We start from the raw sequence: 55,115 nt of genomic DNA on the forward strand, positions 1-55,115 counted from the left end.
GCAACACCGTAAGCTCGCCGCCTAAAACCCAACAACAGACGAGGCCCGCACTCCGCTAATTTACGCCGCGACCTGTGCCAAATGTTCTGACGACGGACACCAAGCTGTGTCTTGAAGTGATAGCGTTTTCCTTTGGCCCCATCACCGAAAATCCGAGATTTCATGGGCAAATGGTTCGCCATAAATCGAATTGACGCGATTGATAATCCCGCAAGCTTTGTAGTGGGAAAGATGCAAGTAATCGGTCTGCGTAGTTTCGCTGCACTGCTTGAAACGGGTTCCTCAATGGACCGATCCGTTTTCTATGATGGTGTGGCCTATGAACTTCGACGGCGGAAGTCGGAACTGCATATCGATGCTGAAATTCGACCGGCAAGTTTGCGGTATGTTTCCGAATGGCTCGTTCAACAGCTTACAGCGTTTGTCGGTGCCTCGCGCCCGATCTTCATCGCCGACACTCAGCCTGATGTTCATTTAACGGATATGGCTCTGAGCTTCTGCCCAATCGTGGAAAGGCCTTGGCGGCGGATCACGCAAGAGCTGCCTTTCTGGTATGTTATGTGATCCAACTGCCGCCATTGCAGCGTATCGGCCTGGACCATCGTTGTCCGCGGCGATGTAAAGGGTGCCAACTTGGTCCGGAACGTTGATTAGCGCGAGACGCTTATTCCCGAGTGCTGCCCAGCAAGGGACTCCTTTGATCTGAGTATAGCTCGCCGCATCCTCCATGCCCTCAGCAATGGCGAGCACGTCGCCCTCGAACTGCGGTGCCCACGCGCCCCGTTCAGGCTTTCCGAGCATGAATTTGCCATCATGCCATGTTCCGTCGTTGGTCAGCCTGATCCGCTGGATGGCCGTCATCCGGTGCCCGGTTCTGACACCGACCAGTATCGCGGGCCGGAAGGTGGTCTTAGGCTTGCGGCCGAATGGGCACCGCGGATGGAAGCGTAAGTCGGGGAGGTCGATTGGCAGCCGCCGCGACCGAAGGTAGACTTCACCGAGCGTTCCGCGGATCTCCGTGGCCTGATCCCATATCCTTCTGACGTTTGGCGCAGTTCGTTCTGGCTGATAGCTTGGGGCAGAGGAATTCAGGATCGGTTTGGTCCGACCGATTTCGCGCAGGACATCCTCGCTGCGGCATCCCGCAAAACAGTGGACCAGAATACCCCGCTCGCCCTGCCGGACTGAAAGTGACGGCGTTCGGTCTGCATGCGCAGGGCAGATGCACATCGCGTAGGAACCGTGCCAACGGCCCTTCAGCGCAGCAACGATGTCGATGGTCTCCTGGGTGGGTTTGAGCGCAACTAGCATAAACTCGCTCCTCTCAGCTCAGCCTCACCATCTTTCCCCTCTGGATCGACCCGACCTTCTCCGGCACGGCTCGCGATGGCCAACGCCGCTTTCGTCTGTGCGATGCCAGATTCTGGGCGATTGCCATGCCCCGCCTGTTCATTTAGAAAAGTGGGGCGATATCCGAACCACGCCGAAAGGTGTGGTCATGAAAAATCTTCTATTTTTGCTGGTCGCTTTGACGCCGACGCCATCATCGGCGCGCGAAGCCATGCTCGACGTGTTTGTGCCAGAGGCAAAACCGGATTTTGCTGTGCTCCGCCCACAGTTGCGCGGGGCGGTCGATCTCGAGCAATCAGTGGAAGTGCCTCCGGCTCCAGTGGATGCGTTTTCACCAGAGTTGCACGGCGACTTTGAGTTGGTCCCTCACAGCTTCACGATCAATCCCTATGCCGCGCGTCCCGCTGTTCCTTCGTGGATGCGGGCAGGTGCATCATTCATGAGCCCTGCTTCTTCACCATTCCGCCCTTCGCAGGATGACCCACTCTGCCAGTCCCGCAGCTTCTTCCCGCGATATGGTATCAGCGGCGATGCTCAGGCTCGCCGGACCGCCTATTTCAACCTGATCGTCGACGTCGCTTGCGATGCCGGCGTGCCCGTTGTTCTATTTGACGCCTTGCTGGCGCAGGAAAGCAGATATCGTCCCTTCGCCCGAAGCAGTGCCGGTGCGATGGGCATGGCTCAGCTTATGCCCGGTACGGCCCAATATCTGCGTGTCACCGACCCTTGGGATGTGCGGCAAAACCTTGTCGGCGGCGCGCGGTATCTGCGCGAGCAGTTGGATCGCTTCGGGACATGGGAGCTTGCACTGGCTGCCTATAATGCAGGCCCGGGACGCGTGGACCAATTTGGCGGTATCCCGCCGTTTCGTGAGACCCGCAACTATGTGCGTACGATCATGGGCTCAATTGGCATTCCGAATTCGACCGGCGGCGTGTCGCTGACTTCGGCAGCACTTCCCGCGCCCAATCCGTTTCGCAGGGTAATGCTTGCCTCATTCGATGGACGATCAGACGTCCCAGAACACTGAGAAACCGACGTGCCGAGCATAGTACACGCTGATTGCCAGGATGACTGGCGCGCCCTTGAGGTAGTTGAGCTGCCAGCGCAGCCAGAGCTTCGGGATGACCAGAGCTTTCTGGAGCCCCGTTTGGTGCGTGGGTCGCCACCTGCCACTCCGCCAGTCGTCAGCCGTGACGACAACTGAGAGCACTGCGCAGATCAGCGCCATCATTCCCACGCCGATGTAGAGCGATGTCCAAGCGATAAGGGCTTCCTGCTTCATGAGTCGGACCTAGTGCATCGATGATCGAACAGAGATACGCATATTCGAAGCCCTTGTATCCCCCTGGCCGAATACTGCCTTTCTGCGGCCGAGCAGCGTGTGGCCGAGATTGAGCTCACCGCTGCGGGCGCGCCGCACCAGTGCTTGCATGTATGCATCGGGGGTCTTGCGGATTTGTCCGTTGGCCAGGTGATGCCCGGTGATTAGCGCGCAGAGGAGTGCGATCTCTGTCCCTAGCATGGCGCTTGCCCGAGCGGCTGTAGCCTGACCTATCTGGCAGACGCGAGCGACCGCGTGAAGCTCGGTCAGGCCGGGCCGTCTCGCGATTTCGACCATACCGTCGATGAAAGGGAAGAGGGCAGAGGCTTCGGCCCAAACGAACCCCGATCGCTGGATGCCGTAGACATCATTCGTGTCGGCAGAGACCAGCGCGTTCTGACAAGCATCGGCTGTTTCTTGCTTCACCCTGTCGGCATCAGGCGTGGTTCGAACGTCATCAGGTTCCCGTCGGCAAGCGCCCTCCGCCAAGCCGGATACAGATTCAAGAGCTTCTTCAGGACTGTATTGATGGTGGCCATCCCGGCGCACCCTAGTGTCCCCGGAAGGTGTCAGCGACGCAATCTCGCCGAGCGATATGCGCTCTGACAACCGATCAAGCAGCCGCGTTGCGACCTCGGCGAGGCGGCCGAGCACGCCGATCGCGTCCATGGATCCTTTCCGCCTCTGGTATATGCGCCGCGCCGCAGCGATCGCATCGAGCTTCTTTCTGGCCTTGTCAGCCCAGGGGTGGCCCTGCTCGAACGGCCGCAGCAGCCGGTAGGCGCTGCTTGTTGCCTTTCGAATCTCCTTGGGCAGGATCAGGTTCTGCTCGGCCAGGGCCTTTTCGGTGGCGGCGAGCTGTGTGAGGTAATCTTCGAGGAGGAGCAGCGGGGCTAGCGACCATCCTGAGGCGTCAGAGCGATCCAGGCTGTCTCGTGATCCAAGAAATCGTTTGCCGTTGCCCGCGAGGCAATAGGGGATGATCAGGCCGTATTCGGCAAGGCGCCTGATGTTCTTGCGCGCGGCGGTCCATCCTATCCGGCATTTGAGATGGTCGTTCGAGGCGGCGATGAGGGGGCCGCAGCGGCTGTCCCAGTCGATATTCATGGCGGCGATGCTCGCGGCGGCATCGTAAAGATCGCGCCAGACGATCCTCGGAACATCGATAGTCACGGGCGGCATTCTCACGAAGGTCTCGATGATATCGAGCAGTTTGCGCCGCCGCTGTCTGCCTGCACTTTCGGTCCCGGTATGTCCGAACCCTCGCATCATCTTGCTGACGCGCGCAGCATGTCTTGCCCGATCTGCCGGGTCTTCCATGAAGGCGATCTTGGTCAGCTGTTCGGTCTCGAGCATCCCCAGTTTTGGCAGACAGGCGCCGATCGCTGCTGGCCCTCCCCGGCGGCGGCTATCCACCTCCCAGGCTGCCTGATTCTGGACAATAGTCATCCCTTCGCTTCCTCAGTCCTGAGGTGCGGCACAGACAAAAAACATTGCCCGCAAACGTTGCGAAAAATGCTTGCAAGTTGTGAGGGAGCAGGTAGCTTGCCGGTGTCTCTCGCCACGCTTTGGCGCGGCAAATTACAGCTTCCTTCGAAAGGCCCGGGCGCTGCCCGGGTTTTTCATGTCTGCGTCGCTGACCTCCCTTTCATATGCACCAGCTGGTGCGGCGATTCTTGGCAGCGTTCGGGCGCGTTTCATCGCGCGCAGAAGCGCTTGTTTGCCATTCGGTCTGTTGCTAGAAAGCGAGGTGAACTTGGCGCTCTGGCAACAGGATGCGTTAAAGGGGGTCCCGTTGGCGCGGGGCCCCCTTTCAATTTCAGAGCATCATCGGTTGTCCTTCAGATGTTTCAGGTGGCCTGACGCTCAGCGTTTTCGCCACGATTGCCGTGATGATCGCCTCTCGGGACGACAGATTATCCCTTTTGAGCTCGTCAATCATCGCAATCATGGCTGCTGGCAGCCAGATTTCGAGGGGGCGCAAACCATCCTGACGGCGTTTGCGTCTTTGCTCCGCTTTCCGGTGCTGCGCCATATTTGCGCTTCGCTGTGCGGTGCAGGGCGTTTGCCCGTGACCAGTCACGCGGTTCGTCATGCAGCGCGGGCTCGTTCCGCCGTACAAGGCTCAAGCGTAGGCATGTTCAAAACCGCCGCCGTTATGCCGGCTTTCGAGCGACATATGGTGTTTGGCGATGGCCGACGATGTCTTGCGGGCGATCGTGTCACACAGGCTTTGACGAATGGTCTCGAACTGCCCTTCGCAGGCTGCGAGTTCGCTTGGTAGCCGGGCCGCCAGTGCGACCGCAACCAATGCCGTCGTCTCGCAGCATGGGTCTTCGTAGGAGCTAGCGCTTTCATAGCACAGCAGAACGAGGCCTGCTCGGATAGGGTCGATTTTCAGATGGAGCAGGACGCGTTGGAATTCGTCGATCGTCAGGTTTCCATCTTCGACCTTGTCGAAGAACTTTTTACGCCGACTTTCTTTGATCACGCCTTCATCGGTCAATTTGCGCAAGCTTGTGTTCTGCAGCCTCATCTGTTCCTTGATGAGCGCTGCATACAGTTGGTTTACGCTGTGAGCTCTGCTGGCGACTCCATCTTCCGTCCCTTCGCACATGCGTGCCTCCACGATCCCATGTATTCCACTCCATGCAGTTTCATAGTTTGACTTTGTCGATTTGCATTTTGCAAGCGGAAAATTCGCCTTCCGCTACCAACATTGCGCAGAAAATCAGTGTTTCGCGCACCCCGCAATGAGCCTTGGTAGCGGCGTTCAGCTCGCCTTTCAGCCGCTCGACCGCCGCATTGTCCGTAGAATTGAGACGGACGTAGATCCGAACGGGTCCGTCCACCGGAAGCAGGGTCTCCAGCGCTGCGGAATGTCCATCTTTGAGGGCTGGATACCGCTCCAGCGCATGGAGAATGACGTCTTTGAACGTAACAAAGCGCGTCTGCTCAAGGCTGAGTGCTGCGATGGCCCTGACGATATCTTCGAAGGCGTGTGCGCTGATGGAAATCTCGTGGGCTACATGCGTGCTTTTGCTCAATTCGATCTCCTTTCTCTCGATGTGGCAGCGTCTGAACTTGTCATCCTGCAACTGCGCGGTTTCCGGGTCATCCTTTTACCCGTGGGGCGGATTCCTCTCCACCTTGGGGCTGATTTTCGCCCGCTGTGGGGCACAAATATCCCCGGTGTGGGTCGCAAATTGGACCACGGTGGGAAATACTCATTCCCAGGCTGGGAGCGAATCGAATCCTGGGTGGGGTTCAATTCTGCCCCAATCTCTCATTTCCTTAGAAATCCTGACACTTCGCTGTTGAGAAAAGGTTCTCCTCGGTCGGATTTTGGCTGTGGCGGCAGACGCCAGCATCCAACCGAAAGGGAAAACTCAATGACAAGTCTCGATCTGAAGAATCGCAGCGGCACGCTTGCTGTTGCGGTTGCGGCGCTCGCGGCCGCCAGCGTGTTCGGCGCTGATGCCGCAATGGCGGGGGCCGACACGACCTTCAACACCGCTCTCGCCCAGTTCACCGGCTTCCTTGAAGGCTCCGGGGGCCGGATCATCACCGTGCTCTCGCTCGCCGGCGGGATCGTGGCGCTGGCGTCGGGCCGCTTCTCGCTCGGTCAGGTCGCAATCCCTGTGGGCGTCGGCGTCGGCGCCGGGACCGGCATTCCGATCGTCACCGCCTCGGTTACCGGCACGGTCTGAACGCTGCGCCCTCGCTTCATGATGGCAAGGGTACCGCAGTTCACCCTTTGGGCTGCCGCTACTTGTCCTCCCTCTGGCGGAGTTGATCCTTGGACCAGTATTCGATCCCAAAACATCTCGACGATCCAGAACTGATCGGGTTCTGGACCCTGGATGAATTCCTGGTGATGGTCATACCCTTCACCTGGGGCATCCTCGCTCAGCACGTTGTCATCGGGCTTCTTTTGGCCCTGGCTGCGTGGTTCGGCTATCGCAAAGTCAAAGCTGGGCGTTCGATGCATTGGGTCCTGCATTTTGCCTATTGGCATTTGCCGGGAGAATTCTTCGGTCTGAAGGTCGCTCCGCCATCTCATCTTCGTGTGATGGCGGGCTGATATGGAAATCTCTTTTGCTCATGAGGCGTCGCAGCGGACCCTCAAGCAACGCAACCTGCTTGCGCTCATCTGTGTCGTGCTCGGCATTCTCGTGGTGGTCATGTTCACCGCGGCATCGACGCGGGACCGCGAGGTCGTGCTGCAGCCCATCCTGCCCAGCCAGATGACGCTGAGCTCTGCGGCGCTCACGCCCGAATATCTTGAGGCCGTGACGCGCGACACCGCGCAGCTCGCGCTCAACCGCTCGCCCGAAACACTCCAGTACTGGCTTGATGGCATCGTGTCCATTTCCGCGCCGGAGGCGCGCGGGGCTCTCAAGGCCAAGCTCCTGCGGATCGTGGCTGAACAGGAGGGGTCGCAGGTGACCCAGTTTGTCACGATCAACTGGATCCGTACCGATCCGGAAAACCTCACCAGCCAGGTCGGCGGCGTCCTTCATACCATCGTCGGATCCAAGGACGTGCGCCGCGAGCACAAGATCTTCGAATTTCACTGGACCTACACCGGCGTGTCGCTGCGCCTGAAGGGGTTTGGTGTCGTCGTTAAGAAGGAAGGAGCGAACCAATGACCTTCTCTGTCTCGACGCTCTGCCTTGCCTCAGGCGCGCCGTTGCTTTTCCGCATCGACAGCCATTTTCTTCGTGGGCTTGGCGCTGCGCTTTTCTCGGTCGGCTTCGTCATGGCGGCCACGCCAGCCTTTGCTGACGAAAACATCCTCGCCGTCGACAATGGAGAGGTTCGCTGCCGGGCATCCAAGGCCGACCTGACGCGCATTTCGCTGAAGGATGACCGGTTTGTGTCGGTGTCCCGAGTGCAAACTGGCGTCGAGGGTCAAGACTTCTCGATCGTCCACGAACCCACCCGCGGCGATATCTACATCTCGGTTCCCGAAGCCTATGCAAAGCCGAACATCTCCTTCTTCGGGACGACGCAAAAGGGCCTTGTCTACAAGTTCGACTGCCAGATTGGCGGTGACAGTGCGGTGCAGGTTTTTGTGGCGAATGCCGATATCGAAAATCCTTCCGCCAAGCCTGAGGTCCTTACAGCATCGGGTTCGTTGCAGGATCGCGCTGTCGGGCTCGTCAGGGCGATGTTCGAACAGCGCCCGGTGACCGGCTTCGAGATCCGCGATGCGGCCCGTGCCCCGGTCAACGTCGGCGATATGAAGGTTCAGCTCCTCACCGAGTATCGCAGCCCGACGATGACCGGGAAGGTCCTGCGCATCGAGAATGCCAGCTCCTCACCGATCGCGCTTCGCGAAGAACTCATCGCCGGGGACGGTGCAATCGCCGTCACAATTTCCAACCCCAACCTCGCAAGCGGGCAGGCGACTGCTGCTTACGTGGTCGTGCCTGCAGGAAGGTAAGCCTCATGGATTTTCTCAAGCGCAAGCCCAAGGATCTGGATGGCGCCGAGGCCGATGGCCGCGATGCGGTCGATGAAACGGGCTCGATCATCGACAATGACAAGGCACAGAAGCGGCAGAGAATGCTGTTTTTTGGGCTGGGTGGTGTCGCGGTCGTGGCTTCGACCATGTATGTCTTGCGGACGGAAACCGTGGTTGAAGAGGCAACCAAGCCTGGGCACGAGACCGAGGTTTCGACTGATGCCCTGATGAACCGACAGCGCGTCGATCAGGAATGGATGGCCATCTACGAGGGTCAGGTTAACTCCCAGGATCAGCGTCTCAAGGGCGTCGAAGCGCAGGCTGGCCAGGTTGCGCAGTTGCAAAGCGAGATTCAGGCTCTGCGCGGTGAAAATGCCGCGATGGCGCGCGACGGGCAGCAGGTACTCGAGGCCTATGAGCGTGAGAACCAGCAACTGCGCCAGCAGGTCACCAGGGGCAATGCCCGCCCGACTGCGCCCGGACCTGTTGCGGCTGCCCGTGATATGGGCGTGTCTTCGCCAGCTGCATCCGGCGCACCTTCCGCCGCAATCCCCCGCCGCGGCAGCGACGTGCAGATGGTGTCCTTCGCGCAAGCAGGCGGGACGGGCTCGCGCATTGATCCCGCCAAGGCCCCTGCGGTTTACACCGACTCCCCGAACTACCTTCCGCCCAATTCAATCGCGAATGCCACCGTGGTGGTCGGCGTTGATGCGACGACCAATACCCGCAGCCAGAGTGACCCTCTGCCGGTTCTTCTGCGCATCACGGGCCCGGCGCGCTCGGTCTATGGTGACGGCAAGCTGCTCGCGACCCGCGTGCAGGGCTGCATGGTCAATGGTGCGGCTTACGGCGATCTCTCCAGCGAAAAGGTCTATGTGAAGCTACAGCGCATGACCTGCGCGCAGCCCGGCGGGCGCTTTGCGGTGTCAGAGGTCAAGGGCTTCATTGCCTTTGGCGGCAAAGTCGGCGTTCGCGGACGGGTTGTCAGCCGTGAAGGCTCGCTGACCACGCAAGCCTTTCTTGCAGGGCTGGTGAGCGGGGTAGGCAACGCCTTCCAGGGTGCCAACCAGATCCCCCGGATTTCCCAAGATCCCGTGCTCCCGTCAGCTTCCGATGTCGGCATTCAGGCGATTGGCGGCGGCGCGGCCAACGCCGGGAACACTCTCTCCGATTATCTGATCGAACGGGCCGAGCAATATCAGCCGGTCGTCGAGATGCCCACCGGTGCTGCGGTCGAGGTCGTGTTCCTCGACGGCACCTTCATCAGGAATTGAGGCCCGTCATGGAATTCAAATGGACCACATGGAAGGTCGCAGGGGCCGCCCTTGCGCTCACTGGCTCCCTCGCCGCAATTGCAGCCGCCGCTCATGCCGCGGCGGCAGACGACGCTGCGACGATCAAGGCAGCGCTGGTCAAACGTCTCCCCAAGACCGAGATCACCACGATCGACTGCGACAAGATCGAGGGCGTTTGCGAAGTTCAGGCACGCCAGAACCTCTTCTACATCGACCGCTCGGCGCGCTATCTCATCATTGGCCGTGTCTACGACATGGAGACCAAGCAGGATCTCACAGCCGCCCGGTTGCTCGAGATGAACCCGGACATGCTGGTCGGCGCGGGGGGCGCTGGGGAGCAAGAGGACGCTGCCGAGCCGACACCGGCACGGCAGGCAGGTGCGGGCGGCGCGCAGCCACTGCCACGTATCGATCCCGCAGCGCTGGCAGCTCTGCCCTCGAGCGGCAGCGTCGTGATGGGCAAGGGTGGCCGGACGCTCACCGTCTTCAGCGATTTCCGGTGCGGGTATTGCAAACGCCTCCACGAAACCCTCGCGACGCTCGACGTCAAGGTCGTTGAGCGCCCGATTTCGGTGCTCGGCACCCGTCCAATCTCCGAGGCGGTCATCTGTGCGACCGACAAGCGCCGCGCGGTGAACGAAGCCTATGATGGAGGCGCGATCACGAGCGGTCGGCGCTGCGACACCTCGGGCCTTGATGCCAATGAGGCCTTTGCGAGGCAACATGGGTTCACCGGCACCCCGGTCATTGTGCGCGACGATGGCGCTGTCCTTCACGGCTTCCGCCCTCGCGAATTCCTCGAAACCTGGCTGAAGGAGAAGGTGTCATGAACACCAAAGGCGCATTGGCAATCGCGGCTGTGACGTTCGGGCTGTCGGCCTGTACGACGCTCGGTACCAACGTCAGCGGCAAGTTTCGCTGCGAGGCTGCAGACGGTATCTGCGCGCCTTCTCTGGTGATCGATGACAGCGCAATTGCGCGGATCGAGGAAACGACCTCGGCGGATCTTCTGAACCCTGCAGGTCCATTCCGGATGGACGACGGGATCTCCGCGCCTGTGCGAGGCCAGTCGCTCGGTTTCGAAGCCCTCGTTGCGCGTTCGTCGCCGAGTTACGAGCTGTCTGTCGTGTTTCCGGGCTACACGGATGCCGCAGGCACAGCCCATGCCCGCATCGCGGTGCCAGTTAAGGCGATGCTCCCGGGCCGGGGCGATGCTCTCGAGACAATTGCGCTACGAGGTGCAAAGCCTGCGCGTGCTCAGGGGCTGTTGGCGGCCGCCGAGAGCGCACCGCAATTCATGGCGATTGCCCCTGGCATCTTGGATGACGGTCAGCCAGGTTCCGTGGGCGCTGAGACTGCCATGGCGTCCAATCTTCCAAAGACCCCAGCGCCGATCCAGCAGGCCCCAGCCCAGCAAGCGGCTTCTCAGCCTGCCAACCCGATCGCTGAGATCGAGGCGAAGGTCTCCGAGCGCCTCGCATCACAGCAGCGATTGCCGAGGCGCGAGGCCGCCTCATTCCCTGCAACGCCCCCTGCAACGCCGGAGTAACGCGCCATGCTGCAGGCCTTCACCAACATCATCGATCTGGTAACCGGCGACGCTCGCAAGCCTGAGCAGAACGCTCGGCCTGCCAGCGTGCCAATGCTCTCCCATTTCCTCGGGTATCGCTCGTTCGATGAGGAGAAGCGTATCTTTCATCAGGTCCGCTCGAAGGGTTTCATCATCGAGCTCGCGCCGCTTGTCGGTGCAAACGACCGGGTCAATGATGTGATCGGGTCGCTGTTCTCCGACATTCTTCTGCCCGGCACCAAGTTCTCGGTCACGAACTATTCGAGTCCGCGCGTTGCTGAGAAACTTCAGGCCTGGGCGTTGCCGCGCTACAAGGCTTCGGGGGTTTTCCAGACGCTCGCCCGTCACCGCGTCGACAAGTTGCGCAATGGAGCATGGTCCACTCTTGCGAGCGATGGCCCGTTCTTTGTGCGGAGCTTTCGCGTGCTGCTCGCGGTCGGGATAAGTGACGGTTCGGGCCTTTCGACCGATGACCTCCTTACCATGCGCGAGGGGATCATATCCGCGCTCGATTCCATCGATGTGCCGGTCAAGGAATTCGCGCCAACCGACCTGATCCGCTTCTTCGATGAGATCCTCGCCCCGTCCACTGGCGCTGGCGACGAAGTGCCGGGATACAACCGGTTCGATCCTATCAATGAGCAGTGCATCAGGCGCGATCTCGTCACCCATGTCGGTCGTGACCGCCTTGTGCTTGAGGCACAGTCGTTGCGGCCAACGGGCTCATCAGTCGATGGCGTGCCCGAGTTAAAGGACTTCGTGCCTGAGCGCTTCGATGTGCGCACCATGGCGGTGCGCAATTTTCCGGATCGTTGGGCACCCTGGGACAGCCAGAAGGTGATTGGGGACATCTTCAACCCCAAGCTCTCGCTGCCTTGTCCTGTCTTGCAGACGGCTTGTGGAGTGATCCCCAATCAGGAGTCTTCCGAAGCGAAGGCCGGCTACAAGTTCGTGCGCACCAGCTCGCTTGCGGAAGGCAAGGGCGTGAAGCTTGTGCCCAAGCTGCGTACCGAAGCGGCTGAGTGGCAGTTCGTTGCCGACCGGGTCAAGCAGGGCGAGAAGCTCGTGTCCTGCTACTATGCTGTTACGATCATCGCGCCGAAGGGCCGGGGCGAGCCCTGCGAGCGCACGCTGAAGGCTCTCTACAAGGCGAGCGGGTGGGATCTGATTGACGAGACCCATATCCAGCTTCCCGCCTTCATGGCGCACTTTCCGCTGCTGCTGGCTGACGGGCTCGACAGCGACCTCAAGCGGATGAAGCGCATGCGCACCATGCGGTCGGCGAACCTTGCCGCGATTGCGCCGATCCAGGGCGAATACATCGGTGGCAACATCCCGCACCTGCTCTTCGTAGGTCGCCGGGGGCAGCCGCAATTCTGGTCCCCCTTCCAGAACAGTGCCGGCAACCACAATGTCGCGATCTCCGGCAAGTCCGGCTCGGGCAAGTCGGTGCTGCTGCAGGACCTCACGGCAAGCTTTGCAGGGGTCGGGGCCAAGACCATCGTGATCGATGACGGCCGCAGTTTCGAGCATATGGCCAAGGCGCTGGGCGGGACCTTCACCGAGTTCAAGCTGTCTTCGGGCATTTCGATCAACCCGTTTCGCATGATCGACGAGGCCCTTGCCGAAGGTGACGACGACTATCTGGTCGATTGCCTTGCGATGCTCAAATCCATCGTGTCGCAGATGGCGCGCAACGAGACCCGGCTCAATGACACGGAGCGCGGGCTTATCGACCAGGCGGTCAATCTTGTGTGGGACACCCATGGGCGGGACGGCACCATCGATCACGTGATGCAGGCCCTCAAGGGCCACGAGCATCCCTTCGCTTATGATCTGGCGACCTCGCTGCTGCCGTTCGCGGCCAAGGGAACATACGGGAAGTTCTTCCTTGGCGATGCCAACCTTGATCTGTCGGCCGATCTTACCGTGTTCGAGCTCTCGGACCTTGCGACCCGGGTGGAGCTGCGCGGCGTCGTTCTGACCTCGATCATGTTCATTGCCTCGCAGGTCATGCGCCGGATGGACCGCGCGATCCCGAAACCGCTGATCATCGATGAGGCCTGGCAGATGCTGAAGGGCGGGGCGATGGCCGACTTCGTCGAGACCTATTCGCGCACCTGCCGCAAATATGGCGGCGCGCTGATCACTGCCACGCAGTCGATCCACGATTACTACAAATCCGAAGGCTCGCGGGCCGCCCTCGAAAACTCCGACTGGTTCCTCATCCTCCAGCAGAAGGGCGAAACCATCTCGGATTTTCGCAATTCGGACCGGTTCGAGATGGACAACATGACCGAGGCTTTGCTCCGGTCGCTGAAGCGAAACGGCACCGACTACTCGGACATTTTCATCCGCGGCCCAGAGACTGAATGCGTCGCTCGCCTGGTCCTCGACCGGTTTTCGGGCACGCTCTATTCATCGAGCCCGCACGTCTTCGCTCAGATTGAGGACTATGTGCAGCGTGGCTACCGGATGCCCGATGCCATCGAGGCAGTCGCATTCCCTGAAGAGCATCAGGTGCCTGAATATCTTCCGATGAGGGAGGCTGCAGAATGAGCACGCCTTCTCGTCCCTTGGCACGTCCCCTTGGCCGTTCCCCGATGCGTCACTCGGCCATTGCGCGCCGCAAGAAGGCCGCTCAGGATCTTGTCGTTATTGCCCTTCGGTTCAGCGGTTGGCTTGCCACCAGCGCGCTTGCGACCCTGGGCATCGCCACGCTGTTCTTCCTCGTGCTTGGCGGCTTCACTCTCGATGGCCTGATGCTTCATCTGGACAATCTCGCGTCGCGCTTCGTTGCCGCCGACGCTTCGAGACGCGGCCAGTTCGCGGCCATCAGCTTCGGCGTCATGCTCACGGGCTTTGTGCTGATCGCCTTCTTCCGCCGCGCGAGCCTGATTTCAGCCTTTTCTATTGCCGGAGATGACCAATGACTGACCTTTTCGACCATATGGCGGCGCCTGCCACACCCGCTTCGGCAAAGGCCTCACAGGTCAGACGTCGCAGTCGCTTTGCCGCGCTGTCGGCTCGTGAAATCCTCCTGTTCGCGGGCGCTGCGGCGACCTTTGTCTGGGGGGCCTGGGTGACCAAGAGTGTTGCCGCACAGGGGGCAGGGCAGCAGGAATTCGTCCAGCTTCAGCTGCAGGGCATCATCGGGGATTATCTCCAGGCACAGGCACGCTCGAATGCCGACGAGCAGACTGCTGCGCGGCAGACCGCTGTCTTCATGGCAGCGCTTGATGAGACTGTATCTGGCCTGTCGAAGTCCGGGAAAGTCGTGCTCGTTCATGAGGCGATCGTGGGCGGCGAGGTTCCCGACGTCACGCAGAGCGTGAAGACTGCCGTTTACGCAAAGGTTCCGCGTCCCCAACCCGCCCAAGCGCTTGGCGCCGCTCCCCAGGGTCAGGCGGCCCGCGTTGAACAAGAGATGCAGGCCTTCATGGCTGCCAATCAGGGGCGTCAGCGCGATGGCAAACCCTGATCCGCTCCCTCGTTCGGCTCAACGCAAGGGGTTTGCTCGGCTTTTGTCGGACAGTGAGCCCCCTGTGAAGACAGGTGCGACCAGACGCCTTTCGACCGGTGGCAGGCTTGTGGCGATCGCTGCTGTCTGTCTCGTTGCAGGTGCCCTCAGCGCAGCTTCGAAGTGGAGCGAGAACCACGCGTTGATGATCAACGTGACGGACTCGCTCCCGAACTGGGCGTTCGTGGTCGAGGCCAGGCGTTTTCCGGTGCGCGGGGACTATGTGGTTTTCCATCCCGGTCATGATCCCATTACGGTCAAGTATTTTGGGGCGAAGCCGGCGGCTTTCACCAAGATCGCTCTTGGTCTGCCGGGCGACATGGTGACGCGCATCGGGAATGATGTGCACGTCAACGGCAAGCGTGTGGCGACCATCAAACCGATGACGAAGCGCGGCGATCGTCTTGCCGCTGGCCCGCTCGGGGTTGTGCCGGAAGGCTGCATTTTTGCAGGCACACCGCACAAGGACGGGTTCGACAGCCGCTATGCCCACATCGGTTTTGTGTGCCGCGACCGGCTTGTCGGCACCGGGCAGCCAATCCTGTGAGGGTCGCTTTCTCCTTCCTCGTTGCTGGCGGACTTGCGGTGTCAGCGACGGCTTCGAGCGGCGGGGCAGTGTCTGGGCAAAGCGTCGACCACGGGCAGATGGGCCAGACCTGGCCCATTGCTGAGCCAGATCTCCTGAGCGTTATCAAGGCGCGGCTCGACCATGCGGCTGCGACCGGAAAACTCGATCAGATGAATCGCCAGTTCGCCGAAAAGGTGAAGGCGAGGGTGATGCGACCGGTCCCGGTCTCCGGGATTTCGCCTGCGGAAGAGACCCGGAGCTGGGAGTTCGATCCCTCGATCCGGATCGACAAGGACATCCGCGATCACAAAGGAAACCCGATTGCTGTGGCCGGTCAGCGCGTCAACCCGCTTGCCGCTGCTGGGCTTAGCAAGAAGCTCCTCTTTGTTGATGGAGACGACCCGGCAGAAGTCGAATGGGCGATTAAGCACGGGGGTGATGCGCGCGCCAAGATCATCTTCGTTGATGGCTCTCCCTTCGAGCTCATGAAGGCTCACCAGCGCCGGTTCTACTTTGATCAGGACGGCCGTCTTACCAGCTATTTCGGGATACGCCGGACCCCGGCGCTGGTCGAGCAGCGGGGCGACGTCCTCATAGTCACTGAGCAAGCCATTGCGCGCAAGGGGAGGGGGGCATGAACTCCTGGCGCAATCTGGTTCCGGCGCCTCTTGCTGCGCCCGAAACGCGCGCGCTCAAGGCGGCACGTTTGCGCACGATGACCGGGCTCTTTCTGGTCGCTGCCCTCGTCGTCTCGTTCGGGGCACTTCGGGCGCTAACCGGCATCTTTGCTCTCGCAATGTTCGCAGGCGCTACGACCTTCGCTCTGCTTCAGGGGTTCCTTTGGGTCCGGGCCAAGAACGCGGCGGATGATGCCTGGCTGATGAGGGAGAGAGACGATGCGCTCTAGGCTCCTTGCGCTCCTCCTGGGCTTTGCGTCCCTGTTTATGGCGGCAACCGTGCTGGCCCCTCCGGTTCTGGCTCAGGGTCTTCCGAGCGGGCCTGGCCGGTGCTCAGGCAGTTTCGTCAATCCGGTGACCGATGTGTGCTGGGGCTGCATGTTCCCCTTGTCGCTGGGGTCGCTCAAGATTTGGCCATCATCGCGTACTGACACCGACAATCCGGATCTTCCGATCTGCGCCTGCGGCACGCCGGTGCCGCGCATCGGCCTTGCAATCGGGTTCTGGGAGCCGGTCCGGCTGATTGATGTCTCGACCAAGCCGTGGTGCTTTCCGAACCTTGGCGGCATCAAGCTCGACCCCGGTTTTTCGATCGGTAACGGTTATGCCTCGGATGGCGCGCAGCTAGGGGGCCAGTCCCAGCGCACCGCCAAATACCACGTGCACTATTACATCTACCCGCTTCTCTACTGGCTCGAGGTGGTGACCGATTTCCTCTGTCTCGAGGCGAGCTCGTTCGACGTTGCCTATATGAGCGAGATCGATCCGCTTTGGCAGGACGACGAGCTGGCATCTCTGCTCAATCCCGAGGCCGCCCTTTTCACCTCAGTCATCGCGCAGGCCGCCTGCTCGGCCGATTGCATCTCGGCCAGCGCAAGATTGCCAATGGACGAGCTGTTCTGGTGCTCTGGTTGCCAAGGTTCGATGTATCCGATGAACGGCAATGTTGGTGCCAATATCGGCATCAAGCAGTCAGCGCGGCTCGCGGCCGAGCGCATGGTCTACAAGCTCCACCGTCAGGGTCTCGCCTGGGGCACCAGCGGATCGAAAGCGCTGTGTTCCAAGTACATCATGCCGATCCTCAAGAAGAGCCAGTACCGGATGCAGCAGGTAAATCCGACGCCCATGGTGAGTGGCCGCGAAGCCTGTTCTCCGATTGGAGCGACCACGATCTTGCCCAAATCTGGGCAGGTCTATCCCGTCAAAGGCGAGGATGTCGGCTTCCTCCTCTGGCGCAAACGCAATTGCTGCATGTTGTGAGGTCGCGCCAATGAACCGCAGAGGACTCTTCCCCGCTCTCGCCGCCAGCCTGCTGCTTGGTGTTACAGCCGTCGTTGCCCAGGATTTGACGGACTTCGACCCGAAAGCGATCGAGGCGCGGGCCGATACATTCAAGGCCGACGCCCAGGCGCTCTTCGACTATGCTACCGCTAACGCGCAAACCCAAGGCGAAGAGGCGCAGACGGTTGTCGCGCAAGGCTATGAGGCAGTTGAAGGCCTCGATGTGTCGCAGATCGCCGGCAAGGATGGCCCGGTCGACTTCGACGAAATGGTGGCTGGCGCCAGGGCCGGCATGGCCCGCCCCAAGGGTGCGCCGCTGTTCGTGGCATTCGCCAGCCTGTCGATGCCAGAAGAGGCGCTCGCACAGATGATCGCCGACACGACCAGAGCAGGCGGCGTTGTCGTTTTCCGCGGCTTCTCCACCGGTAATCCGCAGACCTTCATCAGCGGTATCCGCAAGGTTACAGACCAGTCTGGCGCAAGCAACGTGGCAATCGATCCCCGGCTGTTTCGATCCTTCGGCGTCGACCGGGTGCCTACCTATGTGGCTCTAGCGACCGATTTCGAGCCCTGCGATCAGCTCGATTGTGTGACCGCGCCGCCGCCGCATGATCGCATCTCAGGCAATACCAGTGTGGCTTATGTGCTCGAGACCTTCGCCGGGGCCAACGGTCCGGGCGCGCCGGTTGCCCGTCTCGCCCTTGCCAATCTGAGGGGGAAGAGGTGAATGGCCTGCGCATCCTTGCGGTCTCCCTTGCGCTTGCGGCTTGCGGTCATCTTGCTCACGCTCAGATGGCGGCCAGTGATGCTAGGGTAGAAGGCGAAGCAATCGCAAAGGGTGTCCGTGACACCACGTCTTCGGACATCCTTGGCAATGGTTCGGCGGCAAACGTGCCCGGCTTCCAGGGTACGGATATTCCAGCGCGTGATTATGTCGACGATCCTGTCGGATTGACAGCGGCGGGTGAAGCGCAGCGGTATCAGAATGAGTACCGTGTGATCGTCGATCCCTACAGGACCCGTTTCGATCCGGGGACTGTCGACCTGTCTGCCGGTCGCCTGATTGAAGCTGACCCCGACGCCTATCTCGGCGCTGGTGGTGGGCCTGGAGGAGCAGCGGGAGCCTGCAACCCCTTACCTCCGGGAGGCACTGGCACCACGACTTATCTTGAAAGCTGCAACGCCGGCTCGCAGCCCTTTGCGGAGGCGCGCAACTGCAATGCGCCGCTGCAGATCCAGACCGAGGGACGACGCACCTGGGAGTACGTCTGCGAAACCGAAGCGTTTGCTGATCGCAATGAGATGTGTCCGATGCTTGCGCAAGCACCGGACTCCAGCTCTTGCACTCTCGAGCGCACCGTTCGGGTAGGGCAAAGGTGCCTGCAGTGGGTGGAAGAGGAATTTGGTCGCAGGTGGTGTGCTGAGCCGGGTGAGCCGTTCTTCCGCCAGTTCTGGCAATGCCCCTCTCGGCTAAGCGGCGTACCCGGCGGGATTGAACGCAATACCTCGCGGATCGTCGGCGAGACCATTGACGAGGCCGCCTGCCAGAGCGCCACGAATGGTGCCACCTGCACGCTAGCGAGCGAGGTCTGCACTGCGCCTGGAGAGACGCGGGTCATCAATGGTCTTTCGGTGACGCGCAGCTGCTGGGAGTGGCAGCGCACCTATCAGTGTGAAGGGGTGGCTCCTGCCAATGACTGTGGTGCCCTTGAGGCGCGTGGGGATTGCAGGTTCAGCCATGATGAGTGCCTGAGTTTTGACGCGGATGGTGTGACCTGCAACGTCCATGATCGCTGGTACCAGTGCGCCATTCCCGGCGCGGGATCGCCGCCGCCGCCCGCCTATGTCTGTGCAGGCGATCTCTATTGCATCAATGGGGAATGCACTCAGGTCGAGCGCGAGGCATCACCTGAGTTCAAGGACGCCATGGTGGCCATGAACGTCATGGGCGAGCTGCGGGACGGGTTTGATCCTGACCGGTTGAAGATCTTCAGTGGCGAGCATTTGCGCTGCACCCGAAAGGTTTTCGGGTTGTCGAACTGCTGCAGCGGCAAGGGCGTGCCGCTTCTCACGCCGTTCCTGTGCGACCGCGAGGACCGTGAGGTAGACAAGCGGGATGACGAAGGTCTGTGCCGCTTTATCGGGACCTATTGCTCAGCCCGCGTGCTCGGCGTCTGCGTGACCCGCAAGCAGTCGTACTGCTGCTATGGCAGTAAGCTCGTCCGTATTCTCAATGAACAGGGCAAGGCGCAACTTGGGATGCGGTGGGGGACGCCGCAGCGCCCTGACTGCGAAGGTTTCCTGATTGCCCAATTCCAGCAGCTTGACTTGAGCCGCATGGATTTCCGGGAAGTTTATGCCGAGTTCGTTGATGCGGCAAAGCTGCCTGACGAGATCGATATGTCGATCCAGATCCAGCAGAAAATTCAGAACTACTACAACACGAACGGTGGGACCTGACCCATGAGCAGCGCCGATATTCTTGCCTTCCCGCATAGCGAGCCGTTTCCGCCAGCGCAGGTGCTCGATCTCGCGGTCAGCGTCGCCATCGGCCGCGATCTGGCGCGCAGCGAGACCGAGATGTTCGCGCTCATCAAAGACTGGTTCTTGCGGCCTGCGACGGTCGGTGAGCTCGCAGCATCGATCAAGCGTCTTCTTGATTGCGGCTCGATCACTCGGGTGAGCGATGGCGAGTTCGACTTTTGCCTCACGCCGGCAGGTGTGGAGGCGACCACCACCCTGTCGGGGGGAATGATCCGGATGATCGACCGGGGCCGCGGTTACTTCAAGACCGCCTTCCTCTTGCAGATGCTCGACCTTGAAAAAGGAAAATGCCCATGACGAGACTAGCGCTCCTGAGCCTTGCGGCGGCCCTCGGGGCCGCGGCTGTTCCCTTGCTGGCCCAGCCACCGGCTGATGCCAATCGCGATGCGTTCTACTGCGACGAGCGCAAGCTTGGGAGCTGGTTTTACTGCAACTCCGAGGAGGCCAAGCGCAGGGCACGCGAGCAGGCAATGCCTGCATCGCCTGCCATTCCTGCGACTGAGCGCATGGCCCAGATTACGGCGAAGCTCGATGAGCTCAAGGCACGTGCCATTCTCGAGCCAACGTCCGAAAACATCGTCAGCTATATCCGGTTTCAGCGTGAGCAGCTCGACCGTGCTTCGACATTCGCGGATGTGTGGGGCCGCTCGATCTGGCAGAACCCCGATCTCGACTATACGCTCGAACGACCCGTCTCGACCCTCGCAAAGCAGACTTGGGCGGAGGATCGCAAAGCCCAGCGTGAGGGCTCGATGGCGGCGCTTACCGAGCGCTACGGGGTCTTCTATTTCTACTCCTCATCCTGCTCGGCTTGCCGAACCTTTTCGCCGGTAATGCGGGCGCTGTCCGACACCTATGGGCTCGAGGTTCTCGCGGTCTCGATGGATGGCGGACCCAACGAAGCGTTCCCCAATTATGTCGTCGATAGCGGCCAGTACCAGCGCATGGGTCTGCAGGGCGGAGCTGTGCCGGCGCTGGTCCTTTTCGACACCCAGACACGCAAGCCGATTCCGATCGGCTACGGCGTGATGGCGGCCGACGATGTGATGCAGCGCATTTTCTACCTCACCCAGATTGAGCCCGGGAGTGACTACTGATGGCACGCCAGACCAAGCGCGGCTTTGCCGCCCGCCTCTTCCGCTCTTCGGGGACGGCCCTTGCCGTGCTTGCCGCTGCGAGTTTTGCGGCAGCCCCGGTCAGTGCCAATGTCGGGTCGGAGCTCAATAGCTTCTTTGACGACATGGGCGCTGCCGCCAATGCCACCGGCCCCGTCGCCTATCAGGGCCAGTCGGCAGGCTATTACTCGGGTGGCAACATCTGGACCCGTTTTCCGCAAAAGAACGTGAACCCGGTCAATCTGCAGCTGCCGGGGGTCAAAGCTGGATGCGGGGGCATCGACGTCTTCTCCGGCAGCTTCTCCTTCATCAACACCGACGAAATAGTGGCCATGCTGAAAGCGACTGCCAACAACGCGCTGGGCTTTGCCTTCCAGCTCGCAATCAAGTCAATCAGCCCGCAGATCGCCTCGACCATCGAGGAAATGGCACAGAAGGTTCAGCAGATGAACCAATTCAACATGAACAGCTGCGAAGTGGCGCAGAACCTCGTCGGCGGCTTGTGGGGCAAGTCCGATCGGATGTCCTCGGAGATTTGCAAGTCGGTCGGCAACAGCCAGGGGTTGTTCTCCGATTGGGCCAAGAGCCGCCATGAATGCGGGACAGGGGGGCAGCGTGCCTCGACGATCGCGGCCAACAGCGATCCCGACATTCCTGCACAGAGTTACAACTTCACGTGGGAGATGCTCAAGCAAAGCTACCCCAGTTTCTCGACCGAGTTTCGTGAGTACCTCATGACCTTCGTCGGAACGGTGATCTTCTACCAGGATGGCGATGCCAGTGGCAAACGCGGGTTCCAGTTCGTGGGGCAGGGCGACCGCGCCCTTCTGACCGCGCTTCTGGACGGTACCAGCTCGGTCACGATGCTGAATTGCGATACCAACGACAAGTGCCTCAACCCGACCACGCAGGCCATGTCGATTTCGGCGTCACAGGCGTTGAAACCCAGGGTCCGGGCGATGATCGAGAGCATGAACGCGAAGGTTCGCAGCAATGCCGCGCTCACCAGTGACGAAATCGGCTTGCTCGGGGCGACCACCATTCCACTCTACAAGATCATGACGGTCAACGCTGCCGCAACCCTCGGGGGCATGACCAGCAACGACATGAATGACCTCGCCGAAATCGTGGCGATGGATCTGCTCGATGCGCTTGCGCAGCAATATTATGGCTATGCCTCGCGCGGGGTAGGGACCTTCCAGAATGCCAATGAGGAAGCTCTTTCGCAGTGGCGCGATCAGATCAATTCGGTCCGACAGGTGCTCGACACATACTCGCAAGGCATGAAGCTGCGCCTCGACCGGACCCAGCATGTCGTTCAGCGCGCGGTGTTCCTCGAGGGCACGCTCAGGAACAATCTGTCGCCGCAGATGTCGGCCGCGCTGTCATTCAGCACGTCGCTTTCGCGCCAGGGCATCCAGTAGGGACCGCGTGCCATGATGGAGATATTCACGATCGGCGGGGGCGAATACATCGTCAATGTCTTCAACGCGGTATCCGCTTGGACAGGGGGAGGGGGCTTTCGCTCGCTGCTGCGCGTCGTGATGGTCATGGGCTTGATTTACACGCTGCTAGTGGTGGCGTTCAGCCTCAACTGGCGTGCCTGGTTCAACTGGTTTCTGGGGGCCACGCTCATGTACGGTGCCCTCATCGTACCCACGATGACGGTGAGGGTTACCGACCGCCTCAATCCATCCCTGGCACCCGCTACGGTCGCAAACGTCCCTCTGGGACTGGCAATGATAGCCTCGGTCAGTTCGACTGCTGGTGATTGGCTCACGCGCACGGCTGAGACGGTTTTCGTGATGCCAGGTTCGCTCCAAATGTCGAGCAACGGCATGATCTACGGCGCGCGCCTGTGGGACCGCACCCAGGACTTCCGGATCCGCGATCCCCGCATCAGCGCCAATCTTGAAGAGTACATGAAGCAGTGCCTCTTCTACGACATTCTGCTCGGCTTCAAATCTTTCGATACGATCGCGAACTCCAACGATATCCTGACGGAGATGGGGCCGGGATCGCCCGCGCGAGGGATGAAGTTCGTGCCCGAAAGCGGCCCTCCTACCATCGTCACGTGTCAGGCCGGTTATACGGCGATCGCCACCGGCGTTACGACCTATTCCGACACGGCACTGGAGGAAGAAGGTCGCAAGATTTTCCCGGGGTTAACCCCAGCGCTCGCGCGCTCGAAGCTGATTGCGGACCTTCCGATTGTCGCCAACCATTTCCATGGCAGTTCGCAGTCCGCGCAGCAGATTTTCCAACAGCGCTCGCTCGTCAACGCTTTCCTTCAGGCGCGCGCCAACCTTGGTGCGGCCGATGGTGACACCTTCGCGGTCCTGCGTGCCGAGGAGCAGGCGCGCAATACCTATACGTCGATAGCGGAGCAGGCCATGACATGGGTCCCGCTCCTCAACATCGTGCTGACGGTCGTCTTCTATGCGATGTTCCCGGTGATCTTCCCGCTCTTTCTCATCCCGCGCAGTGGGACGCCTGCGCTGAAGGGATACTTTACCGGCTTCTTCTACCTTGCCGCCTGGGGACCGCTCTACGTGGTCCTGCACATGTTCATCATGGACCGGACGGCTGATGCGATGAACGCGACCTCGCCGGGCGGGGTGACGATGGCCGGGATGGCAGGAATCGATGCCGTCAACACGGATACGGCAACGATTGCTGGCTTCCTGATGATGTCGATTCCGTTTCTGGCTGCAGGCATGGCCAAAGGCGCGATGGCGGTGTCGTCTCAGGCAACTTCGATGTTGGCACCTGCCCAGTCTGCGGCCGAGGCCGCAGCGGTGGAGCGCACGACCGGAAACTACGCTTACGGCAACGAGAGCTACATGAACCTCTCGAGCTCCAACCGGCAGTCTGACCAGTGGAATACGGCGCCGTCGTTCTCCGGGGGCGCGCCGATCATGTCGAGCGTAGGTGCGAATGCCGCGATAACCCGAACAACATCAGATGGGTCGACGATTTACGATACCTCACCTGCGATGAGCCGCCTCGCGTTTGCATCTTCTGTCAGCCAATTCGCGAATGCTGAGCGTCAGCAGACGCTGTCCGAGCTGGAGACTGCGCGCAATACGCTGAGCGAAGAGCGCTCCCGCGCGCTATCGTTGGCTGATCGAACTTCGAGCCGGCAAACAACCGGCACCCGCAATTCCAGCGGCTCCGAGAGTTCTGCAGGGTTCCGGTCGGGCGAGAACCTTCAGCGGTTTGACAACCAGTCGCTTGATGCACGCGACACGGTCTCGGAGAGCGATCGTGTGAGTTCCTCGCAGGGAGCCCAGCAAAGCAATACGGATCGTCTCGAAACAACCAAGGGTGGCTCGCTGAGCGTTGGTGGTTCAGCGGGCCGCGGCGGTAATCGCGCTGCAAATGGCGAGGGCGGAAGCGGGGCGAATGGTGCCATTGGCGGCAACGTTCAAGCGGGAATTAGTGGCGGCCGTTCGCGGCTAGATTCGGTCACCCGAGGAACTGAAGCCAACCAGAGCCAAGGCTTCGACTCATCGACATCTGAAAATCGTTCAAATGGATCCAACGCAACGCAGGACAGCGGCAGCTATTCGCAGAGCGGCAGCTTCAGCCGGAGCGAAGGGTACTCGGAAAAGGCCTTTTCCCGTGAACAGGCTCTTGAGGACGTTCGGCGGATTGATAAGCGCATTGCGGCGATCGACGAGGTCTCGAAATCCCTCAGCAGCAACACCTCAAGTAGGGATGGCTATGGGTCCAATCTCTCCTTTGACCTCAGCCAGATTATCGCAAGCCGGTACCAGGAAAAGGCTGGTGAACTGGGTCTGACGGCACCGAGTCTGGCCCGTACTGATCTTAGCCCCCAGGAGCAGGCGACTGCTGAAGTGGTCGCTCGGGCGATAATCTCCGACTATTACGATCAGCGGGTGGCGCCGTTCAGCGATCTGATACCAGAATCTGGTTCGCTTGTGGGCAATGTCTCAGGTCCGGGCTCATTTACCGAAGCAGACTTACGCGGACAGGGTCCCCGTCGTTCAGCCGGGTCACCGCGCAATCTTGTCGAGGGGGCGTCAGACAGCGCGATCGGCAATCGAATTGAGGAAGGCGGTCAGTCTCTCGGACAGCGTTATGAGACCAATGTCACGCGATCCGGCCAGCGCCGTCAGGATTTTCAGCAGGATCGCAAAGGCGAGGACGGTGCCGACGATCGCTTCAATGAGCGCTTCTATGATCGTGATCAGCGGTGACCTTTTAAACCCAACCGCTATTCCGGAAAGGCTACCAGCTAAGGACGGCCACGATGAGGAAGGCAATCGAAAGAGCCAGTGCAATCAGCGAACCACCCTTCGAAGGCTTCCCTCCGTAGGTGAGATACTCTTCCGGGCTCTTAGGGTTGCCGAAACGGCCAGGGAGATCAGTTGGGGATGCGCCGCGTGAGATATCGCCAGTGACGACAGCATAAGTGATCGGATCCATGTTCGATCTGTTGTTGAAATCGTCCATCGGGGTTCTCCTAGCCTTTCCGTAGCGTTTTTACGCCAAAAAGACAATCATAGGATCAACGCTGCGAGGGGTTAGGAGTCGATTGCCGATTCGATTTGTATCAGCGATTGCGTGGGGTGCCAGAATCATACCAGAAGGGGAGCGGTTGCGCTGAATTCAAGCGAGCCGTTGAGAGCATGTTATCGAAGACTGACGCGACCTATCTCGATCTTCGAGAGCGCATTCTATTTGGCGAGCTCAAGGCTGGAGCACCGTACTCTGCCCAGGACATGGCTGCCTACTACGGGCTTCATATCAATATGGCGCGCAGGCTGCTGGTCGCCTTGAAGGTCGGCGGCTATCTTACCCGCTCGGGCACGTCCTATGTCATCTCAACATTCTCGCAGAGCCAAGTTGAGGAATGGCGCCTTTCGTTGGGCGCAATCGTCGAGATCGGAGCAGTACGGTTGGCGCAGTCCGGGGGTGGAACTCTTGGCCCGCTTGCGGCATTCATCGACGAACGCATTCGAAACGTCCCTGTGAAACACGAGGATTTTTTTCTTGGTGCCATGGGGCTGACGCATATCGTCCTGGGTGGCAAGGAAAGCACCCTTGCCAACCTTGTCTCGCAATTCATCCCCCAGGCGTTTTTCCGCCTCCTTTGGATGGCAGATTCTTATGCTGTCCGCACAGGATTTCTAGTGGAGGCGAGCGACCAGTTTCTTGGATCTGCCAGGTCAGGCGACCTTGCGGGCGTTCGCGCAGCTAGCCGGATCTTCTTCGATGGCATCGCCCCTTCGCTCCAGACGCTCATCGAAAAGATGGGCGAGGGCATCTATCCGGTCAACGACCGCCAGGATGGGTTTCAGACGATCGAGGACAACATAGCCGGGTATCCAACCTATGCGGGCAGCTCCCGCACATTCACGCCGATTATAGAGCCTTTGGAAGAGGTCGGTCAGGTAGCCCTGCCGCTTTGCTGAGTGAGGCCTCCTACGCGATCACGGGCTCTCTCGGGTGGAGCCGCATGGCGACAGCTTCGGCTGCACAGTCCCGCGGTTCGGGCGTCCCGATGAGGTCCACAATGACATTAGCTGAACGTTTCATGCCCTCGAGGTCGGCAGCCTCAAGTCGAGCCGCAACTGCATAGGCGACCGCCAAACTGGCGTGTTTGACGTAATCTTCCATGAGGCGAAGCTCGCCGGTGGCGCTGACGATCGCCAGCATCATCCTGTTATGAGCAAGGCTCGTCCCAATCGTGTCCCCGCCATCCGCTTCTTCGAGGAAGTTCTCAGCCAAGGCGCGGATAACAGGTAGTGCCGGCGCGCAGTCCATGGACGACAGCCTGATGATTGCCGCGGCTTCGATTGCCGCTAGTTCGGCTATCTTATCATCGAGTTGCTTGCCGCTGGGCTGGTACCATTTGAAACGGGCCCAGTCCGTCTTAATGAAACCGGTGCTCCGCAGTTCCGCAAATGCGGCGGCACCCCAGTCTGCGTCCATTCCCACGATCGCGGCAAGCGAAGCTGGGTCAGTGCCCTCATATCCGAACTTGGAACTGATGCTGCAGCGCCGAATTTGCTCCATGCACGCGTCAGGGCTGATCGCCATCCGCTTGGCAGCTTCCTGGTAGAGCTCAATCCGTTTCGCCATGCGGCAATAGTAGCATGACGGCAATTCTCATCAATCGGCCTTTGGCCAATCGCCTCCGTGTACCTCACGCTCGTATTTCGAAATACGCTTCCATGCGATGGCGATTTCGTCAAATCCATCGTTCGAGAACAAGCGTTCGCACAGGCGGTCGATTTCGTGCGGGTCGTTAGGCAAGCTCTCGTCCTCACGGTACTTTGCGACCGCGTCCATTACTTTCAGAGCGTCGTCGTAGTTTGCCATTCGGTGCTCGTTTCGACCCTGTGATCGGTCGCATTGCTGTGGACCGTATGTCAAGACTGTATCACTAACTATCAAGGGTTTGCCGGTTGTTCGATTGGGCGCATTGCCGGTTGCATTGGCGTCGAGGCAAGCCTGTCGCGTGAAAGCGTTAGACTGCGCTGCGTTGGGTCGCGCTCAGCATCAAAACCCTTGAGTCGGTATGGCGCTCCTCTGCGAGGCGGACCGCCGCAAATCTTATGACCATACATTCCCCAAGTGGCATGCCGTCTGACGTGAGCTTCGCCTGAATCCGACCGCAGGACAATCATTTTCCGTCCCGAGCGGCGTCGTCGGGCGCGCAAGGCGCTGAGACAGGGCAGATCGGCCCGCGAAGCCGCCGTGTTGTGCCCTGGTGGCGGTGTTTTTCAGCGCAGCGGACAGACCCATCCTGCCGTTTTCGTTCAGTTTGGGCGTGGATGGCGGTCATGCGCATAGCGGAGGCGCTCGCAATCGGCGGATGGCGGCGAGGATGGCGCGGACCATCGGACCGGTGACGGCCACCTCGGCCAGCTGGAAGGTGATGGCGCGGGCATGGCGGACGACACGTGCCCCGATCTTGATCAGCTTCAGTTGAGGGCATAGCGTGGATGGTACGCTAAACAACGCTAAGGGCGAACAATCAGCGAACGCTTATGCGACGCGGCTATCCGGCGGGAGATTGAGGGCCTTGCGGCCAGCGGAAGCGGCTGCGCGATCCCAGAGGAAATCGCCGGAGAAGGCAATATGCTCCCAACCCACGGGGGACGTATGGGCGAGCAGATAATCAGGCACCGCGACCGAGGTTGATCGTAGATGCTGGGCGGCAGCATCCATGTAGATCGTGTTCCAGTAGACGATCGCGGCGATGACTAGATTGAGGCCGGATGCCCGATATTGTTGCGCCTCATGGCTGCGGTCGATGATCCGGCCTTGGCGGAAGGTGTAGATTGCCTGCGTCAGGGCATGGCGTTGTTCGCTGTTGTTGAGACCAGCATGGCATCGCTGGCGCAGATCGGGATTTTCCAGCCAGTCCAGCATGAACAGGGTTCGCTCGATCTTGCCGATTTCCTGTAGCGCGACGTCGAGTTGGTTCTGCCGTTCGTACGCGGCGAGCTTTCGCAGCATGACCGATGGCGCGACATGGCCGGCCTTGATCGAGCCGACGAGGCGCAGCACGTCATCCCATTGTTCAGCGATGATGTCGGTGCGGATACGCTTGCCCATTAGCGGGGCGATGGCCGGATAGGCCTTAACCGGCGCGATCGGCGCGAGGCGCCGGTCTGGAAAGTCGCGCAGGCGCGGGCAGAAGCGAAATCCCAGCATCGCGCACAGGGCGAAGACATGATCGGTCGCCCCGCCAGTGTCGGTGTAATGCTCGACGATTTTCAGATCGGTGCCGTGGCTGGTGAGGCCGTCGAGAACATAGGGTGCCTCATGCGTCGCGGCAGAGATCACGTTGACGTGGTAAGGCGCACGCTGGTCGGAAACATGAGTGTAGAAGCTGAAGCCATGATCGACGCCATAGCGGGCGTTGATATCGCCGCCCGATGCACCGCGCTTCGCGCCCCTGAAGAACTGGCCATCGGAACTGGACGTTGTGCCGTCGCCCCATACGCGCGAGAATGGCAGGCGGTGATGCGCGTTGATGAGCACGGCCAGCGCCGCGCAGTAGCTGTCGTCGCGGATATAGGCGTCATGGGTCCACAGGAGCTGGTCGCGCGTCACGCCCTGGCTCGCGGCAGCCATGCGCGACAGGCCGAGATTGGTGGCATCCGCAAGGATGGTGGCGAGCAGCGCGTTTTCGTTGGGGCACGCTTCGCCGGTGCGCAGGTTCGTGAATGCAGCAAGAAAGCCGGTTTCCTGCGCCACTTCATGCAGCAGCTCGGTGATGCGGATGCGGGGCATCATCGCATCGAGCCGGTCAGCCAGCGCTTCGGCATCGGGCATCGCGATCGTGCGAACCGGGGATATCTGGAGGCGGCCGTCGCGGAACCGCACACCCTCCAGAGCGTCGCGCTTCAGGCGCTGGGCAAATTTCTTCAGTCGCCAGTCCAGTTCGCGGCCCCGTTGTTCGAGCCATTCGCTGGCTGTGGGTGGCAGACCAAGAGCCGACACGATTGGCTTCGCCTTCGGTTCGCTGAGCAGGTAGCTGTCGAACTGGCGGTATCCCGCCGATCGCTCCACCCAGACATCCCCCGAACGCAACTTGTTGCGCAGATGCGCGATCGTTGCGATTTCCCAGAGCCGCCGGTTGATCTTGCCGTTATCGCCAACGACGATTTTTCGCCATTCTTTACGGAAGGGCATCGGAGCGTCGGTAGGAAGATCGCGTTTGCCCGACCTGTTGAGGTCGCGCAGCATTTCGATGGCAGCGATCGTTTTCGCACTGCCCTTTCCGGCCCTGAACTGGAGCGTCTCAAGCAGGTCGGGGGCGAACTTGCGTAACGTCGCATAGCGGTCGGCCGCGACCGTCAGCGGATCGAGGTTGGCGGTTTCCGCGATGCTCGCCACTTCCGGCCTCGCCTTCATCAGGGTGTTCCACCCGACCGATGCGTCCAGGACCTCAATTGGATCTTCGCCAGTATCGACCGCATCGGTCAGCGCATCGATCGTTCTGCGAAAGATCAGCATCAGCCGCGCCACGTTCTTCGATGTGGCGGCATAGCTACGCGCCTGGGCATTCTTCGCGCGGGTGAAGATGCTGCCGATCAGCTTGTCCGCCATCTCCAGAGCGCTGTCGGTCAGCTGCTCTTCAAGATCGAGCAGGAAGGCAACCAGCGTGGCGCGCCGCCGGGAGGGAACGTATCGCTCGATCATATAGGCAGGCGATGCACGGCCTTCCCGGACATATTGCCGGAAGCGGTCCGCGTGGATGCGGCCAGCCACGTCCGGGGAGATGCCGATCTTCCGCACTTGCCGCAGGCGGTCGAGAATCTGGCGGATATGATCGGGCCTTGCCGCGATGGGAATGGTCTTGAGCGAAGCGAGCTGGCTCATGCCCCCGGCGTCGTCAAAGAGCTGGTCGAGGGCGTGGACCTGTTCAGCGCTGAGATCGTCGATCAGGGCATAGGCGGCTTGCTTGCGGGCACGCGCGCGCCCCGCGCTGCTGGCACGCTCGATGGTGGAGATGGACGGCAGCAGAATCCGGGCCTCACGAAGGGCGGTGACAACACCGGTCGCTATCGTCATCCCCTTGTCGGTCGCCCATGCCGTTTTCGTGGCCGCTTCGATCATGAACGGAATATCGGCACGCGTCGGCCCTCGCAGTCCCAAGCGCGCGGCTAGCTCGCGAGCATGGTCCGTCATGGTCTGGTCCCTCGCCGCATAGTCAGCCAGATCCGTGACGCGCAGGCCAAGCTGTTCTGCGACGAAGGCGGCGAGATCATGGGGCATCGCTCCCCTGTTCTGTATCAACTGCGCCAGTGTGATGCCCGGGTGGCGCAAGAGCGCGAGTTGCAGCGCGACGCCCAACTGGTTCCGTCGTTCCCGTCGCGCGCCGATGATCTCGATGTCCGCAGGCTCGAAGGTGTAGAGCCGAGCCAAGTGGTCGCGATCGGTCGGGATGGCAAGGATCTGATTGCGCTCGCTCTCGGTCAGGAGTTGATGCTTGCGCTTCGTCATGCCGATTCCCGTCCACAAAAGGTCAACTGCGCCTATGGACAGCCATGAGTAAAGAGACATAGTATGTGGACGGCTATGGGCGGGGTGAAGCGGTCGCCCTTCAGAGCGTCCACAGAACGACCGTTTGGGAGACACGATAGATGGGCGGCATTCTGGGCTACGCCCGCGTCAGCACCGGCGATCAGGATGTGGCGGGCCAGACCATGCGACTGGAGAATGCCGGCGCCATCAAGGTGTTCACCGATGTAATATCGGGAAAAAGCATGGAGCGGCCTGGACTGGCCGAACTGATCGCCTATGCCCGCAAGGGTGACACGCTCGCCGTGGTCCGCCTCGATCGGCTTGGGCGTTCGCTGACTGAACTGCTCGCCACAGTCGAAACTTTGCGCAGCCAAGGCATCGCCCTCCTGAGTCTTGAGGAAAAAATCGACACCTCGTCGGCCGCCGGCGAACTCATCTTCCATGTGTTCGGAGCTATCGCCCATTTCGAGCGGCGGCTAATCTCTGAGCGGACCCGCGATGGGATCGCCGCTGCACGCGCCAAGGGCAAGCAGCCTGGCCGTCAGCCGCTCGACATGTCCAAGGTGGATGCGGCCATCAAACTGGTCGAAGCCCGTATCTCGCCGACAGAGGCAGCACGGCAACTCGGCATCGGCAGATCCACCATCTATCGCGAAATGCGCCGCCTTGGCGTGGAAAGGCCTGCCTGAATGTCCAGATTGAAATCTGCTCACGATCTGTCCGGGCTGATGAAATATGCGGATCGTGCTCCGTGGGACGAGGCGATGGATGAAATGCTGTCCGCGCATCTCGGTCCGGCATGTGAAGCGACCGGCCTCGAACCCGACGCCATATTCGAGATCATCGGTGATCATTGGCAAGGGCCGCTATGGGGCTGCGCCTTTGAAGATCTGCTGACACAGGAACTGGAACCTGACGGTCGCAATCTGGTCGATGACTATCTCAAGCGCCGAGGCTGGAACGAGAAGGCGCCGAACAAGGCCTATATGCGCGCGCTGCGGGATACGATGATGTCGCTCTATGAGGTTAGCGAGGTCGTCCCCGGTCAGTCGATGACCTTGCGTGATCTGTTGCGGGATGTTGCGCCAGTCACGGTCCGCGAACACGGCGCGACACAGACCCTCGTCAACTGGGACAAGATCGCTGCACGGGTTGTCGATGTGAACGGTCGCCATGGCATCTCGGGCGCGCTGTTGCCGTTCAGCGCTGATGGCGCCCTACAACTGATCGACGCGTTTGGCCGGCTTGCGGACGATGCAAAGGACACCTCCGAACTAAACCAGACCGACCGGGATGCTATTTTACGGGCATCAGGCCCGATGTTCACGAACATGTGGCTGCTCGATTGTCTGGGCAAAGCCATGCCTGGCACCATGCCGGATATGGTCAACGCCGATGGCGATGATCTTGTGTTCCACCGCATCGTCTTCCCCCTGGCCAAGGGCGTGATCGGCAAGAGCGTGGTTCGCAGGCTGAACGCGGCACAATGGCTGGAGCCTGCCAGCGACACATTCTGGAACTGGCTGGTGCCGGTGACGAAGGAGAGAAAACCACGAACGGCCAAAGGCGGGCAGGCTTTTGTGACGACCATGGAGGACGGCACACCCGTCTTCGCCAATGTCGAGTTGGCGGGACGCAAACTGATCGTTGAGGTCAATAGTGCCGCCCGTGCGGAGAAAGCGATTGCGCAAATGGGCGAATGGCTTGGTGATTGCGTGAGCACACCTATGACCGAAATCCGGACTCTGGCCCAGTTCATGGCTGATGACGCCGCCCGCGCTCCGCAGGAAGAGCCGCTCGATATCCCGCCGGACGAAATGGAGCGCATCGTTCATGATATGCTGACACGCGAATATACCAAAACGCTTGATGAAGCGGTGCCTGCCCTTGGCAACAAGACGCCGCGCGCTCTGGCCCGCACGAAGGCTGGCCGGGCGAAAGTGGCCGACTGGCTCAAATATATAGAGAATGGCGCAGCAAAATCCGGGGTCGGCGAGCCAATGGCTACCTATGATTTTACGTGGATGTGGCAAGAGCTGGGCATCATCGGCCTCCGCAGGTGATGCCCTTGCACGCCGTTCCGGTATTGTTCGTCCTTAGCGTTGCTTGGCGTACCTCCCACGCTATGCCCTCTTCAAGGAGCGCGGCAATACCGACGCCATGATTGTCACGCGCCGTAGCCAGCAGGTCTTCTCAGAAAGTTGCGAGGCTCACGGTGGCACCATCGTCCCGGCCGATGACCTGCGGACCGGGATGTTCCGCAACCGCGTCATTGCCCACCTGACCCGACCCACCGGGTATCGTCATCAATGGCGCGGTGAAGTGGCGATCTGCGACGGCAGCGGAGGCGAGCCGCTGGTGGGGTTCGTGTCTCTCCTGATGGATAATTCGGAGATTTCACGGTCCGGCGATATCGGGAGCCAGGTGATGGGGCGTTTGTTCGGCGGCCTGTCCAACACCACGGCGATTTACCTGTTTCACCCGGATCGACTGCCGACCGTTGCCGATGCCGCTGCGGTCGTCGACGAGGAAGAGCGCCGGATTGCCGCGGTCGAAGAGCGGTTCGAGGCAGCGAGCGAGCGGATCGCGGAGTTCCAGCGGAACCTGGCGATCGGCGACGAAAGCAACTGCGGCACGGTGATCGAGGTTCGCGGCCCCATGGCAGAGATTGCGGTGCCGACCAACCGGCGTGCGCCCAATGGGGAAAGCACCTTCTGGTCGCGGATCGAGCGCCTCGCGCCGCCCGGCTACGCGATCTGCACTTTCGGCCTCTGACGCCCACAGACCCACAATTACACATCCCCACAAGTCCACATTCACGAGGAGGATCAACAAATGCGCATAATCTCAGTCCAGAGCATTGCCGGCGGCACCGGTGTTACCAGCGTTGCCACCGAAATCATCGCCGACAAGCTGCGTGCAAAGGAGGCAATTCTGGCCATCGATCTGGGCAACACCCAAATGCTCGGCCGCAAGAATCTCGGTCGTGGTTTCGAGACGCTGGGTGACGCATCGCTGATCTTCGGCGCATGGCCCGCTGGAGTATGGCTACGGCAGGAAGCCCTTCCGCGACTCTGCCTGTTGGACCTGCGGGAACAGCGGCACCCCTATGATGCATGCGAAGAAGAGGTGCTGCTGGCGCTCACCTGCTATGACAGCGTCGGCGATATTCTCGACAGGTTGCGCGACCAGATGGCCAGTTTCGCCACCCGCTTCGACAGCTGCGTGGTGGACCTGTCCCAGGCGCCCGACCTGCTCAGGCGCCTGTTCATCGCCGTCAGCGACGAGGTGCATTTCTGCGAACGCCTGATGTCAGAATCGCAGACCTGGGAGGCCTTCCGCGAGAAATTCCTCGATGGCGAGGAGTACAAGCCCGACCAGATCTGGATCAAGCACCCCGATCGCGGCGAATGGCGGCCGCAGGTGATCGAGGACTGCCCGGGAATGCGGCTTGTCGATGCCTGATCCTTCATCGGCGTGCGCTGCGGCGGGAGGTCGAGCAAACGGTGTCCACCAAAGGGCCGCCCTCCCCTCGCTTCGGACTGCATCGAAGACCCCTTCGATCGCTCATTGACCTTGGTCCGGCACATACGCAGTCGGAGTGTCGAAGGAGAAAGCGATGCGTACCTCATTCGATCTTGGCAAATTCGATCCCGAGGTCACCTTGATGGATGCCGCCGTCGAAGAGGAGATCTTGCCGACCATGCGAATGGTGGCAAATGCCAGCCTGGGCGTCGAGCCCTTCGACGCCTACTACGCGGCGCAGGAACTGCTCGAGGTGCTGGAGGCGGTCCAGAGAAAGACACCCGGGGCAAAGGTAAGGCTGGCAGGCATTCTTTCGGCGGACTGCGACGATTACCAGCGTTGCCTCTATTACTGCCTCGCTGGGCGAGGAGCTGGCGTTATGCTCCTGTCCCTGTCGTGGCTGGTCCGCATTCTCCGCGGAAGGGCGGGTGCAATGGGCGAAGTCCTGCGAACGAAGGCAGAGGTGGAGCCGCCCTGCCCTCCTTATGTCGCCTCCCAACCTGATGGCCCGGTACCGTCGGCAAGCGAAGATTTCCACCTCGGTCCATCCTGGACCAGGGACCCGTTGACATATGGGCCGATCAAAGATTGAAGCGGCAACTTTGTTGGACGGTCCGGAACGGCAGGTTTTGGGGAGTGAACGAGGGATAGCTGCCCATTGTTGCGGCCATGTCCGATGGCAGCTAGCCGAGATCGATTTTACCGGCATTGCGGCTTCGCGCTTGTTTGAATAGGTCTGGCCCGGAATCCACTGGCGGGGAATGAGGCTATGCGAGAACATGAGTTGCGGCGGCAAGTTGTCAGCGAAATGCATTTGCGTCGCTGGCCGCTGTTGCAACTGCCGGTCGCAGTGTTCCAGTGGGTGCTTGAGGTTGGGCCTGGCGAGCGTGAGGCGGAGCGCTCAGTCTTGTCCGCTCTGTGCGGAAGCCAATCGGATGAAGAGAATCCGCGCCACCTGTCAGGTGCACTCTTTGGCGACGTCTCCTTTACATGGGAGCGACAGAGCGAAGGTTCGACGCTGACAGTGTTTTGTCCGGAACGCGCCATCGAAGTTTTGCTCGACCCCGGACTGGACTCTTCGGTGGGCGAGGCCATTGACTGGGCGGAAACCCTGCCGGGCGCAATCATTCGCGCGACATCGATCTGGGTTGGTGGCGACGAAGCCGAAGTCGAGAGGGCATTGCCGGCGGTTGATTTCAATCGCAGCGAGCTTGTGTCATGCGGCCTCTCCGGGGGAGTGCGTATCTGGTCGGATTTTCGCATTCACCCCGATGGCCGGGGGCGCCTTGTGGTGTCAGCCGGGGAAGTCGACCGGAGTGATCTCACCCGGCAACTGCAGCAATTGCAGGAGCTTGGGAATTACCGCAACAAGGCGCTCTTGGGGCTGCCGGTGGCACAAGAGGCCTGGCCAAGGCTGGACGCGGCCGAACGCGAATTGGCCGCACTTGCCAAGGCCGTAACGTCCTCGGTGGCCTCTGACGATGATTTGCTGGCGCAATTGTCTGACCTCAGCCTGGAACTTTCGACCATTGCCACGTCAATCGGCTATCGCATGAACGCTACCGCAGCCTATTCGCGTCTGGTGGAAGAGAGGCTCGCACAACTTGCTCCGGAACCGATCCGTGGGTTCGCTTCGCTCGTCGACTTCACTGAACGCCGCTTCCTGCCAGCAGCGCGCACCTGCGCCGCCTTGACTGAGCGCGAACGCCAGCTGACACGGCGTGCGCGCCAAATCTCCGAACTGCTGCGCGCCCGCATCGAGACGCGAATCGAGAACCAGAACGCGAAGCTGCTTCGATCGATGGAGCGCAGCACGACGATGCAAGTGCGCTTGCAGCAGATCGTCGAGGGCCTCTCAGTAGTGGCCGTGAGTTATTATGCCATCGGCCTGCTAGGGTATGCCATAAAGGGTGCGTCCCATCACTTTGACTGGGTTGATCCGGAAGTTGCGATCGCTTTGCTGGTGCTGCCGGTCCTGGGATCCGTGTGGTTTGCGCTCCATTCGCTCAAGAAGCGGGTTCTGGGCGGCCATTAACTGCATCCACGCGGAAATTGCGCAAGCGACAGCGCCTGTTACCAGCCTCCAAGCACATTTCATTGTTAAGTTAGCAGGCGAAATGCAAACTTTCCTTGCACATCGGTCGCGACTGGCAGTAGCAGTTGCGGTCCGCTGCATGTTGGGAGGTGCATTTGGCCGGGGAATTGACGATCCTTGTTGTTTCGCGCGACGATGCGCTGATCAGCGCGGCGCGAGCTGGGCTGAAGGAGCGAGCAGATTACCGGCTGGTCATAGCTGAGGACGGCAAGGCCGCGCAGGAGCGGCTCAACGACATCGAAGTACACCTCTTGCTTTGCGATCTCGACACGGTGGACGATGCCCAGGACAACATACTGACACGCGCGCGCGTGTCACATCCGGGGGTTTGTCGAATTGCGGTCTCTTCGCAGAATCGCGACGAAGCTGACAGCGAGGCAGTCCGTCGCTCTGCCGCCTATCTCTATCTGTTCAAGCCGCTAACACCTCATCAGATTGCGCTCATGGTAAAGCGCAGCCTGGAAATGAACGAACTTTCGCGACGCCATCGCCTTCTTTCGCGTGAACTGAAGATTTCGGTCGATGACCAGATCTTCGAGGAACGCGTGGATATGTCAGTCAAGGGCGGTTACTCGCAATTCGAGAAGCTCGTTTATGCCAGCGCCAAGATGGCTGATTTGATCGTTGAAGCGCGCAAGGCGGCGGTTACCGATCTGCCAGTCCTCATCGAGGGCGACACCGGGACGGGCAAGGAACTGCTGGCGCGAGCGATCCATTTCAACTCTACACGTGTCGATTCTCCGATCCATGTACAGAATTGCGGCGGTATGCTGGATTCCACGCTCCATTCCGAATTGTTCGGACATGTGCGGGGGGCTTACACCGGAGCCACCGCAGACCGGCTTGGGCTGTTCCGTGCCGCAGATGGCGGAACGGTGTTCCTTGACGAAATTTCAGATGTTTCGCCGAGTTTCCAGGTCAGCCTGCTGCGCTTCCTTCAGAATGGCGAGGTTAAACCGCTAGGGTCGGACAAGTTGTTGCATGCCAATGTCCGGATCATTGCGGCGTCGAACCGGCCGCTTCTGGAAATGGTCGAAAAAGGCGAATTTCGGCGTGACCTGTATTATCGTCTCAAAGGCTTTTCGCTGAGCATCCCGGCGCTGCGAGACAGGCGGGAGGATATTCCTGTTCTTACAGATTTCTTCATCGAGAAATATGCCGGAGTAGTCGGCCGCAGGGTAATTGGCATTACGCAGAGTGCGCTCGACAGGCTGCAGGCTCATCAATATCCAGGCAATGTCCGGGAACTGGAAAGCGAGATCAGGCGCGCGGTGGCGCTGGCTGAAAATGGTGGTTACATTACAGAGCGTAACCTTTCGGCCGTGTTTGATAATCTCGTTGTTGCCCCGGATGTCGGCCAGCAGGCGGAAATGGAAGGCGGCACACTCAAGGAGATGGTCGAGCGTCTGGAGCAACGGGTCGTGGTAGGTGCACTCACCCGTTTTCGCTGGAACCAGAGCAAGACTGCCGACGCGCTGGGGCTATCCCGCGTGGGCCTGGCCAACAAGATCAAGCGCTACGGTCTGCATGATGGCTGACGTTGGTCTCATGCAGGAGCAGGAGCAGGAACGGGAGTGGCAGTGAAATGGCAGACCGGGACAATGTTGTTCGCTTGCGTTTTTCCCGCATGCCCTATCCGGGGCAAGAGGCGCCACAAGACCTCGGCTCGACAAAACTGACGCGAACAGCGGGTGCAGGACTTTCTGGTGCGCATGGCCATTGGTGCGGGCGCTGCAAAGGCATCTGGTATTCGGCGTTCGGCGAAGTTGAATGCCCGGTCTGCGGCAACCGGCACGGCTAGCCTGAACGGTTGGCATACGCACCTCCTGCGGCTCCGACTGCAAAGAATGTTTCAAGGAGTGCGTGCAAAGTTTCTTTGCATTTTCTTCGCCGAAAATATGAGCTTCATCATAAAATACTGAAAATGCTTTATTATTTTTCTGGCACGAATCATGCTTAATGTCCTCCCATAGCCCGCAGGGGCATTTGGCCGGTCGGGCACTCCGCCGGGAAGTTGGGAGACTGAGAAATGGCGAATCTGTTGTGGCTTCAAGGCGGTGCGTGCTCTGGCAACACCATGTCCTTCCTTAATGCCGAGGAGCCCAGCGCATGCGATCTGGTGACGGATTTTGGCATCAATGTCCTTTGGCATCCCTCGCTTGGCCTCGAGCTGGGTGAGAATGTCAAAGTCATGATGGAAAAGTGCCTTTCCGGCGAAATCCCGCTCGACATTTTCGTGTTCGAAGGCAGCGTCATCAATGCGCCCAACGGTACCGGCGAATGGAATCGCTTCTGTGGCCGCCCGATGAAAGACTGGGTGGCAGATCTTTCTGCCAAGGCGCAATTTGTTGTGGCAATCGGCGATTGCGCCACCTGGGGCGGCATCCCGGCAACGGCGCCGAACCCGTCTGAAAGCGAAGGCTTGCAGTTCCTCAAGCGGGCCAAGGGTGGAGCGCTGGGCGAAGGCTTCACGTCTCAGGCTGGCCTTCCGGTCATCAATATTCCCGGCTGCCCCGCTCACCCTGACTGGGTAACGCAGATCCTTGTCGCCGTTGCCACGGGCCGCGCGGGCGACCTGACGCTGGACGAATTCCATCGGCCAAAGACCTTCTTCTCCAGCTTCACGCAGACGGGCTGCACCCGCAACATGCACTTCGCCTACAAGGTCTCGACCACGGCCTTCGGTCAGCGCAAGGGCTGCCTCTATTACGATCTGGGGTGCCGCGGCCCGATGACTCACAGCCCCTGCAACCGCATTCTGTGGAACCGCGTTTCGTCCAAGACCCGTGCTGGCATGCCCTGCCTTGGCTGTACGGAACCGGAATTCCCCTTCTTCGATCTCGCCCCAGGAACTGTCTTCAAGACCCAGACTGTGATGGGCGTGCCGAAGGATCTGCCGCTAGGGGTTGATCGTACCGGCTACGTCAAGCTCACAGCTGCCGCCAAGGGTGCGGCTCCGGCGTGGGCCGAAGAGGATATCTTCGTCGTCTGATTCATGAGGGTTCATGGCGCGCAGCGAAGCGCGCCGCACACAGAATTTCGGGAGAATTACAATGGCAGCTACACAAACCCTCGACATTTCGCCCGTTGGCCGGGTGGAGGGCGACCTTGATGTCCGCGTCGACATCGAGAACGGGATCGTCACCAATGCATGGACGCAAGCGGAAATGTTCCGCGGCTTCGAAGTCATCCTCAAGAACAAGGATCCACAGGCCGGGCTTGTCGTTACGCCTCGTGCTTGCGGCATCTGCGGTGCCTCGCACCTGTCCTGTGCTGCCTGGGCACTCGATTCCGCCTGGGGTACCACCGTTCCGCGTAACGCGATCCTTGCCCGCAATCTCGGGCAAATCGTCGAAACACTCCAGTCAATCCCGCGACATCACTATGGTCTGTTCATGATCGACTACACCAACCAGAACTATGCGAAGTCCAAGTTCTACGAAGAAGCGGTGAAGCGCTATGCGCCCTTCACAGGGACCTCCTATGAAGCGGGTGTGACCATTTCGGGCCGCCCGGTAGAAATCTATGCCCTGCTTGGCGGGCAGTGGCCGCATTCTTCCTTCATGGTTCCTGGCGGCGTGATGTGCGCCCCGACCCTGACCGACGTGACCCGCGCCTGGTCGATCCTGGAGCACTTCCGCCGCAACTGGATCGAACCGTTGTTCCTTGGTTGCTCGATGGAGCGCTATGAGGAAATCACCACGTACGATCAACTGATGGCGTGGCTTGATGAGCGGCCGGAACACGCGAATTCCGATCTCGGCATGTTTATCCGCATGTCGCTCGACATCGGACTGGAGAAATATGGCACTGGCCACGGCAAGTTCATCTCGTGGGGCTATCTCCCGCATGAAGACCGTTACAACAACCCCACGATTGAAGGCCGCAACAGCGCCGTGATCATGAAATCGGGGACGTTCGACGGTGCCAGCGGCGCGTTCAAGCTGATGGATCAGGGCAATGTCCGCGAGGACATGCAGCGCGCGTGGTACAACGAAGGGGACGATATCCACCCATTCGACCGGACGACGATGCCAATCGCGAAAAACGACATCGATACTGATGGCAAATACAGCTGGTCGACTGCCGTTCGCCACGCCGAACATGGTCGTCTTGAGGCCGGCCCGCTCGCGCGGCAGCTGATCGCTGGTGGCGATCATGGCGAGGCCTGGCAACACAGTGATGGACTGGTGCTCGACATGTATCGCAAGCTTGGCGGCGCTTCGACCTACCTGCGCCACTTCGCCCGCCTGCATGAGCTGTGCAAGCTATACCGCGAAGCCGAACGCATCCTGCGCGAGTTCCGTCTCAACGATGAATGGTACATCAAGCCTACTGAGCGCGATGGCCAGGGATGGGGCGCGACCGAGGCTGCGCGTGGCGCCTTGTGCCACTGGATCGACGTGCGCGATGGCAAGATCCACAATTACCAGATCATCGCTCCGACCACATGGAATGTCGGCCCGCGTGCGAGCAATGGCGAGTTGGGACCGATCGAGGAGGCACTCATCGGCACCCCGATTACAAATACTGCCGATCCGGTTGAAGTCGGACATGTCTGCCGTTCCTACGACAGCTGCCTGGTTTGTACGGTCCACGCACACGATGCGAAAACGGGCGAGGAACTGGCGCGCTTCCGCACAGCTTGATATCGGGCCGCCGGGTGGGAGGACGCTGTGAGGTGTCTCCCACCCGAGGCTGCGAATAGAATAACAACCCGTTGGGAGAATGCGCCGGAATGACTGGCGACAACACCGAATTGCAGCGCCAGCGCGAATGGCTCCTGTCCCGGTATGGCGTGGTGCCTTCAGAGGCCGATCATGCGACACTTCTGCGCATGATCGAGGATTATCTCAACGAAGGGCTGGAAACGCAGGTTGAGCCATTTCCCGAAACCGACCGCGAGTTTTCAGGCATTCTTGACGAGTTAAGGGCGCTCGACCCGGATGATCTAAGGGCCAAGCTCGACATTTCCGGCTGGTTGCTTCGCCCGTACGGGGCAGACGAGATGCGCTGTCAGGAATGCATGTATTATCTGGTCCACAGGCGCTGGTGTGACCTGCCGGAGCTAAGCTTGCCCGCCGAGCCCGAATGGTGGTGTCGCCTCTGGCGCATTTGAAGGAGTTGCGCATGGCCACTGATGCAGACGAAACCCTACGGCGGGAGATCGCGGGTCTTCTGGCTGGCGGCCTTGAAACCGAAGTCTTCCCCAGAGCCGAAGACTCCGCGCAGGTCAACGCGATCGTGTCCCGCCTGCAATCGGAAGGCAAGGACCTTGCTTCCAAACTTGTGATTGCCGGGTTTACAGATCACACCATCACGGCTGATGAACTGGAACAGCCCTGCGAAACCTGCATGTATTACCTTATCAAGCGCCGTTTCTGTGATCTGCCTGAACTTATGCTGCCGGTTGAACCCGAGTGGTCGTGCCGCCTGTGGCGAATTTAGACGCACCTGCCACTGCGATCATTGGCTGCGGCAATATCAATCGCGGTGATGACGGGGCTGGTCCGGCCGTCATCGCCCGGCTTGCTGCTGAAGATTTGCCGTCTGATGTAGCGCTGCTGGATGCCGGCACTGATGGGATGGCAGTGATGTACCGTGCGCGCGGGGCGCAGCAGCTTATCGTGATCGATGCAAGGGAGCCCGAAGGCAAGCCGGGGGCTATCTACGAGGTTCCCGGCGATGTGCTGGCGGCAGAACCGGTCCATGGCGTGGGTCTTCACGCGTTCCGTTGGGACAACGCCCTGTTTGTGGGACGCAAGATCTTTGGCGATGACTTCCCTTCTGATGTGCAAGTCTATCTGATCGAAGCGCAGACGCTGGACTATGCCACCGAGCTTTCCGGGCCGGTAGTTGCAGCGGTCGAGAAGGTGGCGGCCAAGATCGCGGCGCGGCTCGTCATCGCCCCCGAGGCTTAAGTCATGGAGCAGACCATCTCGGTCGCGCGCGGGACGATCCGGTTTCCCGCAGGCCTGGTCGCTACCTATTTCTCGGGCATCGATGCAGTTGCGGTGCTGATCGATGGCGCGACCTTGCGGATTTTGCCGGTGTTTCACGCGGCGGCCGGAGGAGCGCTGTTGAAACAACGCAATGCTCAGGGTGATCGGGTAGTTGGCGCTTTCGATGTGTTCGAGGCGCACGGCCTGGCCGACTTCGAGGCGCAGGACGTCCCCGTAAGGTGGTCAAGCGGAGATGCGGCGCTTCTTGCGGACCTCCCCGTAACTGATAACTAAGTTTACATAACGAAAAACTGGTAGACAATTTACCCGGCGCTCGTTTTAAGGGCTGCAGGCCCGAATCCGATCAAGGGGAGGCCGGGGAGAGTCGGGATGGTTGCGCTCAGTCGCACAGAGGATCAGCTGGCGGCCGCCTTGAAGGTGGTGGAGGAAAGTGACGCTTCGGTTATCGAGAAAGCCGAAATGCTCATGGAAATTGCCATGGGTCTGCAACAGCGGCCGAAGGAAGCCGACGACCTGCTGGCAGCCATCGAACTCTATGAACAGGCAATCCATCAGTGCGGAGACCAGGATGCACTGCTGACTGCCCGGATTCGTGCGCGAATGGCCACGGCGCTCATGGCAATTCCTTCCGAAATTGCCGCACCGATCGAACAGGCTCGTGACTTGCTGAAACAGGCAACACCGGTCCTGGCGGAGGGAGGCAGCGGCGAAGAGGTGGCTGAAGCGGAAATGAACCTTGGCCTCGCCCTGCAGACTCTTGCAGGCGCAGGCATGGCACGAATTACAGATGCAATATCCGCCTATCAGCGATCGCTGCGGACGTTCAACAAGCTGCGTCATCCACGCGAATATGCCATTCTGAACAACAATCTGGCGACCGCCTTCCTCTCCGTTCCGATTACGAGCGAAAGCGGCAAGATCAGCGAAGCGCTGGCGGTGCAATCATTTGAAGAAGGACTTTCGGCGGTCAATCTGATCGATCAGCCGATGGAATATGCAATGCTGCAGAACAATCTGGGCAATGCGCTGCAATATGCATCATCGAGCCACCGGGTCGAGAACGGTTTCCGTGCGCTGGAGGCCTATGACGAGGCGTTGAAGGTGCGCCAGCGGGACAACACTCCGCTTGAATATGCCAACACCATAGCGAACAAGGCCAATTGCCTTTGCAACCTCCCTGACGATCCGGAAGACGGAGAAGCAGGCAATCCACGCAACATCGCGCAGGCGATCAAGCTGCTGCGCGAAGCGCGCGAAATATTTGCCGCTTCCGGAGCGCAGGACCGGGCCGAGAGCGCGGCGCAAACGATCATCGAACTTGAAATGGCAGTGCGCGGCGAACCCTCGCGCGCCAACGGCGGATTTTAGAGAACAATGGAGGTGAATTTGCTCGTAATTTTACTGCTGGCCCTAGTGGCCGGAATAGCAGGGGCTCTTGTCGGCGGCGCGCTCTCGGGCCTGAAGATTGGCGGGGCTGCGCTGGGCAAGCAACTGGCAGCCCAACTGGGCGGGCTATACGGCCTGCTCGCCGGAGTTCCCGGTGTAGTCATGGGACTCGCCGTGCTGTTTTTCATGCAATCGGCCTGAGGGAGACTACCATGTTTGATATGGTTTTCAGTTCAACCAAGTTGTTTTTTCAGGGCAAGCTGTTCCAGGATACGGCCCTCGCCATCCGTCTACTTGTGACCGGGGCTGCCGCAGCTACCGTTGCAACTGTATTGGTTGGCATGGTTGCACCACTATGGGGAGCGGCGATTGCCGGGGGCCTGGTGGGCGGCTTGCTTCAGCCTTACCTCTACCGGAACATCAAGTACGCCTGATCCGATGTCAGAGGCGGATCCCCAGCGGCCCGAGCCAACGCTTTCCCGCCTGCTGGGGGATCTGACCGCGCTGGAAGCGCTGGCAGAGAACTGGGAAGAAGGTGCACGCAATGGTGCGCAGGCACGGGCAGCGGCGCTTGACGCGCTCAATGCCGAAGCCTTCCGTCGCCTGATCCGGTCGCTGCGTGAGCTGCCCGGCGCAGCCGAGGCTTTGCGTCAGGCGGCGGCGGACGAGGTGGTCTATTGCGTGCTCCGCCGCCATGGCATCCTCAAGGCCAGCCTGTTCGAGCGGGTCGATGCCGCGCTTGCCACGGTGCGCCCGACGCTGGCCGGCCATGGCGGCGATGCCGAACTGGTCGAAGTATCTGGCGACAAGGCAGTGGTCCGTTTTCTGGGGGCCTGTGATGGATGTCCCGCTTCGGCGCTGACTTTCTATGCCGGGGTAAAGAAAGCGATCACTGAGCAAGTGCCCGAAATCCGCGAAGTCAAACAGGCCAAGGGGCTGGGTGGCGGCGGCGGTGACACGGTGCATTTCACCTCTCCCTTCGCCGCGCATGAGCATGAAGGCTGGCTCCACGCGCTGCAACTGACTGAATTGCCCGACGGGACGACTTCTGTCCTGGAGCTGGAAGGGCGTTCGCTGCTTCTTTCGCGCTTCGGGGACAAGGTTACCTGTTTCGAGAACGCCTGTGCGCATCTTGGCATGCCGATGGACCAGGCGGAAATTACCGATGGCTTCATCACCTGTCCGCACCATGGTTTCCGTTATGCGCTCGAAAGCGGTGAATGCCTGACGGCACCGGAAGTGCAATTGCAACCTCATGCCGTACGCGTCCGAGGGGACGCCATCGAACTGAGGCTGACGCGATGAAAGTATCGCTCGCGCCCTCCTTCCGTCCGGTCAAAGCCGAAGGGACGCAAATCGCGGGGGCACCGCTGCTGGAAGAAGGCGGGCCGCGCGTTGTGCTCGGGTGGTCGCCCGGCGACATTGCAACGCCGCTGTCTCCCGCCGCTGCAAGCCTGTTCGGGCCGCGCGGTGTCTGCCTGCATCCTGATGGAACATTGTGGGTCGCGGATACCGGGCATCATCGGCTGCTGGGATGGCGAAAAATTCCACAATCGGACAATGAGCCTGCCGACATTCTGATCGGCCAGCCGAGTTTCTCACGCGAAGGCCGCAACGCCAAGGGGCCTCCCGGTCCTGCTACGCTCAATGTGCCAACTGGCCTGTGCTCATGGCGCGGCGGATTAGCCGTGGCTGATGCCTGGAACCACCGCGTGCTGATCTGGCGCGAAGTGCCAACAGGCAATGGCCAGCCAGCCGATCTGGTGCTGGGTCAGGAGGATAGTGAATCCGTTCTGGCCAATCGCGGCGCTGACCGTCCAACCTCGGCCAGCCTGCACTGGCCCTATGGCGTGGCCGAAGTGGCCGGCAGACTGGTCGTATGCGACAGCGGCAACCGCCGCCTGCTGGTTTGGAGCGATCCTTCAGAAACCGGCCAGCCAGCCGATCTGGTGCTGGGCCAGCACGACTTCTCTACGCGCGACGAGAACGCGGGCGGCGAAGTCACGGCGATGTCGATGCGGTGGCCGCATGGAGCCTGCTGGTGGAATGGCCATCTCGCGCTGGCAGATAGCGGCAACAATCGTGTAATGCTGTGGCGCGGATTTCCAGAGCACAATGGCGCGCCTTGCGACGCAATCCTGGGACAGCGGGACGCCGCGCATTGCGATCACAATATGTCCTCCTACTATCCCAGCGCGGCCAGTGTGAACATGCCCTATGCGACGGTTGAAGCCGGTGGCCAGCTGATTGTGGCCGATACCGCGAACTCGCGTCTGCTCGGCTGGGCAGACAGCGCCACCGGCATTGCGGCGAACCGGCTTTGTGGTCAGCCGGACTTCGCCAGCAAAGGCGACAATCGCTGGGGCATGCCCGAACGAGACAGCCTGTGCTGGCCCTATGGCCTGTCAGCGCTGGGTGATCTGGTGGCGGTTGCCGATAGCGGCAACAATCGCGTCCTTTTGTGGAATCTGGCGCGGTGACCGGCGAACGCCTTCTGGTACGCGGCCAGGTGCAGGGCGTAGGCTTCCGGCCCACTGTATGGCGGGTTGCACGCGAGCTTGAGCTAACCGGTGATGTGCGCAACACCAGCAGCGGGGTTGAAATTCGCCTTTGGGGCGAAGCGGTGTCGCGCTTTGAAAGCGAACTGCGCGCGGCTCTGCCTGCATTGGCGCGGATTGATGCGATAGAACGCGTGGCAATTGATGCTGTGCGGCCCGAGAGCTTCGTTATCGGTGCATCGGAAGGTGATGGCATGCGCGGGGCTGTAACGCCCGATGCGGCAATCTGCTCCGCCTGCCTTGAAGAAGTGCGCGACCCTTTCGAGCGTCGCTATCGCTACCCCTTTACCAATTGTACCGAATGCGGGCCGCGTTTCTCGATTATCGAGACCGGCCCCTATGATCGTGCCCGCACGACCATGAGGGGTTTCGCGATGTGCCCGGAATGCGGAGAGCAATATTCCGATCCGACAGACCGGCGCTTCCATGCCCAACCTATCGCGTGCCATGTTTGCGGACCACGCGCATGGATCGAGCGCCTTGGCCCCGGTACTGTTAATCACGAAGCCTTTTCGATGATGGACGACGTGGATGCCGCAGGCGGCATGCTGATGAACGGGCATATCGTCGCCATCAAGGGGCTTGGCGGCTTTCATCTCGCCTGTGATGCCACCCGCGCGGAGGTGGTGGCCGATCTGCGTATGCGCAAACGGCGCAGGGGCAAGGCCTTTGCCCTGATGGCGCGCGATCTGGACGTTATCTGCCGTTATGCCGAATTCTCGGAACAGGAAGCCGAACTGCTGGCATCGCCTGAAGCGCCGATCGTGTTGCTGCGCGCATCGGGGGAACCGCTGCCCGAAGCGGTTGCGCCGGGGCTGGACCGTATCGGCTTCATGCTGCCGCACACCCCGCTACATCACCTGCTGTTGCGGCGGATGAAGCGCCCGGTGGTGATGACTTCAGGCAATCTCTCAGGCCGCCCGCAATGCACGACTAACGAGCAGGCCCGCGCCGAACTGGAAGGCATTGCCGAATTCGCGCTGATGCACGACCGGCACATTGCCAACCGGATCGACGACAGCGTTGCGCGGGTCGATCTGGGCCGGGTCCGGCTGCTGCGCCGCGCACGCGGCTATGCCCCCAGAGCTATCGACCTGCCCACCGGCTTTCCGCGTGACATTTCAATACTGGCCATGGGCGCGGAGCTCAAGAACAGCTTCTGTCTGGTGCGCGATGGCGAAGCTGTGCTGAGCCAGCACATGGGCGATCTGGAAGATGCGGCCACCGAAGATGATGTGCGCCGCAACCTCGATCTTTATACCCAGCTCTACGACCATCAGCCAGCGGCAATCGCGGTGGACGCGCATCCTGAATATCTTTCGACCAAGCATGGGCGCGAAATCGCGGATGGACGACCGGTGATCGCGGTACAGCATCACCACGCCCATATCGCCGCCTGTCTGGCAGAAAACGGCCGCTCGCTCGATGCCGCCCCTGTACTGGGAATCGCGCTTGACGGTCTGGGTCTGGGTGATGACGGCACGATCTGGGGCGGTGAGTTCCTGATCTGCGATTATCGCGGATACCGTCGTGCCGGGATGCTCAAGCCGGTCGCACTACCGGGTGGGACTGCGGCGATCCGCGAACCCTGGCGCAATGCCTATGCCCATTTGATGGCGCAGATGGGCTGGGCCGAATTCGCGATGAATTTCGCTGACCTGCCATTGTTTGCCCGCCTTTCCGCCATGCCGCGATCCACGATCGATGCGATGATCGCCAGCGGCACCAATAGCCCACTTTCTTCCTCATGCGGGCGGTTGTTCGATGCCGCTGCGGCGATCTGCGGTCTCGCCTGGGATCGGCAGGAATATGAAGGGCAGGCAGCCATGTTGCTGGAAGCAGCAATCGATCCGGCGGCGCTGAATGAGCCGGACGATCTGGCCTATCCTTTTTCCATTCCGTTGCTGGGCGGGCGTGGGCTTCCCTATGTTGAACCGCTCGCCGTGTGGCGGGCGATGCTGGGTGACCTGCTGCTGAATACGCCTGTTGGGGTGATGTCCGCGCGGTTCCATCGCGGCCTCGCACGGTCTGTTGTGGCCATGGCGCAGCGCCTGACCGCAGACGATGGCCCTGATACTGTGGCCCTGTCTGGCGGCTGTTTCCAGAACGCCACGCTGTTCCGCCTGGTCCATGAAGGATTGGAACAACTGGGGCTCAACGTCCTCAGCCACTCGAGAGTGCCCGCCAATGATGGCGGTCTGGCTTTGGGGCAGGCCGCTGTGGCCATGGCCCATTTGCACGAAGCGACCGCGGAAACCGAAAATGGGAGAGAAGTATGTGCTTAGGTATTCCGGGACAGATCGTGGAGATCACCGATGCCGGGCGCAAGCTGGGCGTGGCCAATGTCTCGGGCGTGCGGCGCCCGGTCAACCTCGCCTGCGTTATTGGCGAAGGCAGTGTCGAAGACCTGATCGGCACATGGGTGCTGATCCATGTCGGATTTGCCATGAGCAAGATTGACGAGGATCAGGCGGCCGAAACACTGCGCATCCTGACCGAGCTGGGAGAGGCGCAGCAGGAACTTGCAGCCATGCGCGACGGCGATCGCGCGTTGGGAGACGCGCAGTGGTGACCACTGGCCCTGCCTTGAATGCGCTTTATCCGCATATGCGCAGACGTGGCGAACAGCTCCGTGCCTCGGCGCAAAGCCTGCGCCATTCGGTTGAGAGCAAGGCTCGGGACCACACTGAGGTGTTCGGCAAGTTTTTTGCAGAACAGGCAGACGAGCTGGTCGCCGCCGCGACCACGCTGGCCGCAAGCTATCGCCAGGGCGGGCGCCTGCTGGCCATGGGCAATGGCGGATCGAGCTGTGATGCCGCGCATGTCGCGGTGGAGTTTCTCCATCCAGTGACCGCCGGAAGGCCGGCGCTGGGTGCGATCAACCTCGCGGCCGATGTCGCGATGCTGACGGCAGTCGGTAATGATGTCGGACAGGACCATGTGTTCGTGCGTCCGCTGATTGCCCACGGGCGGCACGGTGATTGCCTGATCGGCTTTTCGACCAGCGGCAATTCCGCAAACCTCATCCGGGCTTTTGCCAAGGCACGGGAGATGGGCATTGCCACGATCGGCCTGGCGGGTGGTGACGGGGGCGAGATGGCCCGCGCCGGACTGGATCATCTGCTGGTGGTCCCAACAGGCTCGATCCACCGGGTGCAGGAATGCCACCTCGCGGCCTATCACATCCTCTGGGACCTGACCCACACGCTGCTAGCCAATGACCGGGCCGCACCGCTGGAGGCAGGCGCATGAAGTATGTCGACGAATTCCGCGATCCGGTTCGCGCCGGTGTCCTGCTCAAGGAAATCGAGGCCCTGACTGCACAGATCATGGCCGGGCGCGATCGCCCAGTCGTCATCATGGAAGTGTGCGGCGGCCACACGCATTCGATCTTCCGATACGGCATCGAGAAGATGCTTCCGCCGGAAATCGAGTTTGCCCATGGGCCGGGCTGTCCGGTTTGCGTGTTGCCGATGGGCCGGGTCGATGATTGCGTGGAACTGGCTATGAAGCCGGAGGTGATCTTCACTACGTTTGGCGATGCCATGCGCGTGCCGGGATCGCGGCTCAGCCTGCTAGGCGCAAAGGCCGAAGGGGCCGATGTGCGGATGGTCTATTCACCACTCGATGCCCTCGCGCTGGCCCGTGCGAACCCGGACCGCGAAGTGGTTTTCTTCGGCCTCGGCTTCGAGACGACGATGCCCTCCACAGCCCTGACAATCCTGCAGGCCCAGGCAGAAGGGATCGGCAATTTCTCGCTGTTCTGCAACCACATCACCATCATCCCCACGATCAAGGCGATCCTCGATTCACCCGATATGGGGATCGATGGCTTTCTCGGGCCGGGCCATGTCTCGATGGTCATCGGCACTGATCCCTATGACTTCATCGCACGCGACTATCACCGTCCGCTGGTGGTCGCCGGCTTCGAACCGCTCGACGTATTGCATTCGGTTTGGATGGTGCTTCGGCAAATGGCCGAAGGCCGGGCGGAGATCGAAAACCAGTATGCCCGGATTGTGCCACGCTATGGCAATGAAGCTTCGCTGGCTGCGGTTACGGAAGTATTCGAACTGCGGGAATTCTTCGAATGGCGCGGGCTGGGCTCGATCGACCATTCTGGCGTCCAGATTCGCGAGGCCTATGCGGCCTGGGATGCTGAGCGAAAATTTGCCGTTGCATCGCCTAGCATTCCGGATCCCAAGGCTTGCCAGTGCGGCGAAGTGCTGAAAGGCGCGATCAAGCCATGGCAGTGCAAGCTGTTCGGTCGGTCGTGCACACCGGAAACACCGATGGGTGCCCTGATGGTTTCGTCTGAAGGAGCATGTGCCGCCTATTATCAGTATGGCGGGATCGATGCGGTGCCGGAGCCAGCGCAATGAACGCTGTAACTCCCACTGGCAACGGACGGCTGCGAGCGGAGCGGGTCACGCTGGCGCATGGCGGTGGCGGCAAGGCCATGCGGGATCTGATCGAGGATGTGTTTACCTCGGTTTTCGAACCCGACGGGTTGGAAGACCAGGCGCGGTTGAGCCACGAAATGTTGGCCGTGGAGGGTGCCCGGCTGGCCTTCACCACGGACAGTTTCGTAGTGCAGCCGCTCGAGTTCCCCGGTGGCGATATCGGCAAGATTGCGGTTTGCGGCACAGTTAACGACCTTACCGTCGGCGGCGCGCAACCGCTGTGGCTGTCGGCGGCCTTTATCATTGAGGAAGGCACCGAAGTCGCCTTGCTACGCCGCGTGGCAGCGGCCATGCGTAGGGCGGCCGACCAGGCCGGTGTGCGGATCGTGACCGGCGATACCAAGGTGGTTGAGCGCGGTGCCGCCGATACGCTGTTCGTCACCACTTCCGGAGTGGGAGTCATCCCTGCGGGACGCGAACTTGCCGCGGAGAAAGTTCGCGCGGGCGATGTCGCGCTGGTCAACGGCGTACTGGGTGATCATGGCGCCGCCATTCTGGCCGCGCGCGGAGACATGGTTTTCGAGGCGGATATTCGTTCGGATTGCCGCCCGCTCAATCACCTGATGGAAGCGGTGATCGAAGCCGCACCGGGTGTGCGCTGTGCGCGGGATGCCACCAGAGGAGGCCTGGCCAGCGCACTCAACGAAATATCGCAAGCCTCGGCCATCGGGATCGAGATCGACGAGGCCAGATTGCCAATGAGGGCCGAGGTCAAGGGCGTGTGCGAACTGCTCGGGCTTGATCCACTCTATCTCGCCAATGAAGGGGCGCTGGTGCTGTTCGTTCCAGAGGAGCAGGCGGAAGCTGCGCTGGCAGCCATGCGCTCAACCGAGGCAGGGCGCGATGCAGCCATTATCGGGCGCGCGGCAGAGATGCGCAGCCCGCGCGTGGTCATGCATAGCCTGTTCGGCGGAAGCCGGATCGTCGACATGCTGGTCGGCGAGCAACTGCCGCGTATCTGCTGAGGGAGAAGACCTGCCATGCAACTCTCGTTGATCGCCCTGGGTTTCCTTGCCGGAATGGGCCATGCGCTCGAACCCGATCACCTCGCCGCAGTCGGTGCCATGGCCACGGGACGGAATTCGCGCCGGTCGATGGTGCTGCGGGGTGCTGCGTGGGGGCTAGGGCATACGCTCACCCTGCTCGCGATCTGTTCTGCAGTGATCCTGCTGGGCATGGCATTGACAGGCCGTACGGCAGCCCTTCTGGAGAGCGCCGTTGGCTTCATGCTGATTCTGCTGGGGGGCGATGTACTTTGGCGGATGCGCAAGGCACGGGTGCATTTCCATCTGCACGATCATTCCGATGGCGAACGTCATTTTCATGCTCACAGCCATCTTGGCGAACGGGCGCCCCATGATGCGAGCCGCCACGAACACTCTCACCCCCACAAATTTCCCTTGAAAGCGCTGGCTGTCGGGCTGGTGCATGGCGCGGCAGGATCGGCTGCCCTGCTTACCCTGGCAGTCGCTTCGGTTGGTGATCCTCTGCTGGCGGTTATCTATGTCCTGCTGTTCGGAGTTGGCTCAATTGCAGGAATGGCTGCGCTCAGCTTTGTCGCCTCCTGGCCGCTTGGCTATGCAGAGCGTGTTGCCTTGCGACTTCATCGAGCGCTGAATCTGTCGTTGGCTGTGCTGGCACTTGGCCTGGGATTGCACACGATCTACGCCAACCTGCCTGGCGTGTTGGGGGCGGCCTGATGCACGAGCTGTCTCTTGCCCGGAATATTGTCGCCATTGTTGGTGATCACGCGCAGGGTCGGCGGGTGTCGCGTGTTCGCCTGGCAGTCGGCCCCTATGCCTGCGTAGAGCGCGAGGCGATCCGATTTTCATTCGAGGTGGCGAGCGAAGGTACGCTGCTCGAGAAGGCTGCACTCGAATTTCTGGAAGGCGAGACCGACCAGTTCATCATCAAGGATTTCGATATGGAGGAAATGGCCTGATGTGCGGCACCTGCGGATGCACCGATCCTGACAACGAGATCGCGATGATCGACCCGGAAACCGGAAAGCGAGTGCTGCTTCGCGGCGGCGATGACCATTCCCACGATCATGACCACACCCACGATCACAATCATTCACACGATCATGATCATTCACACGGGCACCATCATCACCATCATCATGATCACGGGCATGACCATCACCACCACGGTGAACAAGCGGCGCGTGTATCGCTGGAAACCGCCGTGCTTGACCGGAATGATCGCCAGGCGGCTCGCAACCGGGGCTGGTTCGAAGGGCGCGGTGTTGTCGCGCTCAATCTCGTCAGTTCGCCTGGGGCTGGCAAGACGACCTTGCTCGAAACCACGATCCGGGCGCTGGAAGGAAGTCTGCCGATTGCCGTTATCGAAGGTGATCAACAGACGGCCAATGATGCCACGCGCATTCGCGAAGCGGGGGCCCGTGCAATCCAGATCAACACAGGGGCCGGCTGTCACCTCGAAGCCGATATGGTTGCCCGCGCTGTTGAAGAACTCGCACCGAAATCCGGCTCGTTGCTGCTGATCGAGAATGTCGGCAATCTTGTTTGTCCGGCGATGTTCGATCTGGGTGAGCGGATGAAGGTCGCCGTTATCTCCACCCCGGAGGGCGAGGACAAGCCACTCAAATATCCGCACATGTTCCGCGCAGCAGAGGTGGTGCTGATCAACAAGATCGACCTCGCCCCGCATGTTGGATTCGACGAGGCCGCATGCCGCTCAAACATCTCCTCAGTAAACCCCAATGCGCGCGTCTTGCTGGTTTCCGCCCGCACCGGTGAAGGGATGGACGCGTGGTACGATTTTCTGCGAGCAATGGCGTCAGCAGCCGCGGATGGCGGGTGCCTCATTTAGGCGGGACTGCCCACGGGACTAAGATCGTCATCTTGCCCTATCGAGGAATGGCGGCTTTCTTTAGTTTTAGAGCCCAGACCGGACGGTCCGAAACCGGCCCTGTTTCACCCATGATCCGCCGCGTGAATCTATGTCCGGTTTCAACGGTTGGTTCTGAGACCGGGAACGACGGCTCTGTTGGCGGCAGCAGCCTGCCAAACCCTAACCGCAGCTATTGCAATTGGCATCCCGGAACCGGATTTTCCGGACACAAGCCAAAAGCGGTCACATTAACATAGCTTTGAATTATATTGTGATAGACCCTCGAAAATTCCAGCCTTGGCGAAGGTTGAAATGTCCTCAAAGGCAAGAAGGCGATCATTCCTAACGTGGCGAACACGATTGGGCTGTATGGGGATGCTGGCTTTGATTGCCGGACTTACCGGCATCTGGGTTGTTGGTTCGGCAATGACTGGCGCGACCAACGCGTCGGTTGAACCTGCCCCCGCGCCCGCCACCGAAATCCGGTTGACGACATCGGATCAGGTCGAGATCGCTGCGAGTTACTGGAAGGCTGACGATTCCACCGCCCCGGCCATTCTCTTGTTGCACGGCAACGGCGGCAATCGGCGAGATATGCTCGATATGGCAACGTGGTTGGCAGGCGAAGGCTATTCCGTGCTGTCCATCGATATGCGCGGACATGGCCAATCCAGTCCACAAAGCAAAAGTTTCGGCTATCTTGAAGCCCGTGATGCCCATGCCGCACTCGCGTGGCTCAGGCAGCAGCACCCCGCGAGCAAGCTGGGGGCAATCGGTTTCTCTCTGGGCGGTGCGGCCAGCGTTCTTGGCGACAGAGGCCCTCTCGACGTCGACGCTCTTGTGATGATGTCGGTCTACCCTGACATTCGCACGGCCATTTTCAATCGCATCGAAGCCGCCGTCAGGACCCTGCCGGCAGTGGCAATCGAACCGATGCTGAGCTATCAGTCCATTCCACGCTATGGAGTTGGACCGGATAAATTGTCTCCCCTCGCAGCCATGAACAAGGTTCGCGTTCCGGTCATGGTGGTTGGGGGAGAGCTCGACGCATACACTCCTCCCGCTGAGATTGAAGCCATGTACCGGGCAGCACCGCCAGGAAGCGAGTGGTGGATACTGGAGGGCTTGGGACACGATGAAGTGGTTCGCGCTAATGACCCTGCGTTTCGTAAGAAGCTCGAGACCTATCTTGTTCGCAGTCTAGCACGATGAAGCGCGAGATGGTTGGGCTGGGTCCGCCCCTAGGGCGAAGGCACTGGGCATTGCGTAAGTCCTGATGACTCGTCCTCGCCGCGGGATGCACTGCATCACCTACGTACGGCCATGCCAATCGACGAGGTTGGCCCGGTGCGCGTAAGTCGGCTCTTGTCGAAAACCGACGTTTTGGCGATGCGGGGAGGAATAACGGCTTCGTCCCCAAGATCGGTTGTTGGTGCCGATGTTGTAGTTTGATGAACGAACGGAGGGTTTCAGGGGGCAGGTAATTGCCATTGAATGTCGGTTATGTTGGCGATGTCAGGCAGCTGTTGCGAGTTTCTCGACCT

62 protein-coding genes and 1 pseudogene (1 of these 63 running past the window's edge) are annotated in these 55,115 nt (G+C 60.6%); 51 read left to right on the forward strand and 12 right to left on the reverse strand.

All coding sequences use genetic code 11. From position 1 onward, the window contains the following. Positions 1-162 precede the first annotated feature (162 nt). Positions 163-564 (forward strand): hypothetical protein, encoded by a 402-nt coding sequence (locus ATE67_RS21775; RefSeq protein ID WP_152998733.1) that lies wholly within the window; start codon positions 163-165, stop codon positions 562-564. Here ATE67_RS21775 and ATE67_RS22080 read toward each other — a convergent pair. Next, entirely contained in the window at positions 475-1,311 is an 837-nt protein-coding gene (locus ATE67_RS22080) for a DUF7146 domain-containing protein (RefSeq protein WP_039330619.1), read from the reverse strand. The two genes, ATE67_RS21775 and ATE67_RS22080, sit on opposite strands and share 90 nt — an antisense overlap. Before the next feature lie 187 nt (positions 1,312-1,498). On the opposite strand from ATE67_RS22080, the gene ATE67_RS21180 reads away from it, so the two are divergent. Beyond that, positions 1,499-2,380, forward strand: coding sequence for a lytic transglycosylase domain-containing protein (locus tag ATE67_RS21180; RefSeq protein ID WP_052241776.1), 882 nt, complete (start codon positions 1,499-1,501; stop codon positions 2,378-2,380). On the opposite strand, the gene ATE67_RS19770 is transcribed toward ATE67_RS21180, so the two are convergent. From ATE67_RS19770 to ATE67_RS19790, 5 genes are all read right to left on the reverse strand, one after another. Continuing rightward, positions 2,360-2,635: a hypothetical protein gene (locus ATE67_RS19770; protein WP_058803367.1), complete on the reverse strand. Its 276-nt coding sequence runs from the start codon at positions 2,633-2,635 to the stop codon at positions 2,360-2,362. The two genes, ATE67_RS21180 and ATE67_RS19770, sit on opposite strands and share 21 nt — an antisense overlap. Positions 2,636-2,644: 9 nt before the next feature. Further along, positions 2,645-4,123, reverse strand: coding sequence for a helix-turn-helix domain-containing protein (locus ATE67_RS19775; protein WP_073974055.1), 1,479 nt, complete (start codon positions 4,121-4,123; stop codon positions 2,645-2,647). A gap of 370 nt (positions 4,124-4,493) precedes the next feature. Then, on the reverse strand, positions 4,494-4,769 hold the full coding sequence (locus ATE67_RS19780) for a hypothetical protein (protein WP_152998732.1): 276 nt from the start codon (positions 4,767-4,769) through the stop codon (positions 4,494-4,496). A 30-nt stretch (positions 4,770-4,799) separates the two neighbouring features. Continuing rightward, a complete protein-coding gene (locus ATE67_RS19785; RefSeq protein WP_066110830.1) occupies positions 4,800-5,291 on the reverse strand; it encodes a hypothetical protein in 492 nt (163 codons plus the stop codon). Positions 5,292-5,331: 40 nt separating this feature from the next. Continuing rightward, positions 5,332-5,721, reverse strand: a complete 390-nt coding sequence (locus ATE67_RS19790) for a hypothetical protein (protein WP_152998731.1) — start codon at positions 5,719-5,721, stop codon at positions 5,332-5,334. Positions 5,722-6,066: 345 nt separating this feature from the next. Here ATE67_RS19790 and ATE67_RS19795 point away from each other — a divergent pair, with 345 nt between their 5' ends. The 20 genes from ATE67_RS19795 to ATE67_RS19890 all read left to right on the forward strand — a co-directional run bounded on the left by ATE67_RS19795 (position 6,067) and on the right by ATE67_RS19890 (position 24,937). Then, complete coding sequence (locus tag ATE67_RS19795) at positions 6,067-6,384, forward strand: hypothetical protein (RefSeq protein ID WP_058803365.1); 318 nt, start codon at positions 6,067-6,069, stop codon at positions 6,382-6,384. A gap of 89 nt (positions 6,385-6,473) precedes the next feature. Beyond that, positions 6,474-6,758, forward strand: coding sequence for a type IV conjugative transfer system protein TraL (gene traL, locus ATE67_RS19800; protein WP_054136666.1), 285 nt, complete (start codon positions 6,474-6,476; stop codon positions 6,756-6,758). A gap of 1 nt (position 6,759) precedes the next feature. Continuing rightward, positions 6,760-7,326 carry a type IV conjugative transfer system protein TraE gene (locus ATE67_RS19805; protein WP_058803364.1) on the forward strand — a complete coding sequence of 189 codons (567 nt, stop codon included), beginning with the start codon at positions 6,760-6,762 and terminating at the stop codon, positions 7,324-7,326. Between the two features lie 41 nt (positions 7,327-7,367). Next, complete coding sequence (locus ATE67_RS19810) at positions 7,368-8,123, forward strand: type-F conjugative transfer system secretin TraK (RefSeq protein WP_231728246.1); 756 nt, start codon at positions 7,368-7,370, stop codon at positions 8,121-8,123. A 5-nt stretch (positions 8,124-8,128) separates the two neighbouring features. Beyond that, positions 8,129-9,418 (forward strand): TraB/VirB10 family protein, encoded by a 1,290-nt coding sequence (locus ATE67_RS19815; protein ID WP_058803362.1) that lies wholly within the window; start codon positions 8,129-8,131, stop codon positions 9,416-9,418. Between the two features lie 8 nt (positions 9,419-9,426). After that, the gene (locus tag ATE67_RS19820; protein ID WP_058803361.1) at positions 9,427-10,269 is read left to right on the forward strand and encodes a DsbC family protein; all 843 of its coding nucleotides are present in this window, start codon (positions 9,427-9,429) and stop codon (positions 10,267-10,269) included. Continuing rightward, positions 10,266-10,988 (forward strand): hypothetical protein, encoded by a 723-nt coding sequence (locus tag ATE67_RS19825; protein ID WP_058818288.1) that lies wholly within the window; start codon positions 10,266-10,268, stop codon positions 10,986-10,988. Before ATE67_RS19820 ends, ATE67_RS19825 begins: the two co-directional genes overlap by 4 nt. A gap of 6 nt (positions 10,989-10,994) precedes the next feature. Then, a complete protein-coding gene (gene traC / locus ATE67_RS19830) occupies positions 10,995-13,568 on the forward strand; it encodes a type IV secretion system protein TraC (RefSeq protein WP_058803359.1) in 2,574 nt (857 codons plus the stop codon). Beyond that, positions 13,565-13,942, forward strand: coding sequence for a hypothetical protein (locus ATE67_RS19835; RefSeq protein ID WP_082660514.1), 378 nt, complete (start codon positions 13,565-13,567; stop codon positions 13,940-13,942). Before traC ends, ATE67_RS19835 begins: the two co-directional genes overlap by 4 nt. Beyond that, entirely contained in the window at positions 13,939-14,490 is a 552-nt protein-coding gene (locus ATE67_RS19840) for a TrbI F-type domain-containing protein (RefSeq protein WP_058803357.1), read from the forward strand. The genes ATE67_RS19835 and ATE67_RS19840 overlap by 4 nt, the downstream gene beginning before the upstream one ends. A 109-nt stretch (positions 14,491-14,599) precedes the next feature. Beyond that, a complete protein-coding gene (locus tag ATE67_RS19845) occupies positions 14,600-15,076 on the forward strand; it encodes a S26 family signal peptidase (protein WP_231728247.1) in 477 nt (158 codons plus the stop codon). Next, the gene (traW, locus tag ATE67_RS19850) at positions 15,073-15,735 is read left to right on the forward strand and encodes a type-F conjugative transfer system protein TraW (protein WP_058803355.1); all 663 of its coding nucleotides are present in this window, start codon (positions 15,073-15,075) and stop codon (positions 15,733-15,735) included. Before ATE67_RS19845 ends, traW begins: the two co-directional genes overlap by 4 nt. Continuing rightward, positions 15,732-16,004: a hypothetical protein gene (locus ATE67_RS19855; protein WP_058803354.1), complete on the forward strand. Its 273-nt coding sequence runs from the start codon at positions 15,732-15,734 to the stop codon at positions 16,002-16,004. The genes traW and ATE67_RS19855 overlap by 4 nt, the downstream gene beginning before the upstream one ends. 37 nt (positions 16,005-16,041) lie before the next feature. Next, the gene (traU, locus tag ATE67_RS19860) at positions 16,042-17,034 is read left to right on the forward strand and encodes a conjugal transfer pilus assembly protein TraU (RefSeq protein WP_082660520.1); all 993 of its coding nucleotides are present in this window, start codon (positions 16,042-16,044) and stop codon (positions 17,032-17,034) included. A gap of 10 nt (positions 17,035-17,044) precedes the next feature. Continuing rightward, on the forward strand, positions 17,045-17,782 hold the full coding sequence (trbC, locus tag ATE67_RS19865) for a type-F conjugative transfer system pilin assembly protein TrbC (protein WP_058803352.1): 738 nt from the start codon (positions 17,045-17,047) through the stop codon (positions 17,780-17,782). Between the two features lie 65 nt (positions 17,783-17,847). Continuing rightward, positions 17,848-19,515, forward strand: coding sequence for a conjugal transfer protein TraN (locus ATE67_RS19870; RefSeq protein WP_058803351.1), 1,668 nt, complete (start codon positions 17,848-17,850; stop codon positions 19,513-19,515). Positions 19,516-19,518: 3 nt separating this feature from the next. Next, positions 19,519-19,896: a hypothetical protein gene (locus tag ATE67_RS19875; RefSeq protein ID WP_058803350.1), complete on the forward strand. Its 378-nt coding sequence runs from the start codon at positions 19,519-19,521 to the stop codon at positions 19,894-19,896. Further along, complete coding sequence (locus ATE67_RS19880; protein WP_058803385.1) at positions 19,893-20,696, forward strand: conjugal transfer protein TraF; 804 nt, start codon at positions 19,893-19,895, stop codon at positions 20,694-20,696. The genes ATE67_RS19875 and ATE67_RS19880 overlap by 4 nt, the downstream gene beginning before the upstream one ends. After that, positions 20,696-22,138 (forward strand): conjugal transfer protein TraH, encoded by a 1,443-nt coding sequence (locus ATE67_RS19885; RefSeq protein ID WP_054735543.1) that lies wholly within the window; start codon positions 20,696-20,698, stop codon positions 22,136-22,138. The genes ATE67_RS19880 and ATE67_RS19885 overlap by 1 nt, the downstream gene beginning before the upstream one ends. Before the next feature lie 12 nt (positions 22,139-22,150). Continuing rightward, on the forward strand, positions 22,151-24,937 hold the full coding sequence (locus ATE67_RS19890) for a conjugal transfer protein TraG N-terminal domain-containing protein (RefSeq protein WP_058803349.1): 2,787 nt from the start codon (positions 22,151-22,153) through the stop codon (positions 24,935-24,937). 31 nt (positions 24,938-24,968) lie between these two features. On the opposite strand, the gene ATE67_RS19895 is transcribed toward ATE67_RS19890, so the two are convergent. After that, positions 24,969-25,193, reverse strand: coding sequence for a hypothetical protein (locus ATE67_RS19895; protein WP_058539808.1), 225 nt, complete (start codon positions 25,191-25,193; stop codon positions 24,969-24,971). Positions 25,194-25,369: 176 nt separating this feature from the next. Between ATE67_RS19895 and ATE67_RS19900 the strand changes: the two genes are divergently transcribed. Further along, positions 25,370-26,155 (forward strand): hypothetical protein, encoded by a 786-nt coding sequence (locus ATE67_RS19900; protein WP_058539809.1) that lies wholly within the window; start codon positions 25,370-25,372, stop codon positions 26,153-26,155. Positions 26,156-26,165: 10 nt separating this feature from the next. Here ATE67_RS19900 and ATE67_RS19905 read toward each other — a convergent pair whose 3' ends face one another. The 4 genes and pseudogenes from ATE67_RS19905 to ATE67_RS19915 form a co-directional block, all read right to left on the reverse strand. After that, positions 26,166-26,825 carry a hypothetical protein gene (locus tag ATE67_RS19905; protein WP_058539810.1) on the reverse strand — a complete coding sequence of 220 codons (660 nt, stop codon included), beginning with the start codon at positions 26,823-26,825 and terminating at the stop codon, positions 26,166-26,168. Positions 26,826-26,855: 30 nt separating this feature from the next. Then, positions 26,856-27,065, reverse strand: coding sequence for a hypothetical protein (locus ATE67_RS19910; protein WP_058539811.1), 210 nt, complete (start codon positions 27,063-27,065; stop codon positions 26,856-26,858). A 462-nt stretch (positions 27,066-27,527) separates the two neighbouring features. Continuing rightward, positions 27,528-27,677: pseudogene (locus ATE67_RS21185) on the reverse strand (transposase); the annotation flags it as partial. Positions 27,678-27,734: 57 nt separating this feature from the next. Next, on the reverse strand, positions 27,735-30,704 hold the full coding sequence (locus tag ATE67_RS19915; protein ID WP_007015734.1) for a Tn3 family transposase: 2,970 nt from the start codon (positions 30,702-30,704) through the stop codon (positions 27,735-27,737). A gap of 140 nt (positions 30,705-30,844) precedes the next feature. Here ATE67_RS19915 and ATE67_RS19920 point away from each other — a divergent pair, with 140 nt between their 5' ends. The 28 genes from ATE67_RS19920 to ATE67_RS20050 all read left to right on the forward strand — a co-directional run bounded on the left by ATE67_RS19920 (position 30,845) and on the right by ATE67_RS20050 (position 54,783). Then, positions 30,845-31,414, forward strand: a complete 570-nt coding sequence (locus ATE67_RS19920) for a recombinase family protein (protein ID WP_007015735.1) — start codon at positions 30,845-30,847, stop codon at positions 31,412-31,414. Beyond that, positions 31,415-32,788 (forward strand): hypothetical protein, encoded by a 1,374-nt coding sequence (locus ATE67_RS19925; RefSeq protein ID WP_007015736.1) that lies wholly within the window; start codon positions 31,415-31,417, stop codon positions 32,786-32,788. Between the two features lie 43 nt (positions 32,789-32,831). Further along, positions 32,832-33,500 carry a hypothetical protein gene (locus ATE67_RS19930; RefSeq protein WP_007015737.1) on the forward strand — a complete coding sequence of 223 codons (669 nt, stop codon included), beginning with the start codon at positions 32,832-32,834 and terminating at the stop codon, positions 33,498-33,500. Positions 33,501-33,560: 60 nt separating this feature from the next. After that, the gene (locus ATE67_RS19935) at positions 33,561-34,190 is read left to right on the forward strand and encodes a hypothetical protein (protein ID WP_007015738.1); all 630 of its coding nucleotides are present in this window, start codon (positions 33,561-33,563) and stop codon (positions 34,188-34,190) included. A gap of 154 nt (positions 34,191-34,344) precedes the next feature. Continuing rightward, a complete protein-coding gene (locus ATE67_RS19940; RefSeq protein ID WP_039330979.1) occupies positions 34,345-34,842 on the forward strand; it encodes a hypothetical protein in 498 nt (165 codons plus the stop codon). Positions 34,843-35,019: 177 nt separating this feature from the next. After that, the gene (locus ATE67_RS19945) at positions 35,020-36,285 is read left to right on the forward strand and encodes a DUF3422 family protein (protein ID WP_007015740.1); all 1,266 of its coding nucleotides are present in this window, start codon (positions 35,020-35,022) and stop codon (positions 36,283-36,285) included. A 149-nt stretch (positions 36,286-36,434) separates the two neighbouring features. Then, the gene (locus ATE67_RS19950) at positions 36,435-37,883 is read left to right on the forward strand and encodes a sigma-54 dependent transcriptional regulator (protein WP_039330884.1); all 1,449 of its coding nucleotides are present in this window, start codon (positions 36,435-36,437) and stop codon (positions 37,881-37,883) included. A gap of 153 nt (positions 37,884-38,036) precedes the next feature. After that, a complete protein-coding gene (locus ATE67_RS21780) occupies positions 38,037-38,267 on the forward strand; it encodes a hypothetical protein (protein ID WP_168727286.1) in 231 nt (76 codons plus the stop codon). Positions 38,268-38,374: 107 nt separating this feature from the next. After that, entirely contained in the window at positions 38,375-39,337 is a 963-nt protein-coding gene (locus tag ATE67_RS19955) for a hydrogenase (protein ID WP_011536524.1), read from the forward strand. Between the two features lie 13 nt (positions 39,338-39,350). After that, positions 39,351-40,994 carry a nickel-dependent hydrogenase large subunit gene (locus tag ATE67_RS19960; protein ID WP_007015744.1) on the forward strand — a complete coding sequence of 548 codons (1,644 nt, stop codon included), beginning with the start codon at positions 39,351-39,353 and terminating at the stop codon, positions 40,992-40,994. A gap of 89 nt (positions 40,995-41,083) precedes the next feature. Beyond that, a complete protein-coding gene (locus ATE67_RS19965) occupies positions 41,084-41,464 on the forward strand; it encodes a hypothetical protein (RefSeq protein ID WP_007015745.1) in 381 nt (126 codons plus the stop codon). Positions 41,465-41,475: 11 nt separating this feature from the next. Continuing rightward, on the forward strand, positions 41,476-41,793 hold the full coding sequence (locus ATE67_RS19970) for a hypothetical protein (protein WP_039330882.1): 318 nt from the start codon (positions 41,476-41,478) through the stop codon (positions 41,791-41,793). Next, positions 41,781-42,266, forward strand: a complete 486-nt coding sequence (locus ATE67_RS19975; protein WP_007015747.1) for a hydrogenase maturation protease — start codon at positions 41,781-41,783, stop codon at positions 42,264-42,266. Before ATE67_RS19970 ends, ATE67_RS19975 begins: the two co-directional genes overlap by 13 nt. A 3-nt stretch (positions 42,267-42,269) precedes the next feature. Next, entirely contained in the window at positions 42,270-42,581 is a 312-nt protein-coding gene (locus tag ATE67_RS19980) for a hypothetical protein (RefSeq protein WP_007015748.1), read from the forward strand. A 96-nt stretch (positions 42,582-42,677) separates the two neighbouring features. Further along, complete coding sequence (locus tag ATE67_RS19985) at positions 42,678-43,676, forward strand: hypothetical protein (RefSeq protein WP_007015749.1); 999 nt, start codon at positions 42,678-42,680, stop codon at positions 43,674-43,676. A gap of 6 nt (positions 43,677-43,682) precedes the next feature. Further along, positions 43,683-43,895 (forward strand): hypothetical protein, encoded by a 213-nt coding sequence (locus ATE67_RS19990; protein WP_011536531.1) that lies wholly within the window; start codon positions 43,683-43,685, stop codon positions 43,893-43,895. 11 nt (positions 43,896-43,906) lie between these two features. Next, positions 43,907-44,128 (forward strand): hypothetical protein, encoded by a 222-nt coding sequence (locus tag ATE67_RS19995; RefSeq protein WP_007015751.1) that lies wholly within the window; start codon positions 43,907-43,909, stop codon positions 44,126-44,128. Between the two features lie 4 nt (positions 44,129-44,132). Continuing rightward, positions 44,133-44,999, forward strand: coding sequence for a NifU family protein (locus ATE67_RS20000; RefSeq protein ID WP_007015752.1), 867 nt, complete (start codon positions 44,133-44,135; stop codon positions 44,997-44,999). Beyond that, entirely contained in the window at positions 44,996-46,174 is a 1,179-nt protein-coding gene (locus ATE67_RS20005) for a hypothetical protein (protein WP_007015753.1), read from the forward strand. Before ATE67_RS20000 ends, ATE67_RS20005 begins: the two co-directional genes overlap by 4 nt. Further along, positions 46,171-48,537, forward strand: a complete 2,367-nt coding sequence (hypF, locus tag ATE67_RS20010; RefSeq protein WP_230960710.1) for a carbamoyltransferase HypF — start codon at positions 46,171-46,173, stop codon at positions 48,535-48,537. Before ATE67_RS20005 ends, hypF begins: the two co-directional genes overlap by 4 nt. Positions 48,538-48,554: 17 nt before the next feature. Then, positions 48,555-48,824 carry a HypC/HybG/HupF family hydrogenase formation chaperone gene (locus tag ATE67_RS20015; protein ID WP_007015755.1) on the forward strand — a complete coding sequence of 90 codons (270 nt, stop codon included), beginning with the start codon at positions 48,555-48,557 and terminating at the stop codon, positions 48,822-48,824. Further along, on the forward strand, positions 48,818-49,504 hold the full coding sequence (locus tag ATE67_RS20020) for a D-sedoheptulose-7-phosphate isomerase (protein ID WP_085997523.1): 687 nt from the start codon (positions 48,818-48,820) through the stop codon (positions 49,502-49,504). Before ATE67_RS20015 ends, ATE67_RS20020 begins: the two co-directional genes overlap by 7 nt. Further along, entirely contained in the window at positions 49,501-50,634 is a 1,134-nt protein-coding gene (hypD, locus tag ATE67_RS20025) for a hydrogenase formation protein HypD (RefSeq protein ID WP_007015757.1), read from the forward strand. The genes ATE67_RS20020 and hypD overlap by 4 nt, the downstream gene beginning before the upstream one ends. Then, positions 50,631-51,680 carry a hydrogenase expression/formation protein HypE gene (gene hypE / locus ATE67_RS20030; protein WP_007015758.1) on the forward strand — a complete coding sequence of 350 codons (1,050 nt, stop codon included), beginning with the start codon at positions 50,631-50,633 and terminating at the stop codon, positions 51,678-51,680. Before hypD ends, hypE begins: the two co-directional genes overlap by 4 nt. A 15-nt stretch (positions 51,681-51,695) precedes the next feature. Next, a complete protein-coding gene (locus tag ATE67_RS20035) occupies positions 51,696-52,415 on the forward strand; it encodes a HoxN/HupN/NixA family nickel/cobalt transporter (protein WP_007015759.1) in 720 nt (239 codons plus the stop codon). Next, positions 52,415-52,657: a hydrogenase maturation nickel metallochaperone HypA/HybF gene (locus tag ATE67_RS20040; protein ID WP_011536540.1), complete on the forward strand. Its 243-nt coding sequence runs from the start codon at positions 52,415-52,417 to the stop codon at positions 52,655-52,657. The genes ATE67_RS20035 and ATE67_RS20040 overlap by 1 nt, the downstream gene beginning before the upstream one ends. Next, on the forward strand, positions 52,657-53,550 hold the full coding sequence (gene hypB, locus ATE67_RS20045) for a hydrogenase nickel incorporation protein HypB (protein WP_007015761.1): 894 nt from the start codon (positions 52,657-52,659) through the stop codon (positions 53,548-53,550). Before ATE67_RS20040 ends, hypB begins: the two co-directional genes overlap by 1 nt. A 396-nt stretch (positions 53,551-53,946) precedes the next feature. Beyond that, complete coding sequence (locus ATE67_RS20050) at positions 53,947-54,783, forward strand: alpha/beta hydrolase (protein ID WP_160328031.1); 837 nt, start codon at positions 53,947-53,949, stop codon at positions 54,781-54,783. A gap of 303 nt (positions 54,784-55,086) precedes the next feature. Here ATE67_RS20050 and ATE67_RS20055 read toward each other — a convergent pair whose 3' ends face one another. Continuing rightward, positions 55,087-55,115, reverse strand: the final stretch of a protein-coding gene (locus tag ATE67_RS20055; protein WP_039330864.1) for a HigA family addiction module antitoxin. It continues 274 nt past the right edge of the window; 29 of the gene's 303 nt are visible here — the last part of the coding sequence; its start codon lies off the right edge, out of view; the stop codon is at positions 55,087-55,089.

It is taken from the genome of Sphingopyxis sp. H050 (assembly GCF_001468265.1).
GTDB lineage: Bacteria > Pseudomonadota > Alphaproteobacteria > Sphingomonadales > Sphingomonadaceae > Sphingopyxis.

Excerpts from the sequence above, each read along its gene's own strand:
- ATE67_RS21775 (WP_152998733.1), top strand. The coding sequence starts at position 163 with ATGGGCAAATGGTTCGCCATAAATCGAATTGACGCGATTGATAATCCC.
- ATE67_RS22080 (WP_039330619.1), bottom strand. The coding sequence starts at position 1,311 with ATGCTAGTTGCGCTCAAACCCACCCAGGAGACCATCGACATCGTTGCT.
- ATE67_RS21180 (WP_052241776.1), top strand. The coding sequence starts at position 1,499 with ATGAAAAATCTTCTATTTTTGCTGGTCGCTTTGACGCCGACGCCATCA.
- ATE67_RS19770 (WP_058803367.1), bottom strand. The coding sequence starts at position 2,635 with ATGAAGCAGGAAGCCCTTATCGCTTGGACATCGCTCTACATCGGCGTG.
- ATE67_RS19775 (WP_073974055.1), bottom strand. The coding sequence starts at position 4,123 with ATGACTATTGTCCAGAATCAGGCAGCCTGGGAGGTGGATAGCCGCCGC.
- ATE67_RS19780 (WP_152998732.1), bottom strand. The coding sequence starts at position 4,769 with ATGACGAACCGCGTGACTGGTCACGGGCAAACGCCCTGCACCGCACAG.
- ATE67_RS19785 (WP_066110830.1), bottom strand. The coding sequence starts at position 5,291 with ATGTGCGAAGGGACGGAAGATGGAGTCGCCAGCAGAGCTCACAGCGTA.
- ATE67_RS19795 (WP_058803365.1), top strand. The coding sequence starts at position 6,067 with ATGACAAGTCTCGATCTGAAGAATCGCAGCGGCACGCTTGCTGTTGCG.
- ATE67_RS19805 (WP_058803364.1), top strand. The coding sequence starts at position 6,760 with ATGGAAATCTCTTTTGCTCATGAGGCGTCGCAGCGGACCCTCAAGCAA.
- ATE67_RS19815 (WP_058803362.1), top strand. The coding sequence starts at position 8,129 with ATGGATTTTCTCAAGCGCAAGCCCAAGGATCTGGATGGCGCCGAGGCC.
- ATE67_RS19820 (WP_058803361.1), top strand. The coding sequence starts at position 9,427 with ATGGAATTCAAATGGACCACATGGAAGGTCGCAGGGGCCGCCCTTGCG.
- ATE67_RS19825 (WP_058818288.1), top strand. The coding sequence starts at position 10,266 with ATGAACACCAAAGGCGCATTGGCAATCGCGGCTGTGACGTTCGGGCTG.
- traC (WP_058803359.1), top strand. The coding sequence starts at position 10,995 with ATGCTGCAGGCCTTCACCAACATCATCGATCTGGTAACCGGCGACGCT.
- ATE67_RS19835 (WP_082660514.1), top strand. The coding sequence starts at position 13,565 with ATGAGCACGCCTTCTCGTCCCTTGGCACGTCCCCTTGGCCGTTCCCCG.
- ATE67_RS19840 (WP_058803357.1), top strand. The coding sequence starts at position 13,939 with ATGACTGACCTTTTCGACCATATGGCGGCGCCTGCCACACCCGCTTCG.
- ATE67_RS19855 (WP_058803354.1), top strand. The coding sequence starts at position 15,732 with ATGAACTCCTGGCGCAATCTGGTTCCGGCGCCTCTTGCTGCGCCCGAA.
- traU (WP_082660520.1), top strand. The coding sequence starts at position 16,042 with ATGGCGGCAACCGTGCTGGCCCCTCCGGTTCTGGCTCAGGGTCTTCCG.
- trbC (WP_058803352.1), top strand. The coding sequence starts at position 17,045 with ATGAACCGCAGAGGACTCTTCCCCGCTCTCGCCGCCAGCCTGCTGCTT.
- ATE67_RS19870 (WP_058803351.1), top strand. The coding sequence starts at position 17,848 with ATGGCGGCCAGTGATGCTAGGGTAGAAGGCGAAGCAATCGCAAAGGGT.
- ATE67_RS19875 (WP_058803350.1), top strand. The coding sequence starts at position 19,519 with ATGAGCAGCGCCGATATTCTTGCCTTCCCGCATAGCGAGCCGTTTCCG.
- ATE67_RS19880 (WP_058803385.1), top strand. The coding sequence starts at position 19,893 with ATGACGAGACTAGCGCTCCTGAGCCTTGCGGCGGCCCTCGGGGCCGCG.
- ATE67_RS19885 (WP_054735543.1), top strand. The coding sequence starts at position 20,696 with ATGGCACGCCAGACCAAGCGCGGCTTTGCCGCCCGCCTCTTCCGCTCT.
- ATE67_RS19890 (WP_058803349.1), top strand. The coding sequence starts at position 22,151 with ATGATGGAGATATTCACGATCGGCGGGGGCGAATACATCGTCAATGTC.
- ATE67_RS19895 (WP_058539808.1), bottom strand. The coding sequence starts at position 25,193 with ATGGACGATTTCAACAACAGATCGAACATGGATCCGATCACTTATGCT.
- ATE67_RS19900 (WP_058539809.1), top strand. The coding sequence starts at position 25,370 with ATGTTATCGAAGACTGACGCGACCTATCTCGATCTTCGAGAGCGCATT.
- ATE67_RS19905 (WP_058539810.1), bottom strand. The coding sequence starts at position 26,825 with ATGGCGAAACGGATTGAGCTCTACCAGGAAGCTGCCAAGCGGATGGCG.
- ATE67_RS19910 (WP_058539811.1), bottom strand. The coding sequence starts at position 27,065 with ATGGCAAACTACGACGACGCTCTGAAAGTAATGGACGCGGTCGCAAAG.
- ATE67_RS19915 (WP_007015734.1), bottom strand. The coding sequence starts at position 30,704 with ATGACGAAGCGCAAGCATCAACTCCTGACCGAGAGCGAGCGCAATCAG.
- ATE67_RS19920 (WP_007015735.1), top strand. The coding sequence starts at position 30,845 with ATGGGCGGCATTCTGGGCTACGCCCGCGTCAGCACCGGCGATCAGGAT.
- ATE67_RS19925 (WP_007015736.1), top strand. The coding sequence starts at position 31,415 with ATGTCCAGATTGAAATCTGCTCACGATCTGTCCGGGCTGATGAAATAT.
- ATE67_RS19935 (WP_007015738.1), top strand. The coding sequence starts at position 33,561 with ATGCGCATAATCTCAGTCCAGAGCATTGCCGGCGGCACCGGTGTTACC.
- ATE67_RS19940 (WP_039330979.1), top strand. The coding sequence starts at position 34,345 with ATGCGTACCTCATTCGATCTTGGCAAATTCGATCCCGAGGTCACCTTG.
- ATE67_RS19945 (WP_007015740.1), top strand. The coding sequence starts at position 35,020 with ATGCGAGAACATGAGTTGCGGCGGCAAGTTGTCAGCGAAATGCATTTG.
- ATE67_RS19955 (WP_011536524.1), top strand. The coding sequence starts at position 38,375 with ATGGCGAATCTGTTGTGGCTTCAAGGCGGTGCGTGCTCTGGCAACACC.
- ATE67_RS19960 (WP_007015744.1), top strand. The coding sequence starts at position 39,351 with ATGGCGCGCAGCGAAGCGCGCCGCACACAGAATTTCGGGAGAATTACA.
- ATE67_RS19965 (WP_007015745.1), top strand. The coding sequence starts at position 41,084 with ATGACTGGCGACAACACCGAATTGCAGCGCCAGCGCGAATGGCTCCTG.
- ATE67_RS19970 (WP_039330882.1), top strand. The coding sequence starts at position 41,476 with ATGGCCACTGATGCAGACGAAACCCTACGGCGGGAGATCGCGGGTCTT.
- ATE67_RS19980 (WP_007015748.1), top strand. The coding sequence starts at position 42,270 with ATGGAGCAGACCATCTCGGTCGCGCGCGGGACGATCCGGTTTCCCGCA.
- ATE67_RS19985 (WP_007015749.1), top strand. The coding sequence starts at position 42,678 with ATGGTTGCGCTCAGTCGCACAGAGGATCAGCTGGCGGCCGCCTTGAAG.
- ATE67_RS19990 (WP_011536531.1), top strand. The coding sequence starts at position 43,683 with ATGGAGGTGAATTTGCTCGTAATTTTACTGCTGGCCCTAGTGGCCGGA.
- ATE67_RS19995 (WP_007015751.1), top strand. The coding sequence starts at position 43,907 with ATGTTTGATATGGTTTTCAGTTCAACCAAGTTGTTTTTTCAGGGCAAG.
- ATE67_RS20000 (WP_007015752.1), top strand. The coding sequence starts at position 44,133 with ATGTCAGAGGCGGATCCCCAGCGGCCCGAGCCAACGCTTTCCCGCCTG.
- ATE67_RS20005 (WP_007015753.1), top strand. The coding sequence starts at position 44,996 with ATGAAAGTATCGCTCGCGCCCTCCTTCCGTCCGGTCAAAGCCGAAGGG.
- hypD (WP_007015757.1), top strand. The coding sequence starts at position 49,501 with ATGAAGTATGTCGACGAATTCCGCGATCCGGTTCGCGCCGGTGTCCTG.
- hypE (WP_007015758.1), top strand. The coding sequence starts at position 50,631 with ATGAACGCTGTAACTCCCACTGGCAACGGACGGCTGCGAGCGGAGCGG.
- ATE67_RS20035 (WP_007015759.1), top strand. The coding sequence starts at position 51,696 with ATGCAACTCTCGTTGATCGCCCTGGGTTTCCTTGCCGGAATGGGCCAT.
- ATE67_RS20040 (WP_011536540.1), top strand. The coding sequence starts at position 52,415 with ATGCACGAGCTGTCTCTTGCCCGGAATATTGTCGCCATTGTTGGTGAT.
- hypB (WP_007015761.1), top strand. The coding sequence starts at position 52,657 with ATGTGCGGCACCTGCGGATGCACCGATCCTGACAACGAGATCGCGATG.
- ATE67_RS20050 (WP_160328031.1), top strand. The coding sequence starts at position 53,947 with ATGCTGGCTTTGATTGCCGGACTTACCGGCATCTGGGTTGTTGGTTCG.